Origin of the sequence: Ornithinimicrobium jinqii (assembly GCF_045032595.1) — a bacterium.
In the GTDB taxonomy this organism is placed as follows: domain Bacteria; phylum Actinomycetota; class Actinomycetes; order Actinomycetales; family Dermatophilaceae; genus Ornithinicoccus.
The window spans coordinates 114130-161317 of record NZ_JBJFZS010000016.1 but is presented as its reverse complement, the minus strand read 5'-3'; the positions used below and the strand labels follow the sequence as shown (position 1 = coordinate 161317).

Below are 47188 nucleotides of genomic sequence, written 5' to 3'. Positions count from 1 at the left end.
CCGCACGGGCCGAGGGCGCGGCACCCCATCCGGGTGCCGCGCCCTCGGCATACCCGGTCCGACCCCGGTCAGCCCTTCTCGAGGTGACGGTCGCGCACCGCGACCCCGACGTCCGGGTGGTCGGTGAAGAACCCGTCCACCCCCGCTTCCAGGTATGCCGTGAGCTCGGCGTCGAGCCGCCCGTGCGCCTCGGGCGCGGTGCCGGTGCGCAGGTCGCGCGGGAGAAAGACGTTCTCCGCGCGGAAGGTCCAGGGGTGCACGAGCAGCCCGGCCTCATGGGCCTGGGCCAGCAGCGGGGTGACCCGCCCCAGGGCGTCGTCCGACGTGCGGTCGAGCACCATCCTCTTGTCCGGCCCGATCGCGTCGACGTCGCCGCGCAGCGCCCGCAGCCCCACCGGCGTCAGCAGCTCGCGGCAGGTCTGCGGCGTCCCGGCCGCCACGAGGTCGTGGGGCACCTCGTCCCAGCCTGCGGCCAGCAGCACCTGGCGCACCCGTGCGCCGAGCCCGTGCCGCAGCCGCCGCAGGCCGGTCGGCTCGAAGGACTGGACGAAGGCCGGGGCCCGAGGGTCGTCCAGACCCGCTGCGCGCAGCGCCTCCAGCAGCGGCTCCTCCAGGGGCAGCCCGAGGGACGCGAAGTGAGTGGGGTGCTTGGTCTCGACGTAGACGCCGATCTCGCGCCCCAGCTCCTCGGACAGCCGGGCACGCAGCACGAGCAGCTCGGCGAGGGTCGGCACGGCATGGTCACGGTCGTGCGCGGCGCTGGCGGGGCGCAGGTGCGGGAGCCGCTCCACCGCGCGCAGGGTCCGCAGCTCGGCGAGGGTCAGGTCCTCGGTGAACCAGCCGGTGACCTCGACGCCGTCGACCGTCCGCGTCGTGCGCCGGTGAGCGAGCTCCGGGCGGGTGGCGACGTCGGTCGTGCCCGAGATCTCGTTCTCGTGCCGCACGACGAGGACGCCGTCACGCGTCGCCACCACGTCCGGCTCGAGGAGATCGGCACCCTGCCGGGCCGCCAGCTCGTAGGCGGCCAGGGTGTGCTCCGGGAGGTAGCCGCAGGCGCCGCGGTGGGCGATGACGACGGGCGTGCGCACGGGGGCCAAGGTAGCGGCCCCATCGGGAAGCACCCGACCGGGCACTAGGCTGCGTGGATGCCCCGGTCCGACGCCGCCCCCGACGCCGTGCCCACGGTCGAGGCGCTCCCGCGTCGCGCCGGTGAGCTGGCTACCCGTGCGACACAACGGATGTCGGCGGAGCACACCTGGTTCCGGATGCTGCGCCCGGACGACCGTTCCTGGGTCTCGCTCGTCGCGCAGGCGGGCATCAGCGCCCTGCTCAGCTGGTATGCCGAGGGCGCCCCGGACAACGTCGTCTCCGGCGAGGTCTTCGCGACCGCGCCGCGCAGCCTGGCCCAGACCATCTCCCTGCGGCAGGCGCTCGAGCTGACCCGCACCGCGATCGCGACCGTCGAGGACGCGGTGCCCGAGCTCGTGCCGGCGGAGGAGCAGGCTGCCCTGCGCGAGGCGGTGCTGCGCTACTCCCGCGACGTGGCGTTCGCCGCGGCCGCCGTCTACGCAGGCGCTGCCGAGCAGCGTGGGGGTTGGGACGCCCGGCTCGAGTCGCTGGTCGTGCACGCGGTCGTGCGGGGCGAGGCCGACGACACCCTGGCCTCGCGTGCGGCTGAGCTGGGCTGGGAGGACGTGGCCGAGGTCGCGGTGGTGGTCGGTTCGATGCCGGAAGGAGACTCCGGTCCCGCGCTCACCAGCCTCCGCGAGGGGGCCCGGTCGCTGGGGAGGGAGTCGCTCACGGCCGTCCAGGGTCACCGGCTCGTCTGCATCCTCGGAGGTTCGACCGACCCGGTCGCCGACGCGACCCGGTTGGCGGCCCACTTCGGCCCCGGTCCGGTGGTGGTGGGTCCCCGCGTCCCCCACCTCTTCGCCGCCGGCCGCAGCGCCCGGGCAGCCCTCTCCGGGTGCGACGCCGCGCGTGCCTGGGCGACGGCTCCCCGACCGGTCGCCGCCGACGAGCTGCTGCCCGAGCGGGCCCTGCTCGGCGAGCAGCGGGCGCGACGGGCGCTCGTCGACCGCGTCTACCGCCCGCTGCGCGACCATCCCTCGCCGTTGCTCGAGACGGTGCAGGCCTACCTCGACAACGGCACCGCCCTGGAGGCGACCGCCCGCGAGCTCTTCCTGCACCCCAACACAGTGCGCTACCGGTTGCGCCGGGTCGGCGACCTCGTCGGCCTGGACCCTCAGGTCCCCCGTGACCGGTGGGTGCTGCAGGTCGCGCTCGCGCTCGGTCGGATGGTGGACCAGCCACGTCCGTGGCGCAGCGCGCGGTGACCCGTCCGGGCGGCGAGCGTCATATCCCTCGGGGTGGGGCTCTTTGGAGGTTTCCTACAAAGGATGGTGGCCCTTCTGGTGGGGATCGCCGACGTCGACTGGAGGTTTCCACCGGCAGAGTGAGGGGGTGCTTGTGATCGTCGCGCCCGGACAGGGCTCCCAGACCCCCGGTTTCCTCGCCCCCTGGCTCGAGCTGCCGGGCTTTCGCGACCGCATGGGGTGGCTCTCCGCCGTCGCCGGGCTGGACCTCGTCGCCCACGGCACGACCTCCGACGCGGACACCATCCGGGACACCGCCGTCGCGCAGCCCCTCATCGTCGCCTCCGGGCTCGTATCGCTGCTCTCGCTCTTCGCGCACCCGGCCGACGGCTTCCGGGTCGTCGGCGGCGGGGCCGGACACTCCGTGGGCGAGATCACCGCCGCCTCGGCCGCCGGCGTGCTGTCCGCCGAGCAGGCGATGGTCTTCGTCCGCGAGCGCGGCAGGGGCATGGCCGAGGCGTCGGCCGTCACCCCCACCGGCATGAGCGCCGTCGTCGGGGGCGACCCGCAGGAGGTCGCCGCCGCCCTCGAGCGTCACGGCCTCACCGCCGCCAACGCCAACGGTGCCGGGCAGGTGGTCGCCGCCGGGACGCGTGAGCAGCTCGACGAGCTCCGCGACGACGCACCGGCTCGCGCCCGCGTCATTCCGCTGCAGGTGGCCGGCGCCTTCCACACCCACCACATGCAGCCTGCCGTCGACCGGCTGGCGGGCTACGCCCGGGCCATCTCGACGCGCGACCCGCGGCTGCCGCTGGTGTCCAACGCCGACGGTGCCGTCGTGCAGAGCGGCCGCGAGGTGCTCGACCGCCTCGTCAGTCAGGTCTCCAGCCCGGTGCGCTGGGACCTGACGATGCAGACCTTCGCCGACATGGGTGTCACCGGGCTCATCGAGATCCCGCCCGCGGGCACCCTCGTGGGCCTGGCCAAGCGCGGGCTGCCCGGCGTCGAGACCCTCGCCCTGAAGACGCCGGACGACGTCGAGGCCGCGCGCCGGATGATCCGCGAGCACGGCGCCGGCCACCAGGACGAGCCGATGCAGCCGGCCTGGATGGTCGTCGTCTCCCCGGCCAAGGGCATGGTCGAACGGTCGGTGGCCGTGGACGACCACGTCGCCGCCGGCCAGCCGGTCGCCACCGTCGCCGGCCTGCGCGAGCAGGTGCCGGTCCCCTCCCCGCATGCCGGCCGGGCCGTCGAGTGGCTCGTCGAGCCCGGCGACCCCGTGAGCCCAGGCCAGCCCCTGCTCCGCCTCTACCCCCAGGAGGACTCCCTGTGACCGAGCGACCCACCCTCACCGTCCCTGCATCCCTGCGGCACGCCCGCATCCACGGCCTGGGGGGCTACCGGCCCGAGCGCGTCGTCCCCAACTCCGAGATCGTCGACCTCATCGACTCCTCCGACGAGTGGATCCAGCAGCGGTCGGGCATCGTGACCCGCCACCGGGCCCGCGCGGACGAGACGGTCGTCGACATGGCCGAGGCGGCCTCCCGCGAGGCGCTGCAGGCCGCCGGGGTGGAGCCGGGTCAGATCGGCGCGGTCATCGTGGCGACGGTCTCCCACCCCTACCAGACGCCCGCCGCCGCCCCGATCCTCGGGCACCGCCTCGGCATCCCCAACCCGGCCGCCTTCGACATCTCGGCGGCCTGCGCGGGCTACTGCTACGCGATCTCGCTGGCCAACGACATGGTCCGGGCGGGGACCACCGACTACGTCCTCGTCGTCGGCGTCGAGAAGCTCTCGGACTTCACCGACAAGCACGACCGGGGCAGCGCGTTCATCTTCGGCGACGGGGCAGGCGCCGCGGTGGTCGGCGTGTCCGACTTCCCGGGCATCGGGCCGACTCTCTGGGGCAGCCTCGGCGACCAGGCCGACGCCATCACCCAGCGCGAGGCCTGGACCGACCTGCGCCCCGTGATGGAGGACCCGGAGCGCACGGACCCGGTCCGTTGGCCCTCCATCGTCATGCAGGGGCAGACGGTCTTCCGCTGGGCGGTGTTCTCCATGGCCCAGGTGGCCGTGGAGACCCTCGAGGCCGCGGGTGTGACGGCCGAGCAGCTGGACGCCTTCGTCCCGCACCAGGCCAACATGCGCATCACCGACGCCATGATCAAGACGCTCAAGCTCCCGCCGCACGTGCCGGTCGCCCGCGACATCGCCGAGACCGGCAACACCTCGGCCGCGTCGGTCCCGCTGGCGATGTCGCGCATGCTGGCCGAGGGTGAGGCGAAGCACGGCGGGCTCGCCCTGCAGATCGGGTTCGGCGCCGGGCTGGTCTATGCGGCCCAGGTCGTCGTGATGCCGTAGTCCCCCCAAGTTCCCGGGGCCCGGCGGGTGCAGAAGTCCGGGTCGGCCCAACCGCACACCGAATGGAGAACACAATGGCCATGAGCGAGCAGGAGATCCTTGCGGGTCTCGCCGAGATCGTCAACGAGGAGACCGGGCTGGAGCCGGAGGAGGTCCAGATGGACAAGTCCTTCACCGACGACCTCGACATCGACTCCCTCTCGATGATGACCATCGTCGTCAACGCCGAGGACAAGTTCGGCGTCCGCATCCCCGACGACGAGGTCAAGAACCTCACCCACGTCAAGGACGCGGTGACCTACATCGCGAACAACCAGGGCTGACCCGCTGGTCCGGCGCGGGCGTCCGCTCCCGCGCCGGACCGCACCGGTCCTCCCCCGGACCCCCACCACATACCCCCGCCCCGGCGCGCCCAACCTGAGACCGCGCCGTCCGACCCCCGGAGGCCGAGCAGATGCCCACCCCGAACCAGACTCCCCGCCGCGTCGTCGTGACCGGGCTGGGTGCCACCACGCCTGTCGGCGGCACCGCCCCGGAGACGTGGGAGGCCATCCTGGCCGGCCGCTCCGGCGTCCGCACGCTCACCCAGGACTGGGTCGCCGAGCACGAGCTGCCCGTGACCTTCGCCGGACAGCTGCACACGAGCACCGACCAGGTCCTGACCAAGGTGGAGATCCGACGCAACGACCCCTCGGGGCAGTACGCCCTCGTCGCAGCCCGCGAGGCGTGGGCCGACGCCGGCTCGCCCGAGGTCGAGCCCGAGCGCCTGGGCGTGGCCATCGGCTCCGGCATCGGCGGGGTCTGGACCCTGCTGGACCAGTGGGAGAACCTGCGCACCCGCGGACCCCGGCGCGTCTTCCCGCTCACCGTCCCCATGCTCATGCCGAACGGACCGGCCGCCGCGGTGTCCCTCGACCTCACCGCCCGGGCCGGGGCCCACTGCCCCGTGAGCGCCTGCGCCTCCGGCGCCGAGGGTATGGGGCTCGCGCTCAACATGATCCGCAACGGCCGTGCCGACGTCATGGTTTGCGGGGGCACCGAGGCGGCCATCCACGCCCTGCCCATCGCGGCCTTCGCCTCGATGACGGCGCTGTCCAACCGCAACGACGACCCCGCAGCCGCCTCCCGCCCCTACGACATCGACCGCGACGGGTTCGTCATGGGCGAGGGCGCCGGGATCATGGTGCTGGAGTCCGAGGAGCACGCGCTCGCCCGCGGGGCGCGGATCTACGCCGAGATCGCCGGCGTCGGCATGTCAAGCGACGCCTACCACATCACGGCCGGCGAGCCCGAGGGCGCAGGCGCGGCGCGAGCGATGGAGGAGGCCGTCAGGGACGCCGGCCTGACCATGCGCGACGTCGTCCACATCAACGCGCACGCCACCTCCACGCCCGTCGGCGACCTGGCCGAGACGAAGGCCATCCGACGCGCCTTCGGCGATCACGCCGACGACATCGCCGTGACCGCCACCAAGTCGATGACCGGGCACCTGCTCGGCGCGGCCGGTGCGCTCGAGGCCGTGCTCACCGTGCTGGCGCTGCACGAGCGCACGGTCCCGGCGACGATCAACCTCGACAACAAGGACCCGCAGATCGACCTCGACGTCGTCACCGGCGGCCCCCGTCGGCTGGCGTCGGGCGACCTCGCCGCCGTCAACAACTCCTTCGGGTTCGGCGGGGTCAACGTGGCCCTGGCCTTCCGGAGCCACGGGTGACCGCTCGGTCCCCGAGCACCTCGTCCGTCCAGGCGGCCGCCGCCGCGTCGGACCGTGTCCGGCTGCCCAAGGACCAGGACCCACGCAACCCCCGGACGCGGATCGCTGCCTTCGTCGACGGCGGCAGCCTGGAGCTGCTGACCCCCGAGGACGGCTCCGGCTTCCTCGCGACCACCGGCACGGTGGACGGGACGCCGGTCGTGGTCTTCTGCTCCGACGCCACCATCCAGGGTGGGGCCATGGGGGTGGAGGGCTGCCAGGTGATCCTCCGGGCGTACGAGCGCGCGCTGCGGGACGAGGTCCCGGTCGTGGGCCTGTGGCACTCCGGCGGCGCCCGCCTGGCCGAGGGCGTGGTCTCGCTGCACGCCGTCGGGGAGGTGTTCGCGATCATGACGCGCGCCTCGGGCGTGGTCCCGCAGATCTCGATCGTGCTCGGTGCCGCGGCCGGCGGTGCCGCCTACGGTCCCGCCCTGACCGACATCGTGATCCTCGGCCCCGACGGGCGGGTCTTCGTCACCGGCCCCGACGTCGTGCGCTCGGTCACCGGGGAGGCGGTCGACGCCCTTCGCCTCGGTGGGCCTGAGCCGCACGGACGGCGCTCGGGCGTCGTGCACGTCGTCACCGAGACCAACGACGAGGCCTACGCGCGCGGCCGACTGCTGTGCACGCTGCTCGCCTTCCCCAGCCAGGGTGAGCTGGACCCTGCGGCGGTCGCCGACCGCGACCTGGCCGCGACGTTCCCGGAGTCGCCCCGGCGCGCCTACGACGTCCATCCGCTGGTCGACGACGTCTTCGACGAGGCCTCACCCGGGGCCAGCATCGAGCTCTTCCCCCGGTGGGCACCGAACATCGTGACCTCGCTGGGACGCCTCGGCGGTCGCACGGTCGGGGTCGTCGCCAACAACCCGATGCGGCTGGGCGGCTGCCTGGACTCGACCTCGGCCGAGAAGGCCGCTCGCTTCGTGCGCATGTGCGACTCCTTCGGCGTGCCACTGGTGGTCCTGGTCGACGTGCCGGGCTACCTGCCCGGGGTCGGGCAGGAGTGGGACGGCGTCGTCCGACGCGGCGCGAAGCTGCTCCACGCCTTCGCCGAGGCGGTGGTCCCGCGTGTCACCCTGGTGACGCGCAAGACCTACGGGGGCGCCTACATCGCCATGAACGCCCGGTCGCTCGGCGCCACGCGGGTCTTCGCTTGGCCCGGCGCCGAGATCGCGGTCATGGGGCACGTGGCGGCGATCCGCATCCTGCACCGTCGGCGGCTCGCCGAGGTGGAGGAGACCGACCGACCCCGCGTGGAGCTGGAGCTGGCCGACGAGCACGCACGGCAGACCGGAGGTCTCGCCCGGGCCGTGGAGATCGGGGTCATCGACGAGGTCGTGGAGCCGCGGCTCACCAGGTCGGCGCTGGCACGCGCGATCGCCCGGGCCCCGCAGCGCCGCGGCCGGCACGGCAACATCCCGCTCTGACGGCCCGGTAGGCTCGCGCACCTCATGCACATCCTGCGCGTCGCCAACTTCGTCAGCCCGACCTCCGGAGGCATCAAGACGGCGCTGCGCGCCTGGGGCGAGCACTACCGCGCCCGCGGCCATCGCGTCTCCTTGATCATCCCCGGTCCCGGCCAGGAGATCACCGAAGAGTCCCAGGGGATGGTCTACCGCGTCCCGGCGACACCGATCCCCGGGGCCGGCTACTCCCTCATCTTCAACAGGCCCGGCATCTCGCGGCTGATGGACGCGATCGAGCCGGACGTCATCGAGGTCTCGGACCGCTCCACCACCCGCTGGATGGGTCGCTGGGCGCGGCGGCGGGGCATCGGCTCGACGATGATCAGCCACGAGCACATGACCGGCATCCTCGTACGCCGCACACCGGTCCCGGAGCGGCCGGCGGTCTGGATGGCCGACCTCATGAACACCCGGAGCGCGCACGACTACGACGCGATCGTGTGCCCGAGCCGGTTCGCCGCAGAGGAGTTCTTCCGCCGGGGCATTGACGCGCACGTCGTGCCACTGGGGGTGGACCTCGAGATCTTCTCCCCCGTGGTGGACGTCCACACGTACCGTGCGCCCGCCGAGGGTCAGCCGGTGCATCTCGTGCACTGCGGGCGCCTCAGCCCCGAGAAGCGCCCGGCGCTGTCCATCGAGACGGTGCGCGAGCTCATCCGCCGCGGGATGGACGTGCACATGACGGTCTTCGGTCACGGGCCGCTGCGCGCGGAGCTGATGGAGCGCGCCAGCGACCTGCCGGTGGTTTTCCACTCCTACATCACCGACCGCACCGAGCTTGCTGCCCGGATGGGTCGGGCGGACGTCGCGATCGCCCCCGGCCCGCTGGAGACCTTCGGCCTGGCCGCCCTGGAGGTGCTCGCCTGCGGGGTGCCGACGGTGTGTACGGACGAGGGAGCCCTGCAGGAGGTGGTCGGCGAGGGAGGGTACGTGGCACCCTCCACCCCGGCCGCGTTCGCCGACGGCGTGGAGGCCCTGCTGGCGCGCCCACAGGCCCACGCCCGGGCCCGGGCGCAGGCGGAGCGCTTCAACTGGGGCGCCTCGGCGGAGCGGATGCTCGCGATCCACGAGTCCGTCCACCGCACAGCCGCGGCCCGCCGAGCGGGCTAGTCGCCCTCGGGCGACAGGCGGGCGGGCGGGCGGGCGGGCGGGCGGGCGGGCGGGTCAGCCGACCTTGTGCATCCAGGTCGCGGGGGCGCCCTCGCCGGCGTGGCGGAACTGCTCCAGCTCGGCGTCCCACGAGGCGCCGAGCGCCCGGTCCAGCTCAGCGTGCAGCGTGGCCAGGCTCCCGGCGCTCTGCGCCACGATGGTCCGCAGCCGGTCCTCGTTGACCACGATGTCACCGTTGGCGGACACCCGGGCCTGGTGGATGCCCAGCGCAGGGGTGTGCGTCCACCGCATGCCGTCGTTGCCGCGGCTGGCTTCCTCGACGACCTCGTAGCGAAGGCCGTCCCAGCCGCGCATGGCGCTGGCGATGAGAGCGCCCGTGCCGGCCTCGCCGGTCCACGAGAACTCGGTGCGCATGGAACCCGCCTGGGCCGGCTGGGGGACCCAGTCGAGGCTCACTCGGGTGTCGAGGACCCCCTCGAGGGCCCAGGCGATGTGCGGGCACAGCGCGATGGGCGCGGAGTGGATGAACACCACTCCGCGGGTCATGACTCGGGGCATGACAGCGGACATCCTGGCCTCCTGTGTGGTGAGGGACGTCTTCCCCAACGCTCTCGACCACGCTCGGAGCCTTTGCGGCCACCGTGCACCTACTGTGCGGTTGTGGTCACAGTGTGCTCTCCTTTCACTCCAGTATCAAGTGGTGGGTCCCGCGACGCGTGCGCTCGCCCGTCCGCTATCGTCTGCGGTGTCCCCATAGCCCCCGCCTGCTCGCTCACGCGCCGTCCTGTGATGCGATGCAGGCCAAGGCCGGTCTTCCGGCCTTAGATCGCCACACCAGTCACATGAATCGCCAGAAGTCACGACACGCGCCAAAGATTTGGCCATTTCGTGATCGTTTCGTAACCTAGACGAAGTTGCGTACGCGTTCCCGTGCTTCCGAGCTCGTCCCAGCAGTCCCGCTACGCAGCCCCCTGCAAGGTCCTGACACGACGGAGTCCCCTGGCTCCCTCACGTCCCGCTCGAGAGACGAGGCCAGTCCCCCATGGCCCTCGGAGGTTGCATGAAGTCCATCGGCAAGCACCGCTCTGCCAACCACGCCCCCCGCACCGGCGTCGCCGCCCTGATGATCGGCGGCCTCGTCGCGGGCACTGTGGCTACCGCTGGGGCAACGACGTTGAACCGCGCACCTGCCGACGACGACCGCCTGGCGTCCGCACTGACCGGCGACCTGTCGACCGTGGTCCCCGACGGGGACGGGTCCGCGCAGGCCGACCTTGAACGTGCCGCTCGCGCCAGCCTGCGCAGCGCCTCGCTGTCCGAGATGCGCGACCAGTCGGCCGCCGGCCGCAGCGAGGCCCGGACCGCGCCCGAGGACGCCGCCACGGTCGAGACCGTGCTCCGCCGGTCCGGCTTCACGGGTGAGACCATCGTCGCCGAGCCGGTCGAGGTCGTCGCCGAGGGCGAGACCACCGAGGGTTCCGAGGCCGCGGCCACCGAGGCCACGTCCGAGCCCGCCCAGCAGTCCGAGCCCACGCAGCAGCAGGCCACCCAGCCGACCCCGATCGAGCAGGCCACCCAGCCGACCCCGGTCGAGCAGGCCGCGGAGCCGGCCCCGATCGAGCAGGCCGCCGAGCCGGCGCTCGTCCAGCAGGCCGCCCCGGCCCCGGTCGGCGGCTCTGTGCTGTCGGTCGCCGCCGCCTACGTCGGCTCCCCCTACGTGCTCTACGGCACCCCGCCCCAGTCCTTCGACTGCAGCGCCTACACCTGGTACGTCTTCCAGCAGGCCGGCATCAGCATCCCGCGCAGCGTCGCGGGCCAGCGCGGCGCCGTCACCCCGGTCTCCGACCCGCAGCCGGGCGACCTGGTGTTCTACAACGACTGGCACCACGTCGGCATCTACGCCGGTGGCGGCATGACCTACGAGGCCCTCAACCCTGGCACCGGTGTGCGCTACGGTCCGATCCTCTCCTCCAACATCTGGTACGGCCGGCTCGGCTGACCGAGTCCGTCCCCGCCCGCCCCCGCTGTGCCCTCGAGGCCGCGGGGGCGGCGTCGTCTGCGGACCCTGGCCCCGTACCCGAAGGTGGCTGACGCCCCGGAAGGCCCCGTGCTAACGTCAAACATGCGCGTCGCCGACCTCATCAAGAAGAAGGGCAGTTCTGTCGTCACGCTGTCGCCGTCGGCGACCGTGCAAGAACTGCTGGACACCCTCGACGACCACAAGATCGGTGCCGTCGTGGTGCTCGACGACGACGCCGCAGTCGTGGGGATCGTCTCTGAGCGCGACGTGGTGCACCACCTGCGCGTGGGCAGCGGCCTCGAGGCTCCGGTCTCGGAGCTGATGACCGCGGACGTGCACTCCTGCACCGCCACCGACGACCTGGTCCAGCTGGCCACGACCATGACCGAGAGACGTCTGCGGCACCTGCCCGTCGTCGAGGACGGCTCCCTCCGGGGGATCATCTCGATTGGCGACGTGGTCAAGGCCCGGCTCGACGCCCTCGAGGCCGAGCGGGACCACCTGGAGAGCTACCTGCGCCAGTGACCACGGGGCCGACCGCTAGGATCTCACGGTCGGGGCCAGTAGCTCAGCCGGTCAGAGCAGCGGACTCATAATCCGTCGGTCCAGGGTTCAAGCCCCTGCTGGCCCACCACCCGAAGGTCACAATGCGGTGACAAACGGCATCGAACCCCTGCCGAACTCGTGACGAGGCACCCTGACCCCTACTAGGGTGCGGCCATGACGGACACACCCGCAGCAGCAGCACCGCACGGACAGAGCGCGCCACTCGTGGTGCTCGAGAACGTCAACAAGCACTTCGGCGACCTGCACGTCCTCATCGACATCAACCTCACCGTGCACGAGGGGGAGGTCGTCGTCGTGATCGGCCCCTCCGGGTCCGGCAAGTCGACGCTGTGCCGCACCATCAACCGGCTCGAGACCTATGAGTCGGGCACCATCACCATCGGCGGGCAGGACCTTCCGCAGGAGGGCAAGTCGCTGGCCAAGCTGCGGGCAGACGTCGGCATGGTCTTCCAGTCCTTCAATCTGTTCTCCCACAAGACGATCCTCGAGAACGTCACGCTCGGCCCCATTAAGGTCCGCGGCATGAAGGGCAAGGAGGCCGAGAAGCACGCGATGGCCCTCCTCGAACGCGTCGGGGTTGCGCACCAGGCCAAGAAGTACCCCGCTCAGCTCTCCGGCGGCCAGCAGCAGCGCGTCGCCATCGCCCGGTCCCTCGCGATGGAGCCCAGGGTGATGCTCTTCGACGAGCCGACCTCGGCCCTTGACCCCGAGATGATCAACGAGGTGCTCGACGTCATGGTCTCGCTCGCCAAAAGCGGCATGACGATGATCGTCGTCACCCACGAGATGGGCTTTGCGAGGAAGGCCGCGGACCGCGTGGTCTTCATGTCCGACGGGGCCATCGTCGAGGAGAACACCCCCGAGGAGTTCTTCACCAACCCCCAGTCAGCCCGTGCCAAGGACTTCCTCGGCAAGATCCTCACCCACTGAAGGAGAACCACTGTGAAGCACTCCCCCTTCCGCATCGCCGCCGTCCTGGCGGCCTCCGCCCTGGCGCTCAGCGCCTGCGGCTCCGACGACACCGGAGACGACGACGCTGCCGGCGGCGAGGACACGAGCGACACGCAGGACGCCGGCGCCACCGAGGGTGGCAGCGACTCCGGCGAGGGTCTGACCATCGGCATCAAGTTCGACCAGCCCGGCCTGGGCCTCCAGGAGGGCGACGCCTACTCCGGCATGGACGTCGACGTCGCCATCGCCGTCGCGGAGGCACTGGGCTACTCCGAGGACGACATCACCTGGCGCGAGGCTCCCACGCCTCAGCGCGAGAACTTGCTGACCACCAACCAGGTGGACATGGTGTTTGCGACCTACTCGATCACCGACGCCCGCAAGGAGGAGGTGCAGTTCGCCGGCCCCTACTTCGTCGCCGGTCAGGACCTCCTCGTCACCGAGGACAGCGACATCGCGGGGCTGGAGGACCTGGAGGGTCGCCTGCTGTGCTCCGTCACCGGGTCGACGTCGGCCAACAACGTGCAGGAAGAGGTGCCCGGCGTCCAGCTTCAGGAGTACGGCACCTACTCCGAATGCGTGGAGCAGCTGGCCAACGGCACCATCGACGCGCTGACCACCGACGACACCATCCTGGCGGGCTACGCGGCCCAGAACCAGTACGCCGGGCAGCTGCGCGTCGTCGGCGCTCCCTTCAGCGAGGAGAACTACGGCGTCGGTCTCAACAAGGAGTCCGAGCAGTGCGAGGAGATCAACGAGATCCTCCAGGGGTTCTGGGAGGACGGGACCATGGAGGAGATCATCGAGGCGAACCTCGGCGCCGCCAACTACACCGCCAACCCTGACCTGAACCCCCCGTCCGAGATCGGTGGCCACTGCGGCTGAGGCCGCGCGGCGTGCTCATCCCGGCCGGCACACCCCAGGCCACGGTCTGCGGGTGTTGCCGGTCGGGCCCCGTCAGCCCCTCCTGAAGGAGTCCGATGCTTGAGCTGATCAATGATTTCGACGTCCTGACGGCCTTCTGGATGACCATCCGACTGGCCCTGTGGTCATCGCTTTTCGCGCTGATCATCGGGACGATCGTCGCCATCATGAGGCTCTCGCCCGTCGGTGTCCTGCAGCGGGCCGGGGCCGCCTACGTCACTCTGCTGCGCAACACCCCCCTGACGCTGATCATCATCTTCTGCAGCCTGGGCCTTTGGGGTCAGCTCGGCATCGAGCCGGCCTCGCGGACCTCGGACACCTTCATCGTCGACCTGAACTTCCGCCTGGCCATCATCGGCCTCTCCTTCTACCACGCGGCCTTCGTCACCGAGGCGATCCGCAGCGGCGTCAACACCATCCCCGTCGGGCAGGCGGAAGCCGCTCGTTCGATCGGTCTGACCTTCTCCCAGAACCTGCGGTACATCATCCTTCCGCAGGCGTTCCGAGGGGCGATCACCCCCTTGGGCAACGTTCTCATCGCGCTGATCAAGAACACCACCGTCGCCGTCGCGATCGGCGTCGCCGAGGCTGCCTACGCGCTTCGCAACATGATCGAGTTCCGACCTGATGTCATCCTTCTCAACTTCCTCATCATCGCCATCGGATTCGTCATCCTGACCCTGCCGACGGGGCTTGCGGTCAGCTATCTCTCCCAGCGACTGGTGGTCCGCCGATGAGTGCGCAGCAGGTCCTCTTCGACGCACCTGGGCCCAAGGCGATCCGGCTCTACCGGATCATGGCGCTGGTCGGGGCGCTCATCGTCCTCGGCGTCCTCGGCTGGATCGGCTGGCGGATGTGGGACCGCGGGCAGCTGACCGCGGACAAGTGGATGCCGTTCCTGCAGTGGGCAACCTGGGAGAACTACTATCTCCCGGGCTTCTGGGACACGGCCCGGGCCGCGCTGGCCGCCATCGTCATCTCGATGTCGTTGGCGCTGGTGCTCGCGATGGGCCGGATGTCGGACCTGGCTCCGCTGCGGTGGGTGACCACGGTCTTCGTCGAGTTCTTCCGCGCCGTTCCCGTGCTGATCATGATGATCTTCACGTTCTTCTTCCTGTCCCGCCAGGGATGGTTCCCTGACGGGCTCAACCCCTTCATCGCCACCGTGACGGGGCTGGTGCTCTACAACTCCTCGGTGCTGTGCGAGGTCATCCGCAACGGCGTGGGTTCGCTGCCGAACGGGCAGCGCGAGGCCGGGCTCTCGATCGGGCTGAGCTCGTCGCAGACACGGCGGATCATCCTCATCCCACAGTCGCTGACCGCCATGTTGCCAACCCTGGTCAGCCAAATCATCGTCATCGTGAAGGACACTGCACTCGGCTACATCATTCTCTACCCTGAGCTGCTCACCCGGGCACGGCAGCTTGGGTCTGCGGAGGCCAACGTGGTGCCGGCCTACATCGTCGCGGCCGCCCTGTTCATCACCATCAACTACGGGCTCGGCCGGCTGGCCGAGGCCATCGAGGTCCGGCAGCGCCGCACGTCACGAACCTCGGCCAAGGGCACCGGGTCGGCCACCATGGGCGACGCGGCCGGGGTGGCTGCAGGAGTCGGGATGCACGGCAAGATCGGCACTGGCGGCACCTCGGGCACCGCAGAGGACGGCTACTGACCTTCAGACGCCCCACCAGTGCCCCAGAAACCGACAGCCGGACCCACGACTCGTGGGTCCGGCTGTGGTCGATGTCCGCTGACATCACGACGCTCCCCCGGTTGGACTCGAACCAACAACCTGCCGGTTAACAGCCGGCTGCTCTGCCAATTGAGCTACAGGGGAAAGGTGCGGCGAGGAGAGACTGTAGCAAACCGGGACGACCCTCCCGAAATCGCGGGCTCAGCGCGGACCGAGCACCTCCTGCGGTGGTTCCGGGTCCAGCCCGACCTGGTCCCGCAGCTCCCTGCGGGCCGAGAACACCCGGGCCGCCAGCTCCGCGTCCTCCGTGCGGGAGCCGTGCCCGAGGAGCACCTGCTCGAGCAGCTCGCGCGTGGCCAGCACCGTGCGGATCGTCACCCGGGCGGTGCGGCGCGGGCCGAGGTCGATCACCCTCGTGAGCACCACGCTCGCCGTGGTGCGGTCGCGGAAGACGACCGGCACCGAGCCCGGTCCGGTCCGCAGCTGCAGCTGCCACCTCCGGTCCTCCGCACCGTCGACGAAGAGCACCGTGAGGGTCCAGGCGTCCGGGTCCCAGGACCCCGTGTCGACCTCGTGCCACGCACGCTCGAGCACTGTCCGACCGTCGTCCGCGCGCTCCAGCAGGCGCCAGGTGGTCAGCACCAGCCAGTGACCGTCCTGGTCCTCCTGGGCGGTGGCGAGCACCTGCTCCCTGCGTCCCAGCTCCGGCACCACAGACGCCGGGACGTCGCCCGGCTTCGTCTCCGGCGGGGGTGCGACGATCCCGATGACCCGCTCCGGCCTCTTCCACCACGCCATCTAGCTGATCCTGTCCTTGAGTGCGGCGTGCTCGCGCTGCAGCCGCATGAGGTGCTCGACGACGCGGCGCGCCTCCGGTGAGCCTTCCGGCAGCCGCTGGGCCTCCCCCATGGACTGGGCCACCTGCTGCTCCAGCCCCGCGAGCCGGACGCGCAGCACGAGCGAGTCGACGTAGGTCTCCGGCGGCATCCCGGACGCAGGGTCGAGCCGCACCGGCAGGGGTGCCACGGCCAGCTCGTGCACCAGGGGGTGCACCGGCGGCGGGGACTGGCCCAGCACCGCCTGGATCCACGTCGCGCCGCTCATCCCGGCCGCGCCCCGCACGCCGCCGGCCTCCCGCAGCCCGTGCCAGACCGCCTGGTGCATGGGGGCGCGCAGCTGCTGCGGCGGGATCTCGTCCATGTCCTCGGCCACCATGGCCAAGGGGTATTGCAGCGCCACCTGCAGCAGGTTGCGCTCGGCCACCTGGACCGGGTCGGTGAGGTCGGGCCGGGGCAGGGTCGGGGCATGGGGTGCGGCCGGCTGGTCCGGTGCCCCCTCGCCCGGGGACCGTGGCCCCCGCTCGGGCGGGGCATGGGCGGCGCGGTTGACCTCGACCGTGAGCGCCACGGGGTCGACGCCCATCCAGCCGGCGACGTCGCGGACGTACTCCGGGCGCAGCGACGCGTCCTTGACCCCGGCCAGGATCGGGGCGACCGCCCGCATCGCCTGCACGCGCTCCTGGGCGAGCGAGAGGTCGTAGGGGGCGATCGTGGTGCGGACGGCGAACTCGAACATCGGGCGCGCCTCCTCGACGAGACGCGCCACCGCCTCGGCCCCCTCGCGCAGCCACAGGTCGTTGGGGTCCTGGCCGCCCTCGGCCACGGCCACGAAGGACTGGGCGGCCCAGCGCTGGTCCTGCTCGAACGCCTTCATCGCGGCCTTCTGCCCGGCCGCGTCGCCGTCGAAGGTGAAGATCACCCGTGCGGGTGACCGGCCGGGCTCGTCGCGCAGCATCCGGCGCAGCATGGCGATGTGGTCGGTCCCGAAGGCGGTGCCGCAGGTGGCCACGGCGGTCTCCACGCCGGAGAGGTGGGCGGCCATCACGTCGGTGTAGCCCTCGACGACCACCGCCCGCCGCTGGGTGGAGATGGCCTTCTTGGCGAGGTCCAGGCCGTAGAGCACCGATGTCTTCTTGTAGATCGGGGTCTCGGAGGTGTTGAGGTACTTGGCGGCGATGCGGTCGTCGTCGTAGAGACGTCTGGCACCGAAGCCGACGGTGTCCCCGGCGATGGAGCGGATCGGCCATACGACGCGCCCGCGGAACCGGTCGTAGAGGCCCCGCGACCCCCGCCCGGACAGTCCGGCCAGCACGAGCTCCTCGTCGGTGAAACCCTTGCGGCGCAGGTGGTCCGACAGCGCATCGCCGCCCAGTGGCGCGTAGCCCACCATGAAGCGACGGCTGTGCTCGCCGTTGAAACCCTTGGCACGCAGGAAGTCGCGACCCTTCTGCCCCTCCGGTGAGCGGAGCAGCGCCTCGTGGTAGAACTCCTCGGCCACCCGGTGGGCCTCCATGAGCCGGGTCCGCTGCCCGGTCGGCGCCTGGGGACCGTCGCCACGCCCGCCCCCCGGCCCGGACTCGTCATACCGCAGGGTGATGCCGAGCCGGTCCGCGAGCCGCTCCACGGACTCGCTGAAGGTGAGGTGGTCCACGTTCTGCACGAAGTCGAGGACGTCGCCGCCCTCGCCGCAGCCGAAGCAGTGGTAGTAGCCGACGGCGGGACGGACCGTGAAGGACGGCGTCTTCTCGTCGTGGAAGGGGCACAGCCCCTTGAGGGTGCCGACGCCCCCGCTGCGCAGGTTGACGTGCTCTCGGACGACGTCCTCGATCGAGGCACGGTCCTTGACGGTCTGGACGTCCTCGGCCTTGATCCGTCGCACCACGGCACACCTCCTCGCATGACGAAAACCGGCTGTGGGAAGGAGTCTAGGTCGGATAGCGTTGGGTCCTTCGTCAGCCACCCACAGCCCCGCACCTCAGCGTCGAGATGCCCGTCCCCCCGATGACTCCCGACGACAGCCAAGGTCCACCCACCATGTCCGACGCCCTGCCGCCCACGACGACGACGGTGCTGCGCACCCTGACCGTTGCCACCTTCGTCGTCATCCTCAACGAGACCGTGCTGGTCAACGCCCTGCCGCAGCTCATGGGGTCGCTGCGGATCGATGAGCGCGCGGCGCAGTGGCTCTCGACCGGGTTCATGCTGACGCTCGCGGTGGTCATCCCCACCACCGGCTGGCTGATCCGGCGGGTCGGCACCCGTTCGTCGTTCCGGCTCGCGATGGCACTCTTCCTCACCGGGACCGCCGCCAGCGCGCTCGCACCCACCTTCTCGCTGCTGCTCCTCGGTCGGGTCGTGCAGGCCAGCGGCACCGCGATCATGATGCCGCTGCTGATGACCACGCTGCTGACGCTGGTCCCACCCCGGGCCCGCGGCCGGGTGATGGGCAACGTCACGCTCGCCATCTCGGTGGCTCCCGCCCTCGGACCTGCGGTGTCCGGCGTCGTGCTGCAGTGGCTGAGCTGGCGCTGGCTGTTCGGGCTGGTGCTGCCGATCGCGCTGCTCGTGACGGTCGTGGGCCTGCGGGCGCTGCGGGTGGCGGCCGTGCCCGACCCTGACGGGCCGCGGCCGCGACTGGACGCGGTCAGCGTGCTGCTGACGGCGGTCGGCTTCGGGTCGCTCGTCTACGGGCTCGCCGAGGCAGGCGGCGAGGGCGCGGCGGGCGGGTCCTCCGCGGTGGTCCCCGCGCCGGTGGCGCTGGCGGTCGGCGCGGCCGGACTGGGGTTGTTCGTGTGGCGCCAGCTGGTGCTGCAGCGTGCTGGCGAGCCGTTGCTCGACCTGCGGGTGCTCCGCCACGGGCAGTATGCCGTGGCGCTCGCGCTGACCTCGGTCGCGTTCATGGCGCTGATGGGTGTGATGATCCTGCTGCCGCTCTACCTGCAGCAGGTGCGCGGGCTGTCGGTGCTCGAGACCGGCCTGCTCCTCATGCCGGGCGGGTTGACGATGGGGCTCATGGGTCCGCGGGTGGGCCGCTGGTTCGACCGCGTGGGGGCCCGTCCGCTCGTCCTGCCCGGGGCCCTGGTGCTCCTGCTGTCGCTGGCCGGTCTCACCGCCGCCACGGTGCTCGGCCCGTGGTGGGCCCTCCTCGTGTGCCACGTCGGGGCCAGCGTGGGTCTGGCGCTCATGCTCACCCCGGCGTTCACCGGTGGGCTGGGTTCGCTCCCCCGCCACCTGTACCCGTCCGGCAGCGCCATGCTCGGCACCGTCCAGCAGGTGGCCGCCGCGGCGGGCACCGCGCTGTCGATCGCGGTCCTCTCCTGGCGGCAGACGGTCCTGGCCGCCGGCGGGGCCGGGCACGTGCAGGCGCTGGACGGCGGGGTCCGCGCGGCGCTCGTCGTGGGCGTCGTGCTCGCCGTCGTCGTGGTCGTCCTCGCGACCCTCGTCCGCGGGGGGCCGGGGCAGGGCCTGCCCGGGGGCGCCGGGCCCGCCGGCGCCGAGGATGCGCGGGACGAGGAGGCCCCGACGACCGAGGACCTCGGCGAGCGCGGACGGCATACCCCCGCCTCGCTAGGCTGAGGACCATGGCCACGTCGAGCAGCCCCGCCACCGAGGTCCAGGTCGACGGCCGAACGGTCCGCATCACCAACCCCGACCGCGTCTACTTCCCCGAGATCGGGGTCAGCAAGGTCGACCTGGTGCACTACTACCTCTCGGTCGGCGACGGCATCGTCAACGCCCTCCGCGAGCGGCCGTGCATGATGCACCGCTTCCCCGAGGGGATCACGGGCGAGCGGGTCCACCAGAAGCGTCTGCCGCGGGGTGCGCCGGAGTGGATGGAGACCGTCCACGTCACCTTCCCCCGCTTCGACCGCACCGCGGACGAGCTGTGCGTCACCGAGCTCGCGCACGTCGTGTGGGCGGTGCAGATGTCCACGGTGGAGTTCCACCCGTGGAACAGCCGCCGCGGGCACGTGGAGCAGCCAGACGAGTGGCGGATCGACCTCGACCCGGGCGACGACTGCGACTTCGCCACCGTGCGCCGGGTCTGCGCGGTGGCCCACGAGGTGCTCGAGGAGCTGGGGGCCACCGGCTTCCCCAAGACCACCGGCAGCAAAGGCGTCCACGTCTACGTGCGGGTCCCCCCCGCGCACGGCTTCGGCGACGTGCGGCGCGCCGCGCTGGCCTTCGCGCGCGAGGTGGAGCGCCGCACGGACGAGGCGACGACCACGTGGTGGCGCAAGGACCGCGACCCCCGCAAGGTCTTCGTGGACTTCAACCAGAACGCCCGGGACCACACGATCGCCGCCGCCTACTCCGTGCGGGCGACGCCCGACGGGCGGGTGTCCGCGCCGGTGCGCTGGGACGAGGTCGCCGACTGCGAGCCCGGCGACTTCACGCTGAGCACCATGCCCGCGAGGTATGCCGTGCTCGGGGACCTGCACGCGGCCATCGACGACCACCCGTTCGACCTCGCGCCGCTGCTGGAGTGGGCAGCGCGCGACGAGGCGGAGGGTCGCGAGACGCCGCCCGAGGAGTCCTGAGGGCCGCTGGTCCGGACCGCGGCACCCAGCGAGGTGTCAGGACGTCTGCACGTCGACGACCAGCCGCAGGGGGTCCTGGAGCAGGAAGACGCGGTAGGGCCGCGGCTCACCCTGCATCCCGACGAAGACCTGCAGCATGCCCTCGAACGGCGTCGTCCGCTGCACCTCGACCACGGCGGCCAGGGTGTGCGTGTCCAGCCCGAAGATCCCCTCGGCATAGACGGCGGAGCCCTCCTCCGGGTAGGCCATCCTGGTGAGGGAGAGCTGCAGCACGCTGTCCCCGGCGATGTCCGAGGGCAGGCCGGAGCCGTCCAGCCGCGGGTCGTCGGTGTACGCCGCCCGCCAGCCCGGGTCGTCGGTGCCCGTGAGGTCGACCACGACGCGGTCGAACCCCTCGTGGACGCCGGCCCGCACCGTCGGGGCCAGCAGGTCGCCGCCGGCCGCCGGCCACGGCTGTGCGACCCACTCCTGCGAGGGGTCGACGAAGGCCGGACCACCGTCCGCGGCCGGGGCCGTCGCGGACGGCTCCGTGGTCGGGGGTGCGGGGGGGCTCACCGTCCCGGTCGTGGGCGTGCCGGTCGGCGTCGGGGTCGCCGTCGGGTCTTCGGTCGCGGGCGGGTCGCTCGTCCCGTCGGTCGTGGACGTCTCGGTCGCCGTCTCGGTCGCCGTCTCGGTCACGGTCACGGTCGCCGGGGCCTCCGGCCCGGGGTCGGGCACCGGCGGTGCGTCGACCGAGAGCAGCAGCCAGCGGCCGTCGTCGAGCAGGTTCAGCCGCCCGCCGCCCTCGAGGGCGGCCATCCAGAAGTCCTCGGCCACCTGCACGTCCTCCGGGCAGCCGACGTCGTTCGAGCTCAGACCGGGGACGGCGAAGTCGCCCTGGTCGTTGAGGTCCAGGCTCTCGACCCCGGCGGTGCCGCAGCCGCCGACCGTCAGGCCCCAGCCGGCGCGCACGTCCGTGATCCCGGAGAAGCTCAGCACCGTGGGGGCGGTGGTGCCGGTGAGCTCGGAAGCCCTGACGGACAGGGCATACATCGGCTCCTGGAGGGTCCAGCTGGTGCCGAGGAGGTCCTCGCTCGTCGCGGCCCGGAGCTCGCCGTCCGCCGACCACTCGCCCGGCGACCCGGAGGAGCCGAAGACGAAGGTCTCCAGGTGGCCGGGCACCGCGGCGGGCCCGGTGCTGGGGGTTGGCCCGCCGAGCAGGCCGGTCTGCGCCACCAGGGCCAGGACGGCGGCGGTGGCTAGCCCGGCGCCCCCCGCGACGCCCACCCAGCGCTGGGCGCGTCGGCGTCGACCATGGCGCCAGTGGTCGTCGGGGTCCACCGTGCCGCGGATCAACGAGGCGCTGTGCAGCAGGTCACGGACCTGGTGCTCGTGCAGGTCGCTCATCGCGAACCCTCCTTCTCGCTCTGCCGGGCGCGCAGCGCCAGCAGCTCCTCACGCATCCGGGCGACCGCCTGGTGCGACAAGCTCTTGACCGTCCCCACCCGGATGCCCATGACCTCCGCGGCCTGCGCCTCGGTCATGTCCTCGAAGTAGCGCAGGACCAGGGCCGCCCGCTGCCGCGGCGGCAGCTTCGCCAGCACCTGGTGCACCTCGTCGTTGTCCGCCCGCTCCTCGGACCCGTCCCCCACCGGGGTGTCGGGCACCCGGTCGGAGACCGTCTCGCGACCGATCTTGCGCCACAACGACACCCGCTGCCGGTAGATCACCTTGCGCACGAAGGCGTCCGGGTGCTCGACGGACTCCCACTTCGAGGCCAGCGCGATCAGGGCCTCCTGCAGCAGGTCCTCGGCGAGGACCGGGTCGCCGCACATCAGGTAGGCGGCCCGGCGCAACCGGTCCTGGCGGGCCAGGACGAAGTCGGTGTAACCGGGGTCGGCGGTCACCACGACGCCTTCCTCCGAGGGGGTCGGCGGGCCGGGGTCGCGGCCCGCCGGACTGTCACCGACCCTGTCGCTGCCGAGGCCCGGATGGTTCACAGGACGCCGGAGCCCGGCGCTCGCCGGGCGGCCCAGGCGATCCGTACGAGCGGCACCTGGAGGGGCAGGCGGAGCAGACTGACGGCGTACGCCAGCCTGGAGCGGGTGTCCCGGCGGCGGACGGCGCGGCGGTGCAGGTCGAGACTCATCTGCGCGTTGGCCGGCCAGACGGCCAGGAGGAGCGCCGCGGCGGCGGGACCCGCGACGGACCGGGTGCGGGGGTGCAGCAGCCCGGCGGCGCACGCGAGCTCGACGGCACCGGAGACGAGCACGAGCTCGCGGGCCCAGGGGCGCAGCGGCCGCGGGACGATCGGCTCGAAGGTCCGCGGGCGCAGCAGGTGGACGACACCGGACACGGAGAAGGGGACGATCACGAGCGGCAGGGACCGGGGGTGCACCTGCTCATTGTGCCGTCTTGTGGTGAGGGGCTCGTCGTCGTCGCTCAGGTCGTGCGGTCGAGGACGGCGAGGGCGCGGGCGTCGGACAGGCTCGCGACCTGGTCGAGGACCGCCCTGCGGACCGAGTCGTCGTCAGGGGCGGCGTCGTGGGCCTCACGGTGCACCGGGTCCAGGAGCGACGGGTCGGCCGCGTAGCGCTCCACCAGGGTCGTCAGCACCTCGCGCTCGGTGTCCATGACCGAGCGACGCTCCTCCGAGAGCATCACGAAGTGGGCCGCGACGGCCTTGAGGGCGGCGGCCTGCGCCCGCACGCGATCCGGCACGACGAGGTCGGCGGCGTAGCGGCTCAGCACCCCGTCGCCGTGGCGCTCGCGCGTCGCCAGCTCCACCGTGTAGACGAAGTGGCCGATCAGGCGTGAGGTCATGTCCTTGAGCGCGGCCAGGTCGGCGCGCGTGCCGGTGTGCCGCCCCGGGACCCAGCCGCTGTCGAGGATCTCCCGCAGCGCCACGCGCAGCGCCTCGGGATCGAGGTCGGGGGCGTACCACTCGTGGGCCAGGGCGGCGACCACCCCCTGCACGTCGGACGAGCGCAGCGCTGCCGGGTCCACACGGCCAGAGGCGATGGCGTCCTCCACGTCGTGCACGCAGTAGGCGACGTCGTCGGACCAGTCCATGACCTGCGCCTCGAGGCACCGGCGGTGGGGCTGGTCGTGGGGCGCGCCGGCCCGGACCCACGCGAAGACGTCGGCGTCGTCGGCGTAGACGCCGAACTTCGGGCCGGGCGCCGGACCGGCGCCCCGGGTCCACGGGTACTTCGTGGCGGCGTCGAGGCTGGCCCGGGTGAGGTTGAGCCCGGCCGAGCGCCCGTCGGGGTGCGCGCGCTTGGCCTCGAGGCGGGTGAGCACGCGCAGGGTCTGGGCGTTGCCCTCGAACCCGCCGATCCCCGAGGCCAGCTCGTCGAGGATCTTCTCCCCGTTGTGCCCGAAGGGCGGGTGACCGATGTCGTGAACGAGGCAGGCGGTGTCCACCACGTCTGCGTCGCAGCCGAGTGCCGCCCCGAACTCACGGCCGATCTGCGCGACCTCCAGCGAGTGCGTCAGCCGGTTACGGACGAAGTCGTCGCTGGTCGGACGCACCACCTGCGTCGTCGCCGCCAGCCGACGCAGGGCCGCCGAGTGCAGCACGCGAGCCCGGTCTCGGGCGAAGTCGTGCCGGTCCGAGCGCTTCTGCGCCGGGTCCTCGGCGACCCAGCGCCGCCGATCGGCGGCGGTGTAGCCGGCGACCTCCGCGGCGGTCGCGGTGCTCACCGCTCTCCTCCGGGCCCGGGCGGGTCGTCCCTGCCCGACCCGAGGTCGGCGCCCGCGTCCAGCCCACGACGCCCGGCGAGCGCCGCCCGCAGTCGCGCGGCGCCGGCGCGCAGGGCGGGTCCGACCGGTCGCGGCGGCACGTCCTCGTAGCCCCCCAGCTCGAGACCGGCCTCCCGCTCGAAGAAGCTGCGGGCGGCACGGTCGCCGGTGCGGACCCATGACCATCCCATCGAGCCGGCGTAGAGGACGAGGAAGGGCAGGCCCCAGCAGTAGGCCCACTGCCGGCTGTGCACGAGCTCGTGCGCGAGCAGGGTGGGTCGCCGCTCTGCGAGCAGGTCGAGGTCGTGCCGGGTGACGACCACCTCCCCCACGGTGAAGGCTCCGCCGGCCGGGAAGGTCCAGCGGTAGTGGTCGGCCAGGAAGCTCAGCTCGGGGCCCCGGCGGACCCGCGCGCCGCCGACCAGCGCGACGACCAGCCCGAACGGGGTGGACAGGTTGACCCAGTTGAGCGCGTGGCGCAGCCGGACCCGACCGGTGACCGGGAGCGCGTCCGGCTCCAGCGTCGGGTGCGTCGGTCCCGGGGTCGGGCGGCGCAGGTGGCGACCGCCGCCGGCCATCAGGCGTACCGGGACTGGGCCCGGGCCCGTGCCTTGGCTGCCTCGGCCTCGCGGTCCTTCGGCGGTGCCGACGTCACCAGCGCGTCGAGCAGGTCCTGGGTGGCGGCCCCGACGGCGGCGACGGCGGCGGCATACGCCTGCTCGTTGGCCTTCGAGGGCTGCGGCGACCCGGCGACCTTGCGGACGTACTGCAGGGCGGCCGCGCGCACCTCCTCGGGCGTGGCGGGCGGCTCGAAGTTGAAGAGCGGTCGGATGTTGCGGCACATGCTGCCGAGAATAGGTCAGCCGCGGACGATGGGCCCGCGCCAGAGGCTGTCGCCGCTGTGCGTCGGGTCGCCGTCGTAGTGCTCGACCGAGACGTCGACGACCGGGAAGTCGTCCGTCGACAGGTCGGCGGGCAGCACGAACTCGGTCTGGCCGGGCTCCAGCAGTCCGACCGTGACCATGCCCGAGGCGTCCGGGGCCAGGAGCCACACCTCGAGGTAACCGTCCTCGACCTCGGGCAGGTCGGCGGCGTCGAGCACGAGCACGCGCTGGCCGTCCCGCTCCACGAGGCTGGCCGCGGCGGGCTGGAGGCTGGTGTCGAGGGCCTCCAGCTCGGCCGACGCCACGAGGGTGTCGGTGGACGGCTGCTCCCGGTCGGCCAGGGTCAGACCCAGCCACATCGCGGCGGCACCGCCGGCGGCCGCGGCCACCAGCCCGAACCCGAAGATCCGGGGGACGGGCCTGCCACCACCCCCCGCACGACGCTCGCGGAGGGCCGCGAGCTCGTCGGGCGCGACGGTCGCGACGGTCGACGCGCCGGTCGACGGCATGCGCAGCGCGGCGGCCTCGATGCCGGCCCACAGGTCGACGGGCGGGGTCCGCTCCAGGGGGCCGCCCGCGACCACCAGGTCGCGGACCTCCCGGAGTGACCGGACCTCGGCTGCGCAGGCCGGGCAGCCCGCGACGTGGGCGTTCGCGTCGGCCCCACCCTCGCCCAGGGCGACGAGGGCGAGATCGTCTGGATCAACGTGCATCTGCACCCTCCAACCTGTCTCGTAGGCGCCGCAGCGTGCGGGCGATGTGGCTCTTGACGGTGCCGAGCGGCAGTCCGAGCTGCTCGGCGATCTGCTGGTGCGTCAGGTCCTGGAAGAACGCCAGCAGGACGATGTGCCGTTGCGGGTCGCCGATCCGCTCCAGCTCCTCGTAGAGCGTGATCAGCGCGTCCATCCGTTCCGGGGACAGGTGGGCGGCCGAGTGCTCGTGCTCCAGGGACCCCAGGACCCCTGACGGGTCGGTGGGGACCTCGGCCGTCCGGTGCCTGGTGCCGAGGTGGTCGGCGATCCGGTGGCGGGTGATGCCGACCAGCCAGGCCCCGAGGGGAGAGCGGTCCGGCGCGTAGCTGCCGCGGGACTGCCAGGCGGAGACGAACACCTGCTGGGTGACGTCGTCGGCGTCGGTCCGGCCCACCGCCTTGGCGGCGAGACCGTGGACGAGACCGCCCCAGCGCTGGTAGACCTGAGCCAGCGCCTCGCTGTGCCCGGCGGCGAAGTCGTGGGCGAGCACAGTCTCCTGGTCCGTGTCTCCGCGGACACCCCTGGCTGGCTCGCTCACCCGCACACCATACCGAGTGACCGGGCCTGGCCCGGCCGGTCGCCCCGGGGTGTCAACCAGCGTCGTCAACGGGCACCGCCACGACCACGACGTTGTCGCGGTAGCTGCTGGCCTCGTAGCGCCAGGGGCCACCGCAGGTGACCATCGTCAGCCGGGCCGGCCCGGTCCGGTCGAACAGCTCGTCGACCGGGAGCTCGACCTTCTCGATGGTCTCGCGGCCGACGACGCGGTAGCGGAGCACCGTCCCGTCGTCCATCTCCACCTCGACCTCGGCATCCAGGGGCACCTCGGTCAGGGCCGCCATGGCGCCCAGCCCGCCCGGGGTGTCGACGTGGCCGGCGAGCACCGCGGACCCCGCCTCGTCACCGGGCGTGGGACCGAACCGGTACCAGCCTGCGCGGGCGCCGTCGTCCGGGATCTCCATGAGCCCGTCGTCCCGGACCCCCACACCCTCCAGGGGCACGTCGAGGCCGACGCTGGGGACCCGCAGGCGCACCGGCACGGTACGGGCCGTCGCCTCGGCCTGCAGCGCGGCGAGGCTGGCGTCCCGGCGGGCGATCGTGGGTGGCGGGGGTGTGCGTCCCGGTGCCTCCTGTGCGGCCTTCGGAGCAGCACGCTCCGCCGCCGACGGGGCGGACGTCGACGGGGAGGACGTCGACGCGGCGGCTGCGTCGTCCTGGGCGGGGAACCGGGAGCCGCTGGCGGTGGCCGTGGCCGTGGGCCGGATGGTGCCCATGTCGTCGTCGCCGACCGCGCCGAGGATGCCGACGCCACCGACGACCAGCAGCAGCACGGAGACGACGAGGACGGCGAGCCACCCGTTCCTGCCCATGACGTTCACTCCTTTTCCCGGACACGGTTCGGGTGCGGTGGCCCGGGTCTGCTCGACCCGGGCCACCGCACCGTCACCCGACGACCTGCGGGGGTCAGGCCGCGTTCTGGACCAGGCGACGACCGGCCACGACGGCCCCGGCCGCACCGGCCATGGCCAGGACGAGCATCCAGGCCTGGACACCGCCGTCGACGAGGCCACCCTCACCGGAGGGCACGCCCGCCGGCTCGCCGTGCAGACCGTCGATCGACTGGACGGCGAGGTCCAGGGTGTCGTCCTCGAGCGAGCCCCAGGCGTAGACGATGGTGTTGACGCCCTCGGGCAGGTCGAGGGTAGCCGGGCCGATCACGGGGTCGGTGGTGCCGGCGGCGGCCACAGCGGCCTCCACGCTGCCGGCGTCGAGCTCGAGAACGGCTTCGTCCGGGTTCTCCAGGCCCTCGATCACGGGCGAGCCACCGGCCAGCACGTCGACGGCCGGGGCGGCTGCGGCGTGGCGCACGGTGAGGCGGGTCTGGCCGGCCTCGAGCATCGACACGTCGTTGACGAACGCGCTGAGCATGGGGGTGCCCTCGGCGTCCAGGTGGGCGGCCAGCGTCAGGTTGGCGCCGCCCGGGACCTCCAGGCCCTCCGCAGAGATGGCGGGGTCCTCGGTCTCGGGGTCGGCGCCGGCGGCGAAGACCTCGATGTCGTAGGTGCCCGCCGGCAGGGCCTGCGGGTCGGTGAGGGTGCCCGGCTCGAAGCCCGGCAGGAAGGCCTCGCCGTTGACCCACACGTCGACGGTCAGGCCGGGGACGCCGTGCAGGACGGACACCTGGGAGGTGTGGTCGTCGGCAAGGGCAGGGACGGCGGTGGCGACGAGGGCGAGGCTCGCGGCCGCCCCCCAGGCGATGGAACGCATGTCGTGTCTCCTCGGTTGCGGGAGGTCCTTCGTGACCTCCTCTGCCCTCTACTTCCCCCGGGGAGGCCGTTTCGGATGCACTTTCTCCGAACTTTCCTCCACGGATCTCATCACCGCAGGTCACAGGCCTGCTGCCGGGTGCCGGGCATACCCCGACCGGCCCCTGCGCCACCCCCGGCTAGGGTGCGGCCATGGGATCCCTCTGGCACCCGTTCTCCGACATGGGAGCGGTCGAGACCAACGGTGAGTTCGTGATCGCACGCGGCAAGGGGGTCCACGTCTACGACCGGGCGGGCACGCGCTACCTCGACGCGACCGCCGGACTGTGGTTCACCAACGTGGGCCACGGGCGCGAGGAGCTCGCGGAGGCGGCTGCCCAGCAGATGCGCACGATCGCGGCGTACTCCACCTTCGGCGACTACGCGACCGAGCCCACGCTGGAGCTGGCCGACCGGCTGGAGTCCATCGCACCGGTGCCCGGCAGCAAGATCTTCTTCACCTCGGGCGGGTCGGACTCGGTCGAGACCGCCGCGAAGATGGCACGCCGCTACTGGAGCGAGCAGGGTCGCCCGGGCAAGACGATGCTGCTGTCGAGGTCGAAGGCCTACCACGGCATGCACTACGCAGGCACGGCGCTCGCCGGGATCGCGGGCAACCGCGAGGGGTATGGCGAGCTCGTCCCGGGGGGCACCGCCCAGGTCGAGTGGGACTCGGCCGAGGACCTGCGCGCCACGATCGAGCGGATCGGCGCGGACCGCATCGCCGCCTTCTTCTGCGAGCCGGTCATCGGTGCAGGCGGGGTCTACCTCCCGCCGGACGGCTACCTGACCGAGGTGCGCAAGGTGTGCACCGAGCACGACATCCTCTTCGTGGCCGACGAGGTCGTGACCGGGTTCGGCCGGATCGGCGGGGCCTGGTTCGCCAGCTCCCGGTTCGGGCTGGAGCCGGACCTGGTCACCACCGCGAAGGGGCTGACCAGCGGCTACGCGCCGATGGGCGCGGTGCTCGTCGCTCCTCGGGTCTGGGAGCCGTTCTTCCGCCCCGGCGCCGGCGTGTGGTTCCGGCACGGCTACACCTACTCCGGCCACGCCACCGCGTCCGCCGTGGCGCTGGCGAACCTCGACCTCCTCGAGCGCGAGAGCCTCGTGGACGGCGCCGCCCGTCTCGAGGACAGCCTCCACCGCGAGCTGGCCCCGCTGGCAGGGCACCCTGCGGTCCAGGAGGTCCGTTCGGGGCTGGGCGCCGTCGCCGCGATCCAGCTCGACAGCCCGGCGACGGCGATGTCCTTCGCGGTCGCCGTGCGCCGCCACGGGATCGCCACCCGGGCCTGCGGCGCCGGGGCCATCCAGGTCTCCCCCGCCCTCACGATGACCGACGACCAGGTCCGCGAGCTGGCCCAGTCGTTCCGGACCGCCCTCGACGCGGAGCTGGCGGCATGACCGGCACCGGGGCCGGCCCGCTGGTCGGCGCGGAGCAGCTGTCCTCCCAGCTCGCCGGGCCCGAGGCCTCCCGGCCAGTGCTGGTGGACGTGCGCTGGGCCCTCGGGTCCGCGGCCGAGGCCAACCACACCGCATACCTCGAGGGACACCTGCCGGGAGCGGCGTTCCTCGACCTCGAGTCGGCGCTCACCGACCCGGTCGCCGACGACAGGCGTGGCGGACGGCACCCGATGCCGTCCCGCGAGCGGGTGCAGGAGGCCCTGCGGGACGCGGGGGTGCGGGCGGACCGTCCGGTCGTCTTCTACGACGCGCGGCCCTCGCTGGGTGCCGCGCGCGCCTGGTGGGTTGCGCGCTTCCACGGGGTGATCGGATCGCGGGTCCTCGACGGGGGGCTCGCAGCCTGGGAGGCTGCGGGGCTGCCCGTCCAGACCGGTCCCGTCGAGGTCCCCCGGGGTGACGTCGAGCTCTCCGAGGGCGACCGGGTGCTGCTGGACGCCGACGGCCTGGCCGCCTGGCAGCAGCAGGGTGGTCAGGTGCTCGACAGCCGGCCGGCAGACCGCTTCCGCGGCGAGAACGAGGTGATGGACCCGGTCGCCGGGCACGTGCCGGGGGCGCTGAGCCTGCCGGCCCTGTCCCTGCTCGACGACGACGGTGGCTTCCTGCCGGGAGACGCCGTGCGGGCGCTGCTCACGGACGCGGGGGCCGACCCCCAGGCTCCCAGCGCAGTCTACTGCGGCTCGGGCGTCCAGGCGGCGCACGCTGCCCTGGCCCTCGAGGCGGCGGGCCTGGGCCGTCCGGCCGTCTACATCGGGTCGTGGAGCGACTGGGTCAGCGACCCGTCCCGGCCGGTCGCGACCGGGCCCGCCTGACCGGTTCCCTGCCGCCGAAGCTCAGGCGGGCAGCACGTAGAAGTACATCAGCAGGAAGTGCAGCGCGGCCGCAGCCACCACCATCGCGTGCCACAGCTCGTGGAAACCGAAGACGCCCGGTCGCGGGTTGGGCCGCTCGAGCACGAAGACGACGAAGCCGACGCTGTAGACGACACCGCCAGCCGCCATCAGCCCCAGCGCCCCCCACGGCAGGGTGACGTCGCCCCCGACGAGCAGGACCGTGAGCCAGCCCAGGCTGATGTAGAGCGTGTTCGTGACGTACTTCGGCAGCTGGCGCCAGACCGATCGCATCACGATCCCCAGCACCGCGATGGCCCAGACCACCCCGAAGACGGTCCATCCGTACGTGGTGCGGAACAGCACCAGGACCAGGGGGGTGACGGTGCCGGCGATGAGGAGGAAGACGGAGGTGTAGTCGAGGGTGCGCAGCACGTCGTTGAACGTCTCACCCCGGTCGAGGCCGTGGTGCAGTGCGCTGGACACGAAGAGGGTCACCAGGGAGAAGCCGTAGACGCTGAACCCCACGACCTTCCACGGGTCGCCCTGCTCCGCGGCCTGGGTGACGAGCAGGGCTGCGCCGGCGAGCGCGAAGCACGCCCCCACGATGTGGGAGACGGTGTTGAAACGTTCGTCCGTGACGTGGATGCTGCCGTCCCGGCTGCGGCTGCTCGTCTCCATGGCGTCCTCAGCCTCCGGAGACCGAGAGCTCGGCCTCCAGGACGGTGGCTCGCTGGGCCGCGTCCAGCTCCCGGGACTCGAGCCACCGGTGCGGCAGCGCCACCACGCGCGAGGACCCGGCGCGGCCTCGCTGTCCCTCGGCAGCGTCGCCGGGCCACGGCTGGGACAGGTCCAGGGTGGCGATCAGCCGCTCGAGCGCGTCGAGGGAGTCCACGAGCCCCAGCTGGTGACGCAGCTCGCCGCCCACGGCGAAACCCTTGAGGTACCAGGCGATGTGCTTGCGGATGTCGCGGCAGCCGCGGCCCTCGTCCTCGTGGAACTCCACCAGGAGCTCCGCGTGCCGCCGCAGCACACGGCACACCTCGGCGAGGGTGGGTCGCACGCGCACGGGCGAGCCGGCGAAGGCGGCGGAGAGGTCGGTGAACAGCCAGGGCCGGCCGAGGCAGCCGCGCCCGACGACCACCCCGTCGCACCCGGTCTCCTCGACCATGCGGACGGCGTCCTCGGCGGACCAGATGTCCCCGTTGCCGAGGACCGGGATGGAGGTCACGGCCTCCTTGAGCTCGGCGATGCGCGACCAGTCCGCCTGCCCGGAGTAGGCCTGGGCCGCGGTGCGGGCGTGGAGCGCGACCGCGGCCACACCCTCCTCCTCGGCGATCCGGCCGGCGTCGAGGAACGTCTCGTGCTCGTCGTCGATACCCACCCGCATCTTCACCGTGACCGGGATGCCCGCGGGGCCGGCCTCTCGCACCGCCGCCCGGACGATGCCCCGGAAGAGGTCGGTCTTCCACGGGAGGGCGGACCCGCCACCCTTGCGCGTCACCTTGGGCACCGGGCAGCCGAAGTTGAGGTCGACGTGGTCGGCGCGGTCCTCGGTCACCAGCATGCGCACGGCCGCGCCGACGGTCGCGGGGTCCACGCCGTAGAGCTGGATGGAGCGCGGTGACTCTTCGGGGTCGTGCTCGATCAGCTTCATCGAGACCGGCGTGCGCTCGAGGAGGGCGCGGCTCGTGATCATCTCGCTCACGTAGAGGGAGGTGGCTCCGGAGGCTCCACCGGCATCCAGTCCGAGCTCGCCGGACTCGCGGCACAGACGACGGAAGGCGCGGTTGGTGATGCCGGCCATGGGTGCCAGCACGACCGGTGAGTCGATCGTGTGCGGGCCGATGCGCAGCGGGGGCAGAAGAGGGGTGGTGACAGTCATGACACACCGATTGTCCCACTGCTGCGGGGGTCACCCCGAACCCCTACGGTTCGGGTATGCCGCTCTCGACAGTCCTCGCCGGGCTGCTGACCGGGCTGGCGCTGATCGCGGCCGTCGGTGCGCAGAACGCCTTCCTGCTGCGGCAGGGACTGCGGCGCGAGCACGTCGCCCCGCTGGTGTCCCTCTGCGCCCTCTCCGACATCGTGCTCGTCGGAGCTGCCGTGCTCGGCGTCGGCGCCATGGCCCAGACGTGGCCAGGCTTTCTGACGGTGGCACGGTTCGGGGGAGCCGCCTTCGTGATCGGCTACGGTCTGCTGGCGGCCTGGCGAGCACTGCACCCCGGGGAGACGCTGGTCGCCGGCGGCGCGACGACGAGGGGCCTGGGTCGCAGTCTGGCGACGATGGCCGCGCTGACCTGGCTCAACCCCCACCTCTACCTCGACATGGTCGTCCTGGGCACGATCGCCACCAGCCACGGGCCGGACCGCTGGTGGTACTACCTCGGGCTGTGCGTCGCCAGCGTGAGCTGGTTCAGCGCCCTGGGCTTCGGGAGCGCACGCCTCCAACCGTTCTTCGCACGGCCCCGCTCCTGGCAGCTGCTGGACGCCACCATCGCGGTGGTCATGGTCACGATCGGGATGGGGCTGATCCTCGGCGGCTGAGTCCCCTCAGCAACCGATCAGACGCTGGGCCAGATACCCCTCCACCTGGTCCAGACCCACCCGCTCCTGGCTCATCGAGTCGCGCTCGCGGATGGTGACGGCCTGGTCCTCGAGGGTGTCGAAGTCGACGGTGACGCAGAACGGCGTGCCGATCTCGTCCTGGCGGCGGTAGCGGCGCCCGATCGCGCCGGCGTCGTCGAACTCGACCATCCAGTGACGGCGCAGGGCGGTGGCGAGGTCCCGTGCCTTCGGCGAGAGGTCGGCGTTGCGCGAGAGCGGCAGCACGGCGACCTTCATCGGGGCCAGCCGGGGGTCGAGGCGCAGCACCGTGCGCTTGTCGACGCCCCCCTTGGCGTTGGGGGCCTCGTCCTCGGTGTAGGCCTCCACGAGGAAGGTCATGAGCGACCGCGAGAGCCCGGCCGCGGGCTCGATGACGTAGGGGGTGTAGCGCTCACCGGTCGTCTGGTCGAAGTAGGACAGGTCGGTGCCCGAGTGCTTGCTGTGCGTGCTCAGGTCGAAGTCGGTGCGGTTGGCCACGCCCTCCAGCTCGCCCCACTCGCTGCCGGTGAAGTTGAAGCGGTACTCGATGTCGACGGTGCGCTTGGAGTAGTGCGACAGCTTGTCGGCCGGGTGCTCGTAGAGACGCAGGTTCTCTGGGTCGATGCCCAGGTCGACGTACCAGGCCAGGCGCTCGTCGATCCAGTACTGGTGCCACTGCTCGTCCTCGCCTGGCTTGACGAAGAACTCCATCTCCATCTGCTCGAACTCGCGGGTGCGGAAGATGAAGTTGCCGGGGGTGATCTCGTTGCGGAAGCTCTTGCCGGTCTGGGCGATGCCGAACGGCGGCTTCTTGCGCGCCGCCCCCATGACGTTGGCGAAGTTGATGAAGATGCCCTGCGCGGTCTCGGGCCGCAGGTAGTGCAGGCCCGACTCGTCCTCGATGACGCCGAGGTAGGTCTTGAGCATCATGTTGAACTCGCGCGGCTCGGTCCAGGCGCCGCGGGTGCCGCAGTTGGGGCACGCGATGTCGGCGAGCACGATGTCGTCGGGATCGACGGTCTCGCCGCGGCCCTTCTTGTTCGCCTTCTCGGCCACCGCCTCCTGCATGTGGTCCAGGCGGAAGCGCTTGTGGCACGACTGGCACTCCGTCAGCGGGTCGGAGAACTCCCCGACGTGGCCGGAGGCGACCCAGGTCTGACGCGGCAGGATGATCGAGGAGTCGAGGCCGACGACGTCGTCGCGGGACTGGACGACCGAGCGCCACCACTGACGCTTGATGTTCTCCTTCAGGGCGACACCGAGGGGGCCGTAGTCCCAGGCGCTGCGGGTTCCTCCGTAGATCTCGCCACTGGGGAAGACGAAACCGCGGCGCTTGCAGAGGGACACGACAGTGTCGACGGTGGAGGTCTGAGCCATGCCGGCCAGTCTAGGGGTGCCTCGCCCACCGGCCGGACGGCCTACGCTGGCACCGTGTCCACCGCACCACGCTCCCCCGACCATCCCACCGCCGACACCGCTCCCGGTCCGTTCCGCCACCGGGTCGAGCAGGCCTCGCGACCGGCGCTGGAGGCGCTCGGCAGGCTGCCTGTCTGGCTGCCGTTCCTGGCCCTGCTGGTGCTGATGCTCGGCGGCGGCTTCCTCGGCGGGCCGGTCGGGTGGGTGATGGTCGGCCTCGCGCTCGCCTTCATCCTGTGGCTGCTCTACCTGTCCTGGCCACGCCTGAGCGGTATGGACCGCGTCATGCGCGTCGCCGTGCTGCTGCTCTTCGCGGTGGTCACGGTCGTCCAGCTCCTGCCGCGAGGGTAGACACCGGCGCCGGTGGGCGTCGTTTTGACAATCATTCTCATTCTCGGGGATGATGAGGTATGCCGTACCACCCCCGCTCCCGCTCCGTGCTCGCCGCCCTCCCGCTGGCCCTGGTGCTGGCCTCGTGCGGCGGTGGGGCCGACGGAGACACCGGCACCGGGACGGGCGCGACCTCCGGGGGGGCCGGCGCCGAGCCCCTCAGCGTGGTGGCGAGCTTCTACCCGCTGCAGTACCTCACCCAGCAGGTTGCGGGCGAGCACGCCGAGGTCGACGTCCTGACGTCCCCCGGCGTGGACCCGCACGAGGTCGAGCTGAGCCCCCGTCAGATCGCCGAGCTGGGCAGCGCCGACCTCGTCGTGGTCCTGGCCGGCCTGCAGCCGGCCGTGGACGAGGCCGTCGCGCAGCAGTCGCCGCAGCACACGCTGGACATCGCGGACGCCGCCGACCTCCTGGCCCTCGGGGAGAGCACGGTGGAGCACGACGAGCACGTCGACGCCGGCGCGGACGACGGGCACGACCACGGCGCCGAGGACCCGCACTTCTGGCTCGACCCGCTGCGCTACGCCGACGCGGCCGACGCGGTCGCCGCCCGGCTCGCCGAGGTTGACCCCGAGAACGCCGACGCCTACCTCGCGAACGCCGAGGCCCTGGTCGCCGAGCTGACCACCCTCGACGGGGAGTTCCAGCGGGGGCTGGCCACCTGCGAGACCCGTGACGTCGTGACCACGCACGAGGCCTTCGGCTACCTCGGGCACCGCTACGACCTCAACGTGATCGGCATCACCGGCATCAGCCCGGAGTCCGAGCCCTCCCCCGCCCGGCTGGCGGAGGTGACCGCCCAGGTGCGCGACCTGGGGGTCGGCACGATCTTCACCGAGCCGCTGCTCCCCCCCGGCATCGCCGAGACCGTCGCGCAGGAGACCGGCGCCTCCGTGCTCACGCTCGACCCCGTCGAGGGCATCAACGACGCCTCGGCCGGTGCGGACTACCTCGGCGTCATGCGCGCCAACCTCGCAGCCCTGCGCGACGGGCTGGTGTGCTCATGACGGCCCCGCCCGGCCCGACGCCCCCGGTCCTGCTCCTGCGCGGCGCCGCCTTCGGCTACCGCGGCCGACCCGTCGTCACCGACGTCGACCTGACCGTGCTCGCCGGCGAGGTGATCGCCGTGCTCGGACCCAACGGCTCCGGCAAGAGCACCCTGGTCAAGGGGCTGCTCGGGCTGTCCCAGCACCTGTCCGGGGACGTCACCGTGCTGGGCACCCCGCTGGCCCGGATGCGGGACCGCACGCGCATCGGCTACGTGCCCCAACGCCATACCCTCGTGGGTGGGGTCCGCGCCACGGTCTCCGAGGTCGTCTCGACCGGGCTGCTGGCCACCCGCCCGTGGTGGCGACGGGCGGGCCGCGGCGACCGGGAGGCGGTCCAGGTCGCGCTCGAGGCGGTGGGGCTCGCGGACCGCTCGCGCTTCGACGTCGACACCCTTTCCGGCGGCCAGCAGCGCCGCGTGCTCATCGCCCGGGCACTGGTCGCACGACCCGAGGTCCTGGTCATGGACGAGCCGACGGCGGGGGTCGACCGCGCCAGCCAGGGCGTCCTCGCCGGCGTGCTCCAGCGCCTCGGCGAGCAGGGCACCACGATGCTGGTGGTCACCCACGAGCTCACCGCGCTGCGGGGGGTGGTGGACCGGATCGTCGAGGTGGACACCGGTCACCTCACCTTCGACGGCACCCCGGAGGGGTATGCCGAGCACCAGCTCGAGCTGGCCCGCGCGGCCAGGAGGGTGGCGTCATGAGCGAGATGCTGTCGTTGGAGTTCATGCGCAACGCGCTGCTGGCCGCCCTGCTCGTCGGCCTGGTCGCACCCATGGTCGGGATCTTCCTGGTCCAGCGCCGGCTGTCGCTCGTGGGCGACGGCATCGGGCACGTAGCCCTGGCCGGCGTCGCCGTCGGGGTCGCGACGGGGCAGAGCCCGCTGTGGACGGCCCTGCTCGCGGCAGCGGCCGCGGGGGCGGTCATCGAGCTCGTGCGCGTGCGTGGCCGGACCTCCGGCGACGTCGCGCTGGCCCTGATGTTCTACGGCGGCATCGCTGCCGGCGTGGTCATCATCAACCGTGCGGAGGGCGCGCAGACCGGCAACCTCACCGGCTACCTGTTCGGCGCCATCACCACGACCACGCGGAGCGACCTCGTGGTCTTCGCCGCGCTGTCGGTCACCATCGCGGCCGTCGTGCTCGTGCTGCGCCAGCGCCTCTTCGCCGTCGCCGGCGACGAGGAGTACGCGCGCGCCTCGGGGCTGCCGGTCCTGGCCCTCAACGTCCTGCTGGCGGTCCTCACCGCCGTGACCGTCGTGGTGGCGATGCGGGTCATCGGGCTGCTGCTCATCAGCGCGCTGATGATCATCCCGAACGCCGCCGCCCAGCAGGTGTCCGCCAGCTTCCGCGCGGCCAGCTGGTGGGCCGTCGTCGTCGGGGTGCTGGCCTCCGTCGGCGGCGTGGTCGCCTCCTACCGGCTGGACACCGCCACCGGCGGCACGATCGTGCTGCTGGCCGTCGCGCTCTTCTGCCTCGCGGCCCTGGCCGGGGTGGTCCGGCACAAGGTCGCGGCGGCCCGCCACCGGCACGCCGAGCGGCACCTGCACGAGCACGGCCCGGGCTGCGGGCACGAGGCCGTGCTGCACGGCGACCACGTGGACTACCTCCACGACGGACACCGCCACGCCGCGCACGAGGGGCACTACGACGAGCACGCCTCGGGACCGCAGACCCTGGCCCCGGCCGTCGACGACGGACGGGGCGAGCGGACCGAGCACGAGGTGAGCCAATGACCACGGCCCGCCGACCGACCCGCCAGCAGTCCGCCGTGATCGAGCAGCTGGGCGCGACAGAGGACTTCACCAGCGCCCAGGACCTGCACGCCCGCCTCCGCGAGGAAGGGGCGAAGGTGGGTCTGGCGACCGTCTACCGTACGCTCTCGGCGCTCGCCGCGGCGGGTGAGGTCGACACGATCCGCACCGACGAGGGCGAGGCCGTCTACCGCAGGTGCTCCACCGGCCACCACCACCACCTCGTATGCCGCAGCTGCGGCCGTACCGTGGAGATCGAGGGTCCGGACGTCGAGCGCTGGGCCGACCGGGTCGCCGCCGAGCACGGGTTCACCGACCTCGCCCACACCCTGGAGATCTTCGGGACCTGCACCGACTGCCCGCGCTGACCGGCTCTCGCCCTAGACCTGGTCTGCCTTGTCGACCGCTCCGCCGTAGCGCCGGTCGCGCGAGGCGTACTGGTCGATAGCCGCCCACAGGTGCCGCCGGTCGAAGTCAGGCCACAGCGTGTCGAGGAAGACCATCTCGGCGTAGGCGCTCTGCCAGAGCAGGAAGTTGGAGGTGCGCTGCTCCCCCGAGCTGCGGACGAACAGGTCCACGTCGGGCACCTCGGGGTGGTAGAGGTAGCGCCCGATCGTCCGCTCGTCGATCCCGCGCGGCGACAGCCGACCGTCCCGCACGTCCTCCCCGATCCGGCGCACGGCGTCGGCGATCTCCGCCCGTCCGCCGTAGTTGACGCAGAAGTTGAGGGTGATGACGTCGTTGTCCCGGGTGCGGCGCTCGGCGTCCTGCAGCTCGGAGATCACCGACCTCCACAGCCGGGGCGTGCGGCCGGACCACACCACCCGCACGCCCCAGGAGTCGAGCTCGTCGCGACGCCGGTGGATCACGTCGCGGTTGAAGCCCATGAGGAAGCGCACCTCGTCCGGGCTGCGGCGCCAGTTCTCCGTGGAGAAGGCGTAGGCGCTGATGCAGGTGACGCCGATCTCGATGGCACCGGCGATGACGTCGAGCAGGCTCGCCTCCCCCGCCTCGTGGCCCTGGGTGCGCTTGAGACCACGCTCGTTGGCCCAGCGCCCGTTGCCGTCCATGACGATCGCGACGTGCCGGGGCACGAGGTCCCGCGGAACCTCCGGCGGGCGCGCCCCCGAGGGGTGCGGGAAGGGCGGCTGCGCGACGCGGCGGCTGCTCATGACTCTCAGGAGGTCCTCTCGACGTGGCGCAGCGACCGCACGCCGCGCTCCAGGTGCCACTGCAGGTAGGCGGCGACCAGACCGCTCGCCTCGTGGCGGTGCCGGCTCTGGCTGACGTCCGCCACGGACCAGTCGCCGGTGAAGAGGGCACCCAGCAGCACCAGCGTCTCCGGCGCGGGCGCGGACGACCCGGGCGGACGGCATACCGGGCAGACCGACCCGCCCGAGGGGACGTGGAAGGCCCGGTGCGGCCCTGTCATCCCGCACCGCGCGCAGTCGAGGAAGGAGGCCCGCCACCCGGCGATCGCCAGCGCCCGGACCAGGTAGGAGTCGAGGACGAGGCGCGGGTCGTGCTCGCCCGCCGCGAGCGCGGACAGCCCGCCGGCGAGCAGGCGGAAGTGCTGCACCGCCGGCTGGCCCTCCTCCGTCAGCTGCTCGCAGGTCTCGAGCATGACGTTGGCCGCGGTGAACGCCGGGTAGTCGCGTGCGATGGCCTCGCCGTAGGCGGCCAGGGAGTCGGCCTGGGTGATGGTGTCGAGGTTGCGACCCTCGTAGCACTGGACGTCCACGACCATCCCCGGCTCCAGGCGCGCCCCGAACTTCGACCTCGTGCGGCGGACCCCCTTGGCCACGGCCCGCACCTGTCCGCGCCCGCGCGTCAGCAGGGTGACGATGCGGTCTGCCTCGCCCAGCTTGTGCGTGCGCAGCACGACGGCGGCCTCGCGGTAGGTGGGCATGGGTCCATTGTCCCCCTCCGCGACGCGGTGCGACGGCAGCGCGCCGACGCTAGCGGTGTTCGCACAGGTGTTCTATGCTGGCAGTCATGATGCTGCAGGGGTCGCTGCTGGACCAGGTGGAGGAGGTGGGCCTGCGCACGCTCGGCGCGACGGTGCGGCGCACGGTCCTGGGCGACGGTGCCTGGCTCGACGTGCGGCCGGGCTGGCTCACCGGCGCCGACGAGCTGTTCGCCCGCCTGACGCCCGATGGCCCGGCCGGGGTGGACTGGCACGCGGAACGGCGCCAGATGTGGGACCGCGAGGTGGACACTCCCCGTCTGCTGCGGTTCTACGGCGAGGGCGAGCGCTGGCCCGACCCTGTCCTGGAGCAGGCCCGTCAGGACCTGAGCGCGTACTACGCCACCGAGCTCGGCGAGCCGTTCCGGACCGCCGGCATGTGCCTCTACCGCGACGGCCGCGACAGCGTCGCCTGGCACGGCGACCGGGTCGGGCGCAGCAGCACGCAGGACACGATGGTCGCCATCGTCAGCCTCGGCGCGCCGCGGGCGCTGCTGCTGCGGCCCCGTGGTGGCGGGGCGAGCACGAGGTATGTCGTGGGGCACGGGGACCTGCTGGTGATGGGTGGGTCCTGCCAGCGCACCTGGGACCACTGCGTGCCCAAGACCAGGCAGCCGGTGGGGCCGCGCATCAGCATCCAGCTCCGGCCCCGCGGCGTGCGCTGAGCCAGCGTCCTGCCAGGTGTCACACGGCCTGGCGGCCGATCCGGGCGTGGAGCAGCTCGCGCACGGCGGCCGCGTCCCGGCAGGTCAGCGCCCGGTCGGCCAGCTCTCGGAAGCCCCGGGCCGAGCCGGTGCGCAGCCGCTCCTTGACCATCGGGACGGTCGCGGCCGACGCGCTGAGCTCGTGCACGCCCAGGCCCACGAGCAGCCCCACCACGTCCGGGTCGGCGGCCATCGCGCCGCAGACCCCGAGGACGACGCCGGGCGGCAGGTGGTCCGCGACGTGCCGGACGAGCTGCAGGACAGCAGGTTCGAGAGGGTCCGACCACGGGCTCAGGGTGGTGTTGCCGCGCTCCGCCGCCAGGGTGTACTGCGCGAGGTCGTTGCTGCCGATCGACACGAAGTCGAGGTCGGCGGCCAGCTCGCGGATCCGCAGGGCCGCGGCCGGCACCTCGACCATGATGCCCACGTCGAGACGGGCCGCCACCTCCGCCAGACCGGCCCGTGCGGCCGCCCGCTCGAGCAGGCGGCGCATGGCCACGACGTCGTCGGCCGTCGTCACCATCGGGAACATCACCCGCACCCGACGGTCGACCGCGACCCGGCAGATCGCCTCGAGCTGGTCGAGGAGGAGCGCAGGGTCGGCAGCGAAGGCCCGCACGCCCCGGGCCCCGAGGAAGGGATTGTGCTCCACCCTCCCGGGGATGAACGGCAGCGACTTGTCCCCGCCGACGTCCCAGGTGCGGATGGTCACCGGGTGGGGCGCGTAGGCGTCCGCGATCGCCGCATACACCTCGGTCTGCTGCTCCACGCTCGGCGCGTGACGCCACTGCGCGAAGACGGCCTCGGTGCGGACCAGGCCGGAGCCCTCGGCGCCCAGACCGGCGCCCAGGCGGGCGACGGCCAGGCTGGAGACGTTGGCGCGGACCGCCACACCGAGCCCGTCGGTGGTGGCCGCAGCCACGTGGGCGTTGTCGATCGCGTGCCGGCGCTCCCGCCGACGGCCCTCGAGCATCGTCTCGAAGGTGGCCCGGCGCTCGTCGTCCGGGTCGATCTCCAGGATCCCGGTGCGCACGTCGAAGGCGATGATGGTGCCCTCCGGCACGTCGACGGCGTCCCCGGCACCGGTGAGCACCGGCACCCCTCGCGATGAGGCGATGAGCACGCCGTGCCCCGTGCCGCCTCCGCGGCGGGTGATGACCCCCTGGACGGTCGACGCGTTCAGCGAGATGGCCAGCGCCGGGTCCAGCTCGTCGACGACCAGCACACCCTGGCCCAGCACCTCGGGCTCCTCGGCCCCCATCAGCACACGCAGCACCCGCTCCCCGATGCTGTGCACGTCCTGGCCCCGCTCTCGCTGGTAGGGGTCGGGCAGATCCGCGAAGCGGCGGGCGGCGTCGTCGACGGCGTCGGACCAGGCGCGGGCCCCCGAGGCCCCGCCCGCGATCCGTTCCTCCACGTCGGCATGGATCTGGGGGTCCGAGAGCAGCACGGCGTGGGCCTCGAAGACCTCGGCCTGCCCCTCGCCGAGGTGCCGTCTGGCATGCCCGGCGAGCTCCCCGAGCTTGGCGACGGCCAGCTTCACGGCCTCGCGCACCGCACGGCGCTCCGTGTCCGGGTCGGCCGCCACCCTCAGGTCGGGGTCCAGCGGGGCCTCGATGCGGACGACGGGTCCGATGGCCGCGTCCAGCCCGGAGCCGGCGATGCCCGGCTCCTCGGACACCGCCGGAGCCAGCCTCGTGGCCTCCTCGAGCGGCTCGAGCGCGGCGGGCAGGTCGCCGAAGCCCGACGCGGCGAGCTCGGACAGACGACCCAGCACCTCTGCCGCCCGGGGGCCCTCCGCCTCGACGAGCAGCACGTGCCCCTGCCGCGCGTCGAGGGTCGCCACCCCCGAGAGGCTGAGCGCGTCGACGGGGCCACGTCCCGACGTCAGGTTGCGGACCATCACCCGGGTCTGCGGGGCGACCTCGGCCGCCACCCCCACGAGGCGGGCCGCGGGCCGGGCGTGCAGCCCGTGCTCCGCGACGACGGACAGCTCGGCGGCGCGCCCGGACGGCAGGGCGGGAACGGACCCCCCTGCCGGCCGCGGCGGGTCGCAGCCCAGGTGCGCGATCTTGGGAGCCAGGCCCACCTCCGCCTCGTGGGCGCAGGTGTGCAGGTCCGCGCCCGAGGCTGCCGCGACGACGGCCGCCACCAGTCCCTCGACGACCGGTGCCGGGCTGAGCCGGACCCGACCGGCCACCTCGGGCGGGACCAGCTCCAGCGCCATCTCGGCCGACAGCACGGCGCTGCCGAGGTCGAGGAGCACCAGGACCCCTGCACCGGCGGACGCCTCGTCGGCCCGCACCAGGGCCTGCGCGACAGCACCGGCGTCGGTGCCCAGGGTGGTGCCGTCCAGGCCCGCGGCCACCCCGACGTGCAGGCCCTCACGCCCGGTCACCATCTGGGTGGCCAGCTCGACGGCCGCCGACGCCAGTGCCCTGCTGTGGGAGACGACGACGAGGGCGATCACGGGTCTCAGGCGAGCGTGTCTGCGGCAGCCTGCAGGATGAGGGCCGCACTGCTCGCACCGGGGTCGACGTGCCCGGCGCTGCGCTCCCCCAGGTAGGATGCCCGGCCCTTGCGCGCCACCAGCGGCTCGGTGGCGTCGCGTCCCTGCGCTGCCGCGTCGGCCGCGGCCTGCAGGCAGTCGGCGAGCGACCGGCCTGCACGGGTGGCCTCGTCGAAGGTGGCGACCGCCGGCGCGAGAGCGTCATACATCGTCTTGTCGCCGACCTCGGCCTTGCCGCGCGCGACGACGCCCTCCGCCCCGGCACGCAGGGCCTGGGCAAGCTCCAGCGGCCCGGCGTCGGTCGTGGCGCCCAGCGGTGCGGCCAGTCGCAGGAAGAAGGTGCCGTAGAGCGGCCCGGCAGCACCGCCGACGGTGCTGACCAGGGTCATGCCCACCTTCTTGAGGTAGGCCTCGATGCCGGTGAACTGCTCCTCACCGGCCAGCTCGGCGCAGCGGCCGAAACCGCGGGCCATGTTGGTGCCGTGGTCGCCGTCGCCGATGGCACGGTCGAGGTCGGTCAGGTGCTCGGCCTGGTCCGTCACGGCCGCGGCGGCGGCAGCCACCCAGGACTGGAAGGCGGTCAGATCAGCCATGTCTTCCTCTCACAGTGACCATCTCAGGCCGGGGGTGTTCACGGGAGCATCCCACAGGCGGACGATCTCGTCGTCCGCCCGCAGGACGGTGACCGAGCAGCCGGCCATCTCCAGGGAGGTGACGTGGTTGCCGACCAGGGTGCGGGCGACGCGGAGACCGGCCGCCTCCAGGAGGGTGTGGACCTCGTGGTACATCAGGTAGAGCTCCATCAGCGGCGTGCCGCCCATGCCGTTGAGCATGACGACCACCGGGTCTCCGCGGTCGGGAGCCAGGTCGGTGAGCACCGGCTCGAGCAGGGCGGCAGCGACCTCCCGTGCCGGACGCAGCAGGACCCGCTCGCGCCCGGGCTCCCCGTGGATGCCGATCCCGAGCTCGATCTCGTCCTCGGCGAGGGAGAAGGTCGGCAGGCCGGCCGCCGGCACGGTGCCGGAGGTGAGGGCCACCCCCATCGAGCGGGCCCGGTCGTTCACCCGTCGGGCCAGCTCGGCGCACTCGGCCAGCGGGCGACCCTCCTCCGCGGCCGCTCCCACGATCTTCTCCACGAGGACGGTGGCCCCGACGCCCCGGCGTCCTGCGGTGAAGAGGCTGTCGTGGACAGCCACGTCGTCGTCGACGAGGACCGTCTCGACCTGCAGACCCTCGTCGTCCGCGGTCCCCGCGACCAGCTCTGCGGCCATCTCGGCGTTGAGCACGTCCCCGGTGTAGTTCTTGACGACGTGCAGCACCCCGGCCCCGCCGTCGGCGAGCCGGAAGGCGGCGACCATCTGGTCCGGCACCGGAGAGGTGAAGACCTCCCCGCAGCAGGCGGCGTCGAGCATGCCGCGCCCCACGTAGCCCGCGTGCAGCGGCTCGTGCCCAGCCCCTCCGCCGGCGACGAGCCCGACCTTGCCCGGGGTGGCGCCCTCGCGGCGGCTCACCACGCGCAGGCCGAGATCGACCGCGAGCCGGTCGGGATGCGCGGCGGCCATCCCGGCCAACGACTCGACGACCACGTCGGCGGGGTCGTTGATGAGCTTCTTCATGGGGTCACTCTGCCAGTCTCCGCGGGGCTCGTCCGCTAGAACCCTAGGCGGTCGAGCTGCTTGGGGTCGCGCTGCCAGTCCTTGGCCACCTTGACGTGCAGGTCGAGGTAGACCCGGTGGCCGAGCAGCGCCTCGATGCCCTGCCTGGCGGTGGTCCCGACCTCTCGCAGCCGGGATCCGCCCCGGCCGATGATGATCGCCTTCTGGCTGGGGCGCTCGACGTAGACGTTGACGCGCACGTCGCTGATGGGGTCGCCCTCGGGACGGTCCTCGCGGGCCACGATCTCCTCGACCTGGACCGCGAGGCTGTGCGGCAGCTCGTCGCGCACGCCCTCCAGGGCGGCCTCCCGGACGAGCTCGGCGATCATGACCACCGCCGGCTCGTCGGTGAGCTGGTCGGAGGGGTAGAGGGCCGGCGAGGCGGGAAGGTAGGAGGAGAGCACGTCGGCCACCTCGTCGACCTGGTCGCCGCGCACCGCCGAGCAGGGGATGATCGCGGCCCAGTCGCCGAGCCGGTCGATGCCGACCAGGTGCTCGGCGAGCCGGTCACGGGTGACCTTGTCGGCCTTGGTCGCGATCGCGACGACCGGCACGCGGTGGACCCGGTGCAGCTCGATGAGGTCGTTCGCGATGTAGGTGTCGCCGGGGCCGATCCGCTCGTCGGCGGGCATGCAGAAGCCGATGACGTCGACGGTCAGCAGCGTCTCGCGCACGAGGTGGTTCAACCGCTTGCCCAGCAGCGTGCGCGGGCGGTGCAGCCCGGGCGTGTCGACGAGGACCAGCTGCGAGGTGTCCGTGGTGCGGATCCCGCGGATCGTGTGCCGCGTGGTCTGCGGCTTGGACGAGGTGATCGCCACCTTCGACCCGACCAGGGCGTTGGTCAGCGTGGACTTGCCGGCGTTGGGCCGACCGACCAGGCAGGCGAACCCGCTGCGGTAGGCCGCGCCGGTCGTCCCGGGCGCGTCGGCGCCGTCGCCCCCGGTGGTGTCGGGGTGGGGGGTGTCAGTGGGCACGGCTCTCCTCGGTGAACTGGGTGACCACGCTCTGCCCGTCGCCGGGCTGCTCCTGCTGGCCGCGCCGGTGGTCAGGGTGGTCGGGCTGCTCCTCGGTCGGCGGCAGCCGGCGGACCAGGACGGTGGCGACTCGGCGACGCCGTCCCGCCATCCGTTCGGCCGTCAGCTCCAGGCCGGCGACCTCGCCGACCGCGCCCTGGATGGGCACCATGCCGAGGGCGGTGGCGAGCAGGCCGCCGACGGAGTCGACGTCCTCGGTCTCGATCTCCACCTCGAACATCTCGGCGAGGTCGTCGACGGGCAGGTTCGCGGGCACCCGTACGAGCTCGGTCCCGTCGTCGGCGACGACGGTCTCGGTCTCGATCTGGTCGCGGTCGTACTCGTCGTTGATCTCGCCGACGATCTCCTCGACGATGTCCTCGATGGTGATGAGTCCCGCGGTGCCGCCGTACTCGTCGATGACGATCGCGACGTGCTGGCGACCCCGCTGCATCTCCTTGAGCAGGTCGGCGACCCGCTTCATCTCCGGCACGCGCTGGACCGGCCGCATCACCTCGGTGACGTGGACCCCCCCGGCCGACCCGGGGCTGTGGTTGACCTGGCGGGCGACGTCCTTGAAGTACAGCATCCCGAGCACGTCGTCGGTGTCCTCGCCCACGACCGGGACCCGGGAGAAGCCGGAGCGCAGGAAGAGCGACATCGCCTGCCGCAGGACCTTCTCGGACTTGATCGCCACGAGGTCGGGGCGCGGCACCATGACCTCGCGGGCGACGGTGTCCCCGAGCTCGAAGATCGAGTGGATCATGTCGCGCTCGTCGTCCTCGATCACGGCCGACTCGCCCGCGAGGTCGACCAGCTCGCGGAGCTCGGTCTCGGTGGCGAACGGGCCGTCGCTGTAGCCGCGGCCCGGCGTGACCGCGTTGCCGAACAGAACGAGCAGCTGCGCCAGCGGGCCGAGGACGAGCCGCAGCAGCCGGACGACCGGGGCGGACGCGAGCGCGAGCGCGTCGACGTGCTGGCGGCCCAGGGTGCGGGGCGAGACGCCGACGACGACGAAGGAGACGAGTGCCATGATCCCCACCGCCCACAGGGCGGTCTGCCAGTGGGAGTCGGTGACCGTGTCCACGGCGACCGTCACCGCGACCGCGGTGGCCGCCTCGGCCGTGACCCTGACGAAGGTGCTGACCGCCAGGTAGGGGCCGGGGTCGGTCGCGATGCGCGCGAGGGCGCGGGATCCGGAGCGCCCCTCGAGGGCGAGCTGGTCGGCGTGGTGCCGGCTGACACGCTGCATGGCGGTCTCGCCGGCGGTGAGCAGGAAGGTGATCGCCGTCGTCAGGAGAGCGATCGCCACCAGGGGAGTCATCGCTGCCCCGCCTCCGGCGCCGCCGTCGTGGACCGTCCGCGCTGGGCGAGGAAGGTCAGCAGGAGGGTGCGCTGCAGGTCGAACATCTCGCGTTCCTGGTCCGGCTCCGCATGGTCGAAGCCCAGCAGGTGCAGGATGCCGTGCGTGGTGAGCAGGAGGAGCTCGTCACCGACGGCGTGACCGGCGGCCGCCGCCTGGGTCCGCGCGACCGAGGGGCACAGGACGACGTCGCCCAGCAGGCCGGGCGCGGGCTCCTCCCCCTCGCGGCCGGGCCGCAGCTCGTCCATGGGGAAGCTCATCACGTCCGTGGGGCCGGGCAGGTCCATCCAC

49 protein-coding genes and 2 tRNA genes (1 of these 51 cut by a window edge) are annotated in these 47188 nt (G+C 72.6%); 25 read left to right on the top strand and 26 right to left on the bottom strand.

The genetic code is table 11. The features are described 5' to 3' along the window. Positions 1-68: 68 nt before the first annotated feature. A complete protein-coding gene (locus tag ACI3ET_RS07520; protein WP_405032384.1) occupies positions 69-1088 on the bottom strand; it encodes a glycerophosphodiester phosphodiesterase family protein in 1020 nt (339 codons plus the stop codon). Positions 1089-1145: 57 nt separating this feature from the next. Between ACI3ET_RS07520 and ACI3ET_RS07515 the strand changes: the two genes are divergently transcribed. The 7 genes from ACI3ET_RS07515 (at position 1146) to ACI3ET_RS07485 (ending at position 9005) form a co-directional block, all read left to right on the top strand. Continuing rightward, on the top strand, positions 1146-2336 hold the full coding sequence (locus ACI3ET_RS07515; RefSeq protein ID WP_405032382.1) for a PucR family transcriptional regulator: 1191 nt from the start codon (positions 1146-1148) through the stop codon (positions 2334-2336). Between the two features lie 127 nt (positions 2337-2463). After that, the gene (locus ACI3ET_RS07510) at positions 2464-3648 is read left to right on the top strand and encodes an acyltransferase domain-containing protein (protein ID WP_405032381.1); all 1185 of its coding nucleotides are present in this window, start codon (positions 2464-2466) and stop codon (positions 3646-3648) included. After that, on the top strand, positions 3645-4676 hold the full coding sequence (locus ACI3ET_RS07505) for a beta-ketoacyl-ACP synthase III (protein WP_405032379.1): 1032 nt from the start codon (positions 3645-3647) through the stop codon (positions 4674-4676). The genes ACI3ET_RS07510 and ACI3ET_RS07505 overlap by 4 nt, the downstream gene beginning before the upstream one ends. 74 nt (positions 4677-4750) lie before the next feature. Then, complete coding sequence (locus tag ACI3ET_RS07500; protein WP_405032378.1) at positions 4751-4999, top strand: acyl carrier protein; 249 nt, start codon at positions 4751-4753, stop codon at positions 4997-4999. Between the two features lie 131 nt (positions 5000-5130). Next, the gene (fabF, locus tag ACI3ET_RS07495) at positions 5131-6390 is read left to right on the top strand and encodes a beta-ketoacyl-ACP synthase II (RefSeq protein WP_405032377.1); all 1260 of its coding nucleotides are present in this window, start codon (positions 5131-5133) and stop codon (positions 6388-6390) included. Continuing rightward, on the top strand, positions 6387-7856 hold the full coding sequence (locus ACI3ET_RS07490) for an acyl-CoA carboxylase subunit beta (protein ID WP_463671527.1): 1470 nt from the start codon (positions 6387-6389) through the stop codon (positions 7854-7856). The genes fabF and ACI3ET_RS07490 overlap by 4 nt, the downstream gene beginning before the upstream one ends. Positions 7857-7880: 24 nt before the next feature. Further along, complete coding sequence (locus tag ACI3ET_RS07485) at positions 7881-9005, top strand: glycosyltransferase (RefSeq protein WP_405032376.1); 1125 nt, start codon at positions 7881-7883, stop codon at positions 9003-9005. Between the two features lie 54 nt (positions 9006-9059). On the opposite strand, the gene ACI3ET_RS07480 is transcribed toward ACI3ET_RS07485, so the two are convergent. Continuing rightward, the gene (locus ACI3ET_RS07480; protein ID WP_405032375.1) at positions 9060-9563 is read right to left on the bottom strand and encodes a DUF3145 domain-containing protein; all 504 of its coding nucleotides are present in this window, start codon (positions 9561-9563) and stop codon (positions 9060-9062) included. A gap of 502 nt (positions 9564-10065) precedes the next feature. Here ACI3ET_RS07480 and ACI3ET_RS07475 point away from each other — a divergent pair. From ACI3ET_RS07475 to ACI3ET_RS07445, 7 genes are all read left to right on the top strand, one after another. After that, positions 10066-11004 carry a C40 family peptidase gene (locus tag ACI3ET_RS07475; protein WP_405032374.1) on the top strand — a complete coding sequence of 313 codons (939 nt, stop codon included), beginning with the start codon at positions 10066-10068 and terminating at the stop codon, positions 11002-11004. 123 nt (positions 11005-11127) lie between these two features. Then, positions 11128-11550: a CBS domain-containing protein gene (locus tag ACI3ET_RS07470; protein WP_405032373.1), complete on the top strand. Its 423-nt coding sequence runs from the start codon at positions 11128-11130 to the stop codon at positions 11548-11550. Positions 11551-11582: 32 nt separating this feature from the next. Continuing rightward, positions 11583-11659, top strand: a tRNA-Ile gene (locus tag ACI3ET_RS07465). Between the two features lie 86 nt (positions 11660-11745). Next, positions 11746-12522: an amino acid ABC transporter ATP-binding protein gene (locus ACI3ET_RS07460; protein ID WP_405032372.1), complete on the top strand. Its 777-nt coding sequence runs from the start codon at positions 11746-11748 to the stop codon at positions 12520-12522. Positions 12523-12534: 12 nt separating this feature from the next. After that, positions 12535-13428 carry a glutamate ABC transporter substrate-binding protein gene (locus ACI3ET_RS07455; RefSeq protein WP_405032371.1) on the top strand — a complete coding sequence of 298 codons (894 nt, stop codon included), beginning with the start codon at positions 12535-12537 and terminating at the stop codon, positions 13426-13428. 95 nt (positions 13429-13523) lie between these two features. Next, a complete protein-coding gene (locus tag ACI3ET_RS07450) occupies positions 13524-14204 on the top strand; it encodes an amino acid ABC transporter permease (RefSeq protein WP_405032370.1) in 681 nt (226 codons plus the stop codon). Beyond that, positions 14201-15139 carry an amino acid ABC transporter permease gene (locus tag ACI3ET_RS07445; RefSeq protein ID WP_405032369.1) on the top strand — a complete coding sequence of 313 codons (939 nt, stop codon included), beginning with the start codon at positions 14201-14203 and terminating at the stop codon, positions 15137-15139. The genes ACI3ET_RS07450 and ACI3ET_RS07445 overlap by 4 nt, the downstream gene beginning before the upstream one ends. Positions 15140-15231: 92 nt before the next feature. On the opposite strand, the gene ACI3ET_RS07440 is transcribed toward ACI3ET_RS07445, so the two are convergent. The 3 genes from ACI3ET_RS07440 to dnaG form a co-directional block, all read right to left on the bottom strand. Beyond that, positions 15232-15304: transfer RNA gene (locus tag ACI3ET_RS07440), tRNA-Asn, on the bottom strand. Between the two features lie 57 nt (positions 15305-15361). Beyond that, positions 15362-15958, bottom strand: a complete 597-nt coding sequence (locus ACI3ET_RS07435) for a hypothetical protein (protein WP_405032368.1) — start codon at positions 15956-15958, stop codon at positions 15362-15364. Next, the gene (dnaG, locus tag ACI3ET_RS07430) at positions 15959-17881 is read right to left on the bottom strand and encodes a DNA primase (protein WP_405032367.1); all 1923 of its coding nucleotides are present in this window, start codon (positions 17879-17881) and stop codon (positions 15959-15961) included. A gap of 152 nt (positions 17882-18033) precedes the next feature. Between dnaG and ACI3ET_RS07425 the strand changes: the two genes are divergently transcribed. Then, positions 18034-19575 (top strand): DHA2 family efflux MFS transporter permease subunit, encoded by a 1542-nt coding sequence (locus tag ACI3ET_RS07425; RefSeq protein ID WP_405032366.1) that lies wholly within the window; start codon positions 18034-18036, stop codon positions 19573-19575. Positions 19576-19580: 5 nt separating this feature from the next. Next, positions 19581-20540 (top strand): non-homologous end-joining DNA ligase, encoded by a 960-nt coding sequence (gene ligD / locus ACI3ET_RS07420; protein WP_405032365.1) that lies wholly within the window; start codon positions 19581-19583, stop codon positions 20538-20540. Between the two features lie 36 nt (positions 20541-20576). On the opposite strand, the gene ACI3ET_RS07415 is transcribed toward ligD, so the two are convergent. The 10 genes from ACI3ET_RS07415 to ACI3ET_RS07370 all read right to left on the bottom strand — a co-directional run bounded on the left by ACI3ET_RS07415 (position 20577) and on the right by ACI3ET_RS07370 (position 28167). Beyond that, the gene (locus ACI3ET_RS07415; protein ID WP_405032364.1) at positions 20577-21926 is read right to left on the bottom strand and encodes an AMIN-like domain-containing (lipo)protein; all 1350 of its coding nucleotides are present in this window, start codon (positions 21924-21926) and stop codon (positions 20577-20579) included. Next, the gene (locus ACI3ET_RS07410; protein ID WP_405032363.1) at positions 21923-22429 is read right to left on the bottom strand and encodes a SigE family RNA polymerase sigma factor; all 507 of its coding nucleotides are present in this window, start codon (positions 22427-22429) and stop codon (positions 21923-21925) included. The genes ACI3ET_RS07415 and ACI3ET_RS07410 overlap by 4 nt, the downstream gene beginning before the upstream one ends. A gap of 86 nt (positions 22430-22515) precedes the next feature. Beyond that, positions 22516-22917, bottom strand: a complete 402-nt coding sequence (locus ACI3ET_RS07405; RefSeq protein ID WP_405032362.1) for a DoxX family protein — start codon at positions 22915-22917, stop codon at positions 22516-22518. Positions 22918-22961: 44 nt separating this feature from the next. Further along, positions 22962-24224, bottom strand: coding sequence for a deoxyguanosinetriphosphate triphosphohydrolase (locus ACI3ET_RS07400; RefSeq protein WP_405032361.1), 1263 nt, complete (start codon positions 24222-24224; stop codon positions 22962-22964). Continuing rightward, positions 24221-24841, bottom strand: a complete 621-nt coding sequence (locus ACI3ET_RS07395) for a hypothetical protein (RefSeq protein WP_405032359.1) — start codon at positions 24839-24841, stop codon at positions 24221-24223. The genes ACI3ET_RS07400 and ACI3ET_RS07395 overlap by 4 nt, the downstream gene beginning before the upstream one ends. Then, complete coding sequence (locus ACI3ET_RS07390; protein ID WP_405032358.1) at positions 24841-25107, bottom strand: DUF2277 domain-containing protein; 267 nt, start codon at positions 25105-25107, stop codon at positions 24841-24843. Before ACI3ET_RS07390 ends, ACI3ET_RS07395 begins: the two co-directional genes overlap by 1 nt. A 15-nt stretch (positions 25108-25122) precedes the next feature. Further along, positions 25123-25860, bottom strand: a complete 738-nt coding sequence (locus tag ACI3ET_RS07385) for an anti-sigma factor (RefSeq protein ID WP_405032357.1) — start codon at positions 25858-25860, stop codon at positions 25123-25125. After that, positions 25850-26437, bottom strand: coding sequence for an RNA polymerase sigma factor (locus ACI3ET_RS07380; protein WP_405032356.1), 588 nt, complete (start codon positions 26435-26437; stop codon positions 25850-25852). Before ACI3ET_RS07380 ends, ACI3ET_RS07385 begins: the two co-directional genes overlap by 11 nt. A gap of 52 nt (positions 26438-26489) precedes the next feature. Beyond that, positions 26490-27269: a class F sortase gene (locus ACI3ET_RS07375; RefSeq protein ID WP_405032355.1), complete on the bottom strand. Its 780-nt coding sequence runs from the start codon at positions 27267-27269 to the stop codon at positions 26490-26492. A gap of 94 nt (positions 27270-27363) precedes the next feature. Beyond that, positions 27364-28167 (bottom strand): DUF4397 domain-containing protein, encoded by an 804-nt coding sequence (locus ACI3ET_RS07370; RefSeq protein ID WP_405032354.1) that lies wholly within the window; start codon positions 28165-28167, stop codon positions 27364-27366. Positions 28168-28358: 191 nt separating this feature from the next. Between ACI3ET_RS07370 and ACI3ET_RS07365 the strand changes: the two genes are divergently transcribed. Both ACI3ET_RS07365 and ACI3ET_RS07360 read left to right on the top strand, forming a co-directional pair. Then, a complete protein-coding gene (locus ACI3ET_RS07365) occupies positions 28359-29606 on the top strand; it encodes an aminotransferase family protein (protein WP_405032353.1) in 1248 nt (415 codons plus the stop codon). After that, the gene (locus ACI3ET_RS07360) at positions 29603-30475 is read left to right on the top strand and encodes a sulfurtransferase (protein WP_405032352.1); all 873 of its coding nucleotides are present in this window, start codon (positions 29603-29605) and stop codon (positions 30473-30475) included. The genes ACI3ET_RS07365 and ACI3ET_RS07360 overlap by 4 nt, the downstream gene beginning before the upstream one ends. A gap of 21 nt (positions 30476-30496) precedes the next feature. Here the strand turns inward: ACI3ET_RS07360 and trhA are convergent, their stop codons facing one another. Together trhA and dusB are read right to left on the bottom strand one after the other, a co-directional pair. Further along, positions 30497-31174 (bottom strand): PAQR family membrane homeostasis protein TrhA, encoded by a 678-nt coding sequence (gene trhA / locus ACI3ET_RS07355; protein ID WP_405032351.1) that lies wholly within the window; start codon positions 31172-31174, stop codon positions 30497-30499. Positions 31175-31181: 7 nt separating this feature from the next. Further along, complete coding sequence (dusB, locus tag ACI3ET_RS07350; protein ID WP_405032350.1) at positions 31182-32378, bottom strand: tRNA dihydrouridine synthase DusB; 1197 nt, start codon at positions 32376-32378, stop codon at positions 31182-31184. A 56-nt stretch (positions 32379-32434) separates the two neighbouring features. Here dusB and ACI3ET_RS07345 point away from each other — a divergent pair, with 56 nt between their 5' ends. Further along, a complete protein-coding gene (locus tag ACI3ET_RS07345; RefSeq protein WP_405032349.1) occupies positions 32435-33040 on the top strand; it encodes a LysE/ArgO family amino acid transporter in 606 nt (201 codons plus the stop codon). Between the two features lie 6 nt (positions 33041-33046). Here ACI3ET_RS07345 and ACI3ET_RS07340 read toward each other — a convergent pair whose 3' ends face one another. Further along, entirely contained in the window at positions 33047-34456 is a 1410-nt protein-coding gene (locus tag ACI3ET_RS07340) for a glycine--tRNA ligase (RefSeq protein WP_405032348.1), read from the bottom strand. A 54-nt stretch (positions 34457-34510) separates the two neighbouring features. On the opposite strand from ACI3ET_RS07340, the gene ACI3ET_RS07335 reads away from it, so the two are divergent. Genes ACI3ET_RS07335 through ACI3ET_RS07315 form a run of 5 tightly spaced genes read left to right on the top strand, consistent with a single transcriptional unit; the run spans position 34511 to position 38055 of the window. Continuing rightward, positions 34511-34846, top strand: coding sequence for a DUF6703 family protein (locus ACI3ET_RS07335; RefSeq protein WP_405032347.1), 336 nt, complete (start codon positions 34511-34513; stop codon positions 34844-34846). A 59-nt stretch (positions 34847-34905) separates the two neighbouring features. Then, positions 34906-35892 carry a metal ABC transporter substrate-binding protein gene (locus ACI3ET_RS07330; protein WP_405032346.1) on the top strand — a complete coding sequence of 329 codons (987 nt, stop codon included), beginning with the start codon at positions 34906-34908 and terminating at the stop codon, positions 35890-35892. Then, positions 35889-36638: a metal ABC transporter ATP-binding protein gene (locus tag ACI3ET_RS07325; protein WP_405032345.1), complete on the top strand. Its 750-nt coding sequence runs from the start codon at positions 35889-35891 to the stop codon at positions 36636-36638. Before ACI3ET_RS07330 ends, ACI3ET_RS07325 begins: the two co-directional genes overlap by 4 nt. Then, positions 36635-37669, top strand: coding sequence for a metal ABC transporter permease (locus tag ACI3ET_RS07320; protein ID WP_405032344.1), 1035 nt, complete (start codon positions 36635-36637; stop codon positions 37667-37669). Before ACI3ET_RS07325 ends, ACI3ET_RS07320 begins: the two co-directional genes overlap by 4 nt. Beyond that, on the top strand, positions 37666-38055 hold the full coding sequence (locus tag ACI3ET_RS07315) for a Fur family transcriptional regulator (RefSeq protein ID WP_405032343.1): 390 nt from the start codon (positions 37666-37668) through the stop codon (positions 38053-38055). The genes ACI3ET_RS07320 and ACI3ET_RS07315 overlap by 4 nt, the downstream gene beginning before the upstream one ends. Positions 38056-38067: 12 nt before the next feature. Here the strand turns inward: ACI3ET_RS07315 and ACI3ET_RS07310 are convergent, their stop codons facing one another. Both ACI3ET_RS07310 and recO read right to left on the bottom strand, forming a co-directional pair. Further along, positions 38068-38859 (bottom strand): isoprenyl transferase, encoded by a 792-nt coding sequence (locus ACI3ET_RS07310; protein WP_405032342.1) that lies wholly within the window; start codon positions 38857-38859, stop codon positions 38068-38070. A 5-nt stretch (positions 38860-38864) separates the two neighbouring features. Then, entirely contained in the window at positions 38865-39596 is a 732-nt protein-coding gene (recO, locus tag ACI3ET_RS07305) for a DNA repair protein RecO (protein ID WP_405032341.1), read from the bottom strand. Positions 39597-39682: 86 nt separating this feature from the next. On the opposite strand from recO, the gene ACI3ET_RS07300 reads away from it, so the two are divergent. Beyond that, a complete protein-coding gene (locus tag ACI3ET_RS07300) occupies positions 39683-40318 on the top strand; it encodes an alpha-ketoglutarate-dependent dioxygenase AlkB (protein ID WP_405032340.1) in 636 nt (211 codons plus the stop codon). Between the two features lie 19 nt (positions 40319-40337). On the opposite strand, the gene ptsP is transcribed toward ACI3ET_RS07300, so the two are convergent. The 6 genes from ptsP to ybeY form a co-directional block, all read right to left on the bottom strand. Continuing rightward, entirely contained in the window at positions 40338-42827 is a 2490-nt protein-coding gene (ptsP, locus tag ACI3ET_RS07295; RefSeq protein WP_405032339.1) for a phosphoenolpyruvate--protein phosphotransferase, read from the bottom strand. 5 nt (positions 42828-42832) lie between these two features. Beyond that, a complete protein-coding gene (dhaL, locus tag ACI3ET_RS07290) occupies positions 42833-43459 on the bottom strand; it encodes a dihydroxyacetone kinase subunit DhaL (protein WP_405032338.1) in 627 nt (208 codons plus the stop codon). Between the two features lie 9 nt (positions 43460-43468). Further along, positions 43469-44482, bottom strand: a complete 1014-nt coding sequence (gene dhaK, locus ACI3ET_RS07285) for a dihydroxyacetone kinase subunit DhaK (protein ID WP_405032337.1) — start codon at positions 44480-44482, stop codon at positions 43469-43471. A 35-nt stretch (positions 44483-44517) separates the two neighbouring features. Next, positions 44518-45399: a GTPase Era gene (era, locus tag ACI3ET_RS07280; RefSeq protein WP_405032386.1), complete on the bottom strand. Its 882-nt coding sequence runs from the start codon at positions 45397-45399 to the stop codon at positions 44518-44520. An 85-nt stretch (positions 45400-45484) separates the two neighbouring features. Beyond that, complete coding sequence (locus tag ACI3ET_RS07275; RefSeq protein WP_405032336.1) at positions 45485-46858, bottom strand: hemolysin family protein; 1374 nt, start codon at positions 46856-46858, stop codon at positions 45485-45487. After that, on the bottom strand, positions 46855-47188 hold the 3' portion of the coding sequence (gene ybeY / locus ACI3ET_RS07270; protein WP_405032335.1) for an rRNA maturation RNase YbeY. It continues 167 nt past the right edge of the window; the window shows 334 of its 501 coding nt (coding positions 168-501); its start codon lies off the right edge, out of view; the stop codon is at positions 46855-46857. Before ybeY ends, ACI3ET_RS07275 begins: the two co-directional genes overlap by 4 nt.

What these genes read in the sequence shown, in the direction of transcription:
- ACI3ET_RS07515 (WP_405032382.1), top strand. Translation starts at nt 1,146, where the DNA reads ATGCCCCGGTCCGACGCCGCCCCCGACGCCGTGCCCACGGTCGAGGCG.
- ACI3ET_RS07500 (WP_405032378.1), top strand. Translation starts at nt 4,751, where the DNA reads ATGGCCATGAGCGAGCAGGAGATCCTTGCGGGTCTCGCCGAGATCGTC.
- fabF (WP_405032377.1), top strand. Translation starts at nt 5,131, where the DNA reads ATGCCCACCCCGAACCAGACTCCCCGCCGCGTCGTCGTGACCGGGCTG.
- ACI3ET_RS07485 (WP_405032376.1), top strand. Translation starts at nt 7,881, where the DNA reads ATGCACATCCTGCGCGTCGCCAACTTCGTCAGCCCGACCTCCGGAGGC.
- ACI3ET_RS07480 (WP_405032375.1), bottom strand. Translation starts at nt 9,563, where the DNA reads ATGCCCCGAGTCATGACCCGCGGAGTGGTGTTCATCCACTCCGCGCCC.
- ACI3ET_RS07475 (WP_405032374.1), top strand. Translation starts at nt 10,066, where the DNA reads ATGAAGTCCATCGGCAAGCACCGCTCTGCCAACCACGCCCCCCGCACC.
- ACI3ET_RS07470 (WP_405032373.1), top strand. Translation starts at nt 11,128, where the DNA reads ATGCGCGTCGCCGACCTCATCAAGAAGAAGGGCAGTTCTGTCGTCACG.
- ACI3ET_RS07460 (WP_405032372.1), top strand. Translation starts at nt 11,746, where the DNA reads ATGACGGACACACCCGCAGCAGCAGCACCGCACGGACAGAGCGCGCCA.
- ACI3ET_RS07450 (WP_405032370.1), top strand. Translation starts at nt 13,524, where the DNA reads ATGCTTGAGCTGATCAATGATTTCGACGTCCTGACGGCCTTCTGGATG.
- ACI3ET_RS07445 (WP_405032369.1), top strand. Translation starts at nt 14,201, where the DNA reads ATGAGTGCGCAGCAGGTCCTCTTCGACGCACCTGGGCCCAAGGCGATC.
- ACI3ET_RS07435 (WP_405032368.1), bottom strand. Translation starts at nt 15,958, where the DNA reads ATGGCGTGGTGGAAGAGGCCGGAGCGGGTCATCGGGATCGTCGCACCC.
- ACI3ET_RS07425 (WP_405032366.1), top strand. Translation starts at nt 18,034, where the DNA reads ATGTCCGACGCCCTGCCGCCCACGACGACGACGGTGCTGCGCACCCTG.
- ligD (WP_405032365.1), top strand. Translation starts at nt 19,581, where the DNA reads ATGGCCACGTCGAGCAGCCCCGCCACCGAGGTCCAGGTCGACGGCCGA.
- ACI3ET_RS07415 (WP_405032364.1), bottom strand. Translation starts at nt 21,926, where the DNA reads ATGAGCGACCTGCACGAGCACCAGGTCCGTGACCTGCTGCACAGCGCC.
- ACI3ET_RS07395 (WP_405032359.1), bottom strand. Translation starts at nt 24,841, where the DNA reads ATGGCCGGCGGCGGTCGCCACCTGCGCCGCCCGACCCCGGGACCGACG.
- ACI3ET_RS07390 (WP_405032358.1), bottom strand. Translation starts at nt 25,107, where the DNA reads ATGTGCCGCAACATCCGACCGCTCTTCAACTTCGAGCCGCCCGCCACG.
- ACI3ET_RS07385 (WP_405032357.1), bottom strand. Translation starts at nt 25,860, where the DNA reads ATGCACGTTGATCCAGACGATCTCGCCCTCGTCGCCCTGGGCGAGGGT.
- ACI3ET_RS07375 (WP_405032355.1), bottom strand. Translation starts at nt 27,269, where the DNA reads ATGGGCAGGAACGGGTGGCTCGCCGTCCTCGTCGTCTCCGTGCTGCTG.
- ACI3ET_RS07370 (WP_405032354.1), bottom strand. Translation starts at nt 28,167, where the DNA reads ATGCGTTCCATCGCCTGGGGGGCGGCCGCGAGCCTCGCCCTCGTCGCC.
- ACI3ET_RS07365 (WP_405032353.1), top strand. Translation starts at nt 28,359, where the DNA reads ATGGGATCCCTCTGGCACCCGTTCTCCGACATGGGAGCGGTCGAGACC.
- ACI3ET_RS07360 (WP_405032352.1), top strand. Translation starts at nt 29,603, where the DNA reads ATGACCGGCACCGGGGCCGGCCCGCTGGTCGGCGCGGAGCAGCTGTCC.
- trhA (WP_405032351.1), bottom strand. Translation starts at nt 31,174, where the DNA reads ATGGAGACGAGCAGCCGCAGCCGGGACGGCAGCATCCACGTCACGGAC.
- dusB (WP_405032350.1), bottom strand. Translation starts at nt 32,378, where the DNA reads ATGACTGTCACCACCCCTCTTCTGCCCCCGCTGCGCATCGGCCCGCAC.
- ACI3ET_RS07345 (WP_405032349.1), top strand. Translation starts at nt 32,435, where the DNA reads ATGCCGCTCTCGACAGTCCTCGCCGGGCTGCTGACCGGGCTGGCGCTG.
- ACI3ET_RS07340 (WP_405032348.1), bottom strand. Translation starts at nt 34,456, where the DNA reads ATGGCTCAGACCTCCACCGTCGACACTGTCGTGTCCCTCTGCAAGCGC.
- ACI3ET_RS07330 (WP_405032346.1), top strand. Translation starts at nt 34,906, where the DNA reads ATGCCGTACCACCCCCGCTCCCGCTCCGTGCTCGCCGCCCTCCCGCTG.
- ACI3ET_RS07325 (WP_405032345.1), top strand. Translation starts at nt 35,889, where the DNA reads ATGACGGCCCCGCCCGGCCCGACGCCCCCGGTCCTGCTCCTGCGCGGC.
- ACI3ET_RS07320 (WP_405032344.1), top strand. Translation starts at nt 36,635, where the DNA reads ATGAGCGAGATGCTGTCGTTGGAGTTCATGCGCAACGCGCTGCTGGCC.
- ACI3ET_RS07315 (WP_405032343.1), top strand. Translation starts at nt 37,666, where the DNA reads ATGACCACGGCCCGCCGACCGACCCGCCAGCAGTCCGCCGTGATCGAG.
- ACI3ET_RS07310 (WP_405032342.1), bottom strand. Translation starts at nt 38,859, where the DNA reads ATGAGCAGCCGCCGCGTCGCGCAGCCGCCCTTCCCGCACCCCTCGGGG.
- recO (WP_405032341.1), bottom strand. Translation starts at nt 39,596, where the DNA reads ATGCCCACCTACCGCGAGGCCGCCGTCGTGCTGCGCACGCACAAGCTG.
- ACI3ET_RS07300 (WP_405032340.1), top strand. Translation starts at nt 39,683, where the DNA reads ATGATGCTGCAGGGGTCGCTGCTGGACCAGGTGGAGGAGGTGGGCCTG.
- dhaL (WP_405032338.1), bottom strand. Translation starts at nt 43,459, where the DNA reads ATGGCTGATCTGACCGCCTTCCAGTCCTGGGTGGCTGCCGCCGCCGCG.
- dhaK (WP_405032337.1), bottom strand. Translation starts at nt 44,482, where the DNA reads ATGAAGAAGCTCATCAACGACCCCGCCGACGTGGTCGTCGAGTCGTTG.
- ACI3ET_RS07275 (WP_405032336.1), bottom strand. Translation starts at nt 46,858, where the DNA reads ATGACTCCCCTGGTGGCGATCGCTCTCCTGACGACGGCGATCACCTTC.